At 60.9% G+C, this 57,267-nt stretch carries 50 protein-coding genes and 1 riboswitch (1 of these 51 running past the window's edge); of the genes, 26 read left to right on the top strand and 24 right to left on the bottom strand.

Annotated elements, in window-relative coordinates; genetic code table 11:
• Positions 1–2: 2 nt before the first annotated feature.
• The gene (locus tag ACE3TY_RS10365) at positions 3–1,127 is read right to left on the bottom strand and encodes a CDP-alcohol phosphatidyltransferase family protein (RefSeq protein ID WP_374652954.1); all 1,125 of its coding nucleotides are present in this window, start codon (positions 1,125–1,127) and stop codon (positions 3–5) included.
• Between the two features lie 184 nt (positions 1,128–1,311).
• On the opposite strand from ACE3TY_RS10365, the gene ACE3TY_RS10360 reads away from it, so the two are divergent.
• The 11 genes from ACE3TY_RS10360 to ACE3TY_RS10310 all read left to right on the top strand — a co-directional run bounded on the left by ACE3TY_RS10360 (position 1,312) and on the right by ACE3TY_RS10310 (position 14,768).
• On the top strand, positions 1,312–2,280 hold the full coding sequence (locus ACE3TY_RS10360; protein WP_374652953.1) for a metallophosphoesterase: 969 nt from the start codon (positions 1,312–1,314) through the stop codon (positions 2,278–2,280).
• Positions 2,281–2,324: 44 nt separating this feature from the next.
• Positions 2,325–3,533: an LPS export ABC transporter permease LptF gene (lptF, locus tag ACE3TY_RS10355; RefSeq protein WP_374652952.1), complete on the top strand. Its 1,209-nt coding sequence runs from the start codon at positions 2,325–2,327 to the stop codon at positions 3,531–3,533.
• Positions 3,530–4,621, top strand: coding sequence for an LPS export ABC transporter permease LptG (lptG, locus tag ACE3TY_RS10350; RefSeq protein WP_374652951.1), 1,092 nt, complete (start codon positions 3,530–3,532; stop codon positions 4,619–4,621). The genes lptF and lptG overlap by 4 nt, the downstream gene beginning before the upstream one ends.
• A 3-nt stretch (positions 4,622–4,624) precedes the next feature.
• A complete protein-coding gene (locus tag ACE3TY_RS10345; RefSeq protein ID WP_374652950.1) occupies positions 4,625–5,836 on the top strand; it encodes a CDP-alcohol phosphatidyltransferase family protein in 1,212 nt (403 codons plus the stop codon).
• Positions 5,837–5,945: 109 nt separating this feature from the next.
• Entirely contained in the window at positions 5,946–6,734 is a 789-nt protein-coding gene (locus tag ACE3TY_RS10340; protein ID WP_374652949.1) for a sterol desaturase family protein, read from the top strand.
• A gap of 27 nt (positions 6,735–6,761) precedes the next feature.
• A complete protein-coding gene (locus tag ACE3TY_RS10335) occupies positions 6,762–7,898 on the top strand; it encodes a dATP pyrophosphohydrolase (protein ID WP_374652948.1) in 1,137 nt (378 codons plus the stop codon).
• A gap of 7 nt (positions 7,899–7,905) precedes the next feature.
• Complete coding sequence (locus ACE3TY_RS10330) at positions 7,906–8,706, top strand: nucleotidyltransferase family protein (protein WP_374652947.1); 801 nt, start codon at positions 7,906–7,908, stop codon at positions 8,704–8,706.
• A 116-nt stretch (positions 8,707–8,822) separates the two neighbouring features.
• Complete coding sequence (locus ACE3TY_RS10325) at positions 8,823–10,133, top strand: aminotransferase class III-fold pyridoxal phosphate-dependent enzyme (protein WP_374652946.1); 1,311 nt, start codon at positions 8,823–8,825, stop codon at positions 10,131–10,133.
• 34 nt (positions 10,134–10,167) lie between these two features.
• Positions 10,168–13,080: a molybdopterin oxidoreductase family protein gene (locus tag ACE3TY_RS10320; protein WP_374652945.1), complete on the top strand. Its 2,913-nt coding sequence runs from the start codon at positions 10,168–10,170 to the stop codon at positions 13,078–13,080.
• Entirely contained in the window at positions 13,077–13,826 is a 750-nt protein-coding gene (locus ACE3TY_RS10315; RefSeq protein ID WP_374652944.1) for a 4Fe-4S dicluster domain-containing protein, read from the top strand. Before ACE3TY_RS10320 ends, ACE3TY_RS10315 begins: the two co-directional genes overlap by 4 nt.
• 6 nt (positions 13,827–13,832) lie before the next feature.
• Positions 13,833–14,768 carry a dimethyl sulfoxide reductase anchor subunit family protein gene (locus tag ACE3TY_RS10310; protein ID WP_374652943.1) on the top strand — a complete coding sequence of 312 codons (936 nt, stop codon included), beginning with the start codon at positions 13,833–13,835 and terminating at the stop codon, positions 14,766–14,768.
• On the opposite strand, the gene ACE3TY_RS10305 is transcribed toward ACE3TY_RS10310, so the two are convergent.
• Both ACE3TY_RS10305 and ACE3TY_RS10300 read right to left on the bottom strand, forming a co-directional pair.
• On the bottom strand, positions 14,765–16,147 hold the full coding sequence (locus ACE3TY_RS10305) for a PleD family two-component system response regulator (RefSeq protein ID WP_374652942.1): 1,383 nt from the start codon (positions 16,145–16,147) through the stop codon (positions 14,765–14,767). The two genes, ACE3TY_RS10310 and ACE3TY_RS10305, sit on opposite strands and share 4 nt — an antisense overlap.
• A gap of 19 nt (positions 16,148–16,166) precedes the next feature.
• Positions 16,167–16,574: a response regulator gene (locus ACE3TY_RS10300; RefSeq protein WP_374652941.1), complete on the bottom strand. Its 408-nt coding sequence runs from the start codon at positions 16,572–16,574 to the stop codon at positions 16,167–16,169.
• A 213-nt stretch (positions 16,575–16,787) separates the two neighbouring features.
• Here ACE3TY_RS10300 and ACE3TY_RS10295 point away from each other — a divergent pair, with 213 nt between their 5' ends.
• Positions 16,788–18,065, top strand: a complete 1,278-nt coding sequence (locus tag ACE3TY_RS10295; RefSeq protein ID WP_374652940.1) for a DNA polymerase IV — start codon at positions 16,788–16,790, stop codon at positions 18,063–18,065.
• Between the two features lie 3 nt (positions 18,066–18,068).
• On the opposite strand, the gene ACE3TY_RS10290 is transcribed toward ACE3TY_RS10295, so the two are convergent.
• The gene (locus ACE3TY_RS10290) at positions 18,069–18,875 is read right to left on the bottom strand and encodes an EipB family protein (protein WP_374652939.1); all 807 of its coding nucleotides are present in this window, start codon (positions 18,873–18,875) and stop codon (positions 18,069–18,071) included.
• Between the two features lie 136 nt (positions 18,876–19,011).
• Here ACE3TY_RS10290 and ACE3TY_RS10285 point away from each other — a divergent pair, with 136 nt between their 5' ends.
• Entirely contained in the window at positions 19,012–19,977 is a 966-nt protein-coding gene (locus tag ACE3TY_RS10285) for a 2-hydroxyacid dehydrogenase (protein WP_374652938.1), read from the top strand.
• Between the two features lie 10 nt (positions 19,978–19,987).
• On the opposite strand, the gene ACE3TY_RS10280 is transcribed toward ACE3TY_RS10285, so the two are convergent.
• Both ACE3TY_RS10280 and ACE3TY_RS10275 read right to left on the bottom strand, forming a co-directional pair.
• The gene (locus tag ACE3TY_RS10280; RefSeq protein ID WP_374652937.1) at positions 19,988–21,493 is read right to left on the bottom strand and encodes a Ppx/GppA family phosphatase; all 1,506 of its coding nucleotides are present in this window, start codon (positions 21,491–21,493) and stop codon (positions 19,988–19,990) included.
• A 3-nt stretch (positions 21,494–21,496) separates the two neighbouring features.
• Entirely contained in the window at positions 21,497–23,653 is a 2,157-nt protein-coding gene (locus ACE3TY_RS10275; RefSeq protein WP_374652936.1) for an RNA degradosome polyphosphate kinase, read from the bottom strand.
• A 157-nt stretch (positions 23,654–23,810) separates the two neighbouring features.
• On the opposite strand from ACE3TY_RS10275, the gene ACE3TY_RS10270 reads away from it, so the two are divergent.
• On the top strand, positions 23,811–24,335 hold the full coding sequence (locus ACE3TY_RS10270; protein ID WP_374652935.1) for a histidine phosphatase family protein: 525 nt from the start codon (positions 23,811–23,813) through the stop codon (positions 24,333–24,335).
• On the opposite strand, the gene ACE3TY_RS10265 is transcribed toward ACE3TY_RS10270, so the two are convergent.
• On the bottom strand, positions 24,332–25,906 hold the full coding sequence (locus ACE3TY_RS10265) for a CHAD domain-containing protein (RefSeq protein WP_374652934.1): 1,575 nt from the start codon (positions 25,904–25,906) through the stop codon (positions 24,332–24,334). The two genes, ACE3TY_RS10270 and ACE3TY_RS10265, sit on opposite strands and share 4 nt — an antisense overlap.
• A 194-nt stretch (positions 25,907–26,100) precedes the next feature.
• Here ACE3TY_RS10265 and ACE3TY_RS10260 point away from each other — a divergent pair, with 194 nt between their 5' ends.
• Positions 26,101–26,538 carry a cytochrome c gene (locus tag ACE3TY_RS10260; RefSeq protein WP_374652933.1) on the top strand — a complete coding sequence of 146 codons (438 nt, stop codon included), beginning with the start codon at positions 26,101–26,103 and terminating at the stop codon, positions 26,536–26,538.
• 54 nt (positions 26,539–26,592) lie between these two features.
• On the opposite strand, the gene ACE3TY_RS10255 is transcribed toward ACE3TY_RS10260, so the two are convergent.
• Positions 26,593–27,492: a cytochrome c gene (locus tag ACE3TY_RS10255; protein WP_374652932.1), complete on the bottom strand. Its 900-nt coding sequence runs from the start codon at positions 27,490–27,492 to the stop codon at positions 26,593–26,595.
• A 60-nt stretch (positions 27,493–27,552) separates the two neighbouring features.
• Positions 27,553–28,449, bottom strand: a complete 897-nt coding sequence (locus ACE3TY_RS10250; RefSeq protein WP_374652931.1) for a LysR family transcriptional regulator — start codon at positions 28,447–28,449, stop codon at positions 27,553–27,555.
• A 149-nt stretch (positions 28,450–28,598) separates the two neighbouring features.
• On the opposite strand from ACE3TY_RS10250, the gene wrbA reads away from it, so the two are divergent.
• Entirely contained in the window at positions 28,599–29,195 is a 597-nt protein-coding gene (gene wrbA, locus ACE3TY_RS10245) for an NAD(P)H:quinone oxidoreductase (RefSeq protein ID WP_374652930.1), read from the top strand.
• Between the two features lie 56 nt (positions 29,196–29,251).
• On the opposite strand, the gene ACE3TY_RS10240 is transcribed toward wrbA, so the two are convergent.
• Complete coding sequence (locus tag ACE3TY_RS10240; RefSeq protein WP_374652929.1) at positions 29,252–29,545, bottom strand: hypothetical protein; 294 nt, start codon at positions 29,543–29,545, stop codon at positions 29,252–29,254.
• Positions 29,546–29,576: 31 nt separating this feature from the next.
• Positions 29,577–29,792, bottom strand: a riboswitch (cobalamin riboswitch).
• 167 nt (positions 29,793–29,959) lie between these two features.
• Here ACE3TY_RS10240 and ACE3TY_RS10235 point away from each other — a divergent pair.
• The 4 genes from ACE3TY_RS10235 (at position 29,960) to ACE3TY_RS10220 (ending at position 34,494) form a co-directional block, all read left to right on the top strand.
• Positions 29,960–31,147 (top strand): phosphoserine transaminase, encoded by a 1,188-nt coding sequence (locus ACE3TY_RS10235; RefSeq protein WP_374652928.1) that lies wholly within the window; start codon positions 29,960–29,962, stop codon positions 31,145–31,147.
• A gap of 3 nt (positions 31,148–31,150) precedes the next feature.
• Positions 31,151–32,731 carry a phosphoglycerate dehydrogenase gene (serA, locus tag ACE3TY_RS10230; protein WP_374652927.1) on the top strand — a complete coding sequence of 527 codons (1,581 nt, stop codon included), beginning with the start codon at positions 31,151–31,153 and terminating at the stop codon, positions 32,729–32,731.
• A gap of 192 nt (positions 32,732–32,923) precedes the next feature.
• A complete protein-coding gene (locus ACE3TY_RS10225) occupies positions 32,924–33,265 on the top strand; it encodes a hypothetical protein (RefSeq protein WP_374652926.1) in 342 nt (113 codons plus the stop codon).
• A gap of 209 nt (positions 33,266–33,474) precedes the next feature.
• On the top strand, positions 33,475–34,494 hold the full coding sequence (locus ACE3TY_RS10220) for an NAD(P)-dependent oxidoreductase (RefSeq protein ID WP_374652925.1): 1,020 nt from the start codon (positions 33,475–33,477) through the stop codon (positions 34,492–34,494).
• A gap of 174 nt (positions 34,495–34,668) precedes the next feature.
• On the opposite strand, the gene ACE3TY_RS10215 is transcribed toward ACE3TY_RS10220, so the two are convergent.
• The 6 genes from ACE3TY_RS10215 to ACE3TY_RS10190 form a co-directional block, all read right to left on the bottom strand.
• Positions 34,669–36,348: a formate--tetrahydrofolate ligase gene (locus ACE3TY_RS10215; protein WP_374652924.1), complete on the bottom strand. Its 1,680-nt coding sequence runs from the start codon at positions 36,346–36,348 to the stop codon at positions 34,669–34,671.
• Positions 36,349–36,557: 209 nt separating this feature from the next.
• Entirely contained in the window at positions 36,558–37,382 is an 825-nt protein-coding gene (locus ACE3TY_RS10210; protein WP_374652923.1) for a dimethylarginine dimethylaminohydrolase family protein, read from the bottom strand.
• A gap of 50 nt (positions 37,383–37,432) precedes the next feature.
• Positions 37,433–38,485, bottom strand: coding sequence for an ABC transporter ATP-binding protein (locus ACE3TY_RS10205; protein WP_374652922.1), 1,053 nt, complete (start codon positions 38,483–38,485; stop codon positions 37,433–37,435).
• Positions 38,478–39,266, bottom strand: coding sequence for an ABC transporter permease (locus ACE3TY_RS10200; protein ID WP_374652921.1), 789 nt, complete (start codon positions 39,264–39,266; stop codon positions 38,478–38,480). The genes ACE3TY_RS10205 and ACE3TY_RS10200 overlap by 8 nt, the downstream gene beginning before the upstream one ends.
• Positions 39,266–40,117, bottom strand: a complete 852-nt coding sequence (locus ACE3TY_RS10195) for an ABC transporter permease (protein ID WP_374652920.1) — start codon at positions 40,115–40,117, stop codon at positions 39,266–39,268. Before ACE3TY_RS10195 ends, ACE3TY_RS10200 begins: the two co-directional genes overlap by 1 nt.
• A gap of 164 nt (positions 40,118–40,281) precedes the next feature.
• Entirely contained in the window at positions 40,282–41,370 is a 1,089-nt protein-coding gene (locus ACE3TY_RS10190) for a PotD/PotF family extracellular solute-binding protein (protein ID WP_374652919.1), read from the bottom strand.
• Positions 41,371–41,464: 94 nt separating this feature from the next.
• Between ACE3TY_RS10190 and ACE3TY_RS10185 the strand changes: the two genes are divergently transcribed.
• Complete coding sequence (locus ACE3TY_RS10185) at positions 41,465–42,106, top strand: TetR/AcrR family transcriptional regulator (RefSeq protein WP_374652918.1); 642 nt, start codon at positions 41,465–41,467, stop codon at positions 42,104–42,106.
• An 11-nt stretch (positions 42,107–42,117) separates the two neighbouring features.
• Positions 42,118–42,852 carry an MBL fold metallo-hydrolase gene (locus ACE3TY_RS10180; protein ID WP_374652917.1) on the top strand — a complete coding sequence of 245 codons (735 nt, stop codon included), beginning with the start codon at positions 42,118–42,120 and terminating at the stop codon, positions 42,850–42,852.
• Between the two features lie 11 nt (positions 42,853–42,863).
• Here the strand turns inward: ACE3TY_RS10180 and ACE3TY_RS10175 are convergent, their stop codons facing one another.
• On the bottom strand, positions 42,864–44,048 hold the full coding sequence (locus ACE3TY_RS10175) for a pyridoxal phosphate-dependent aminotransferase (RefSeq protein ID WP_374652916.1): 1,185 nt from the start codon (positions 44,046–44,048) through the stop codon (positions 42,864–42,866).
• A 232-nt stretch (positions 44,049–44,280) separates the two neighbouring features.
• Between ACE3TY_RS10175 and speB the strand changes: the two genes are divergently transcribed.
• Positions 44,281–45,249 (top strand): agmatinase, encoded by a 969-nt coding sequence (speB, locus tag ACE3TY_RS10170; protein ID WP_374652915.1) that lies wholly within the window; start codon positions 44,281–44,283, stop codon positions 45,247–45,249.
• Positions 45,250–45,347: 98 nt separating this feature from the next.
• On the opposite strand, the gene ACE3TY_RS10165 is transcribed toward speB, so the two are convergent.
• Positions 45,348–45,842 carry a cytochrome c gene (locus tag ACE3TY_RS10165; protein ID WP_374652914.1) on the bottom strand — a complete coding sequence of 165 codons (495 nt, stop codon included), beginning with the start codon at positions 45,840–45,842 and terminating at the stop codon, positions 45,348–45,350.
• Positions 45,843–46,052: 210 nt separating this feature from the next.
• Entirely contained in the window at positions 46,053–46,520 is a 468-nt protein-coding gene (locus ACE3TY_RS10160) for a DUF992 domain-containing protein (RefSeq protein ID WP_374652913.1), read from the bottom strand.
• 215 nt (positions 46,521–46,735) lie between these two features.
• Between ACE3TY_RS10160 and ACE3TY_RS10155 the strand changes: the two genes are divergently transcribed.
• Both ACE3TY_RS10155 and ACE3TY_RS10150 read left to right on the top strand, forming a co-directional pair.
• Entirely contained in the window at positions 46,736–47,656 is a 921-nt protein-coding gene (locus ACE3TY_RS10155) for a LysR substrate-binding domain-containing protein (RefSeq protein WP_374652912.1), read from the top strand.
• A gap of 91 nt (positions 47,657–47,747) precedes the next feature.
• Positions 47,748–48,680, top strand: coding sequence for a dimethylarginine dimethylaminohydrolase family protein (locus tag ACE3TY_RS10150; protein WP_374652911.1), 933 nt, complete (start codon positions 47,748–47,750; stop codon positions 48,678–48,680).
• Positions 48,681–48,773: 93 nt separating this feature from the next.
• Here the strand turns inward: ACE3TY_RS10150 and ACE3TY_RS10145 are convergent, their stop codons facing one another.
• The 3 genes from ACE3TY_RS10145 to betI all read right to left on the bottom strand — a co-directional run bounded on the left by ACE3TY_RS10145 (position 48,774) and on the right by betI (position 54,153).
• Positions 48,774–50,879 carry a PAS domain S-box protein gene (locus tag ACE3TY_RS10145; protein WP_374652910.1) on the bottom strand — a complete coding sequence of 702 codons (2,106 nt, stop codon included), beginning with the start codon at positions 50,877–50,879 and terminating at the stop codon, positions 48,774–48,776.
• 93 nt (positions 50,880–50,972) lie between these two features.
• Positions 50,973–53,048 (bottom strand): acetate--CoA ligase family protein, encoded by a 2,076-nt coding sequence (locus ACE3TY_RS10140; RefSeq protein WP_374652909.1) that lies wholly within the window; start codon positions 53,046–53,048, stop codon positions 50,973–50,975.
• A 91-nt stretch (positions 53,049–53,139) separates the two neighbouring features.
• Positions 53,140–54,153 carry a transcriptional regulator BetI gene (betI, locus tag ACE3TY_RS10135; RefSeq protein ID WP_374652908.1) on the bottom strand — a complete coding sequence of 338 codons (1,014 nt, stop codon included), beginning with the start codon at positions 54,151–54,153 and terminating at the stop codon, positions 53,140–53,142.
• 246 nt (positions 54,154–54,399) lie between these two features.
• Here betI and ACE3TY_RS10130 point away from each other — a divergent pair, with 246 nt between their 5' ends.
• Positions 54,400–55,773: an aspartate aminotransferase family protein gene (locus ACE3TY_RS10130; protein ID WP_374652907.1), complete on the top strand. Its 1,374-nt coding sequence runs from the start codon at positions 54,400–54,402 to the stop codon at positions 55,771–55,773.
• Positions 55,774–55,852: 79 nt separating this feature from the next.
• Here the strand turns inward: ACE3TY_RS10130 and ACE3TY_RS10125 are convergent, their stop codons facing one another.
• Both ACE3TY_RS10125 and ACE3TY_RS10120 read right to left on the bottom strand, forming a co-directional pair.
• Positions 55,853–56,515, bottom strand: coding sequence for a TetR family transcriptional regulator C-terminal domain-containing protein (locus ACE3TY_RS10125; RefSeq protein WP_374652906.1), 663 nt, complete (start codon positions 56,513–56,515; stop codon positions 55,853–55,855).
• A gap of 125 nt (positions 56,516–56,640) precedes the next feature.
• Positions 56,641–57,267, bottom strand: partial view of an aminomethyltransferase family protein gene (locus ACE3TY_RS10120; RefSeq protein WP_374652905.1) — the 3' portion only. The gene runs 564 nt beyond the window's last position; 627 of the gene's 1,191 nt are visible here — the last part of the coding sequence; the start codon falls outside the window, past its right edge; it ends in the stop codon at positions 56,641–56,643.

Here is a 57,267-nt window from a genome sequence, read left to right as displayed (position 1 = left end):
GATCACGCTGCCTCGGTCAGCCAGGATTGCAGGCGTACACCGCGTGCCCGGGCGAAATAGGCCTGGGCGATGCGCAGGCAGTGGAAGGCGAATGAAATGATCGTCCACCAGGCGACGATCTCGAAACCAAGCGCCGGGGCGTCACACAGCGTCGCGATGCTGAGGATGATGAGATTGGGATTGCGCCGGGCCGTAATCTGGCGGAACGCGGAATCGAGCGGCCGCCAGATATGCATCTCGATGCCGAACTGCCAGATGAAAAGCCCCTCCTGGCCGCGGCCGAGGATATAACCGGCGATAATGACCCAAAAGGTCCAGGGCGCGACGACCGCAGCACCGCCGAGCCCTTCGTACCAAGCCCAATACCAGAAAGGCGGGTGTACCAGGTCCGTGCCATGGTCGAACACGTTGCCCCATTTGCTCGATGTGAGTGTCACGCGCGCGAGCTTTCCGTCCACCGTGTCCAGGAAGCACATCGCCCAGGCCGCGACGAGGCCCGGGCCAAAGGCACCGACGGCAAAGGCCCAAGTTGCCAGCAGCACGCAGATGAAACTGACCAGCGTCACCATGTTGGGCGAGATGCCTGCCTTGGCGCAGAAGCGCGTCACGTGGAGCGCCGGGACTGGCCACACATGCTTGGTCACCACGTCGGTGACGCCCTTGTAGGATTCCAGATACATGCGCCGTTCGATCTCCGCCACCGGCAGATCGCCGAGAACGAAGAGATAGGGAGCGCCCTTGCGGCGTAGAGCCTTGTTATAGTTGCTCGCGAGACCGGCTGCATCGACCGGCGCGGTGCTGCCCGGCAGCGAGGCGCGATCCCCGCCCGCGATGGCCGCGCATGTCGGCGCCAGATCGTCGGCATTGGCACAATGGGCCGCCACGGGGCGATTCCGGTCGTCTAGAAGCGCCTTTCCGGGGTGCTGCAGGAGTGCCCTGATGAGCGCTTCGTCAAAGATCACGTCCGCGCGGAAGACGAGATTGGGAACCAGATCGGCGATTCCGCCGGCCCGATCGGCACGCGCCAGCATGCGTTCGATCCGCTGGCGCGGCGTCAGCCCCCAGATGGTCTCATCCGACTCGTGGATGAAGATCGGCCCAGATCTCCTATCCGTCTGAAATGTCATGATATTTTATCAACACCGGAGGCTATATGGGGCTTTGTTAGCGCCGATTGGGTAGCGCCGTCCAGCCAAATCCGTTATGTGCCAAATACAGTGTTAGAAGCTTGACCGAATGAGATAATCGGCCCAGATAAGGCCATTCGATCGGCAGCCGGCCGGACCGAGACCCGATTGCAAGGAACCTTGCGTGACTGGCTTCACCCTGGCGCATTTTAGCGACCCGCATCTTGGCCCCCTTCCCGCTTCGGGATGGCGGGAATTCGTGAACAAGCGGGCTTCAGGTTTTTTTTCCTGGACGACGAACCGAGTCAATATTCACAAGCCGGCGATCCTGAAGCTTCTGGTGGAAGATCTGAAGAAGCAGGCCCCGGATCATACGGCGATCACCGGCGATTTGGTTAATATCTCACTGCCCGCTGAATTCGAAGCTGCTGCCCGCTGGCTTTCAAGCGTCGGCACGCCGCAGCAAGTGACGGTCATTCCTGGCAATCACGATGCTTATGTCGAAATGCCCTGGATGCAGTCGCTCGGTCGCTGGTCGGCATACATGTCTGGCAACCGTGGGACCGATGGGTCCGAGACTCTTCCATCAACCCACGGGGATTTTCCCTTCGTGCGGCGACTGGGAAAGATAGCCTTGGTCGGGACATCGACAGCGGTGCCTATGCCGCCCTTCATCGCTGCCGGCCGACTTGGCGACGGCCAGCTTTCGCGCCTGCGCCAACAATTGCGGCAGCTGGCCGCTGAAGGCGTGTTCCGGGTCGTGTTAATCCATCATCCTCCGTTCGGCGGCGGCGCCTATAAGAGAAAATCGCTGCTCGATGCCGAGGCGTTCCAGGACGTGCTGATGGAGGCCGGCGCCGAGCTGGTTCTGCATGGCCACACGCATGTGTCCGGATTGGGGCAGATTCGGACGCCACAGGGACCAATTCCTGTGATCGGCGTTCCTTCCGCATCGGCTGTCGCGACGGGCCACAAGGATCCGTCGCGCTATCACCTCTATAGAATCGTGCGCGATGCGGATGCATGGCAGTTGAACATTGAAATCCGTGGCCTCAACGCAACACAGGATGCATTCGTGCAGCAAGGTAGTATGGTGCTGACGATTCCCTTGATAGTATCGGATTGTTTCCGGACTGCCGAAGCAGCCGCATGACAATTACCCGCGCCGATCTATTGGCTTGAGGCAGCCCCAGTTACATGACGTTTCTCCGCATCGACCTCTACATTCTAAAGCGCGTGGCGCTGCCGCTGCTGGCGACGGTCGGTATCGCCATGGCAGCCCTGCTGCTGGAACGCCTCATTCGGCTCCTGGATCTGTTCGCGAACCGCGGCGGGCCGATGAACATCGTCATCAAGATGCTGGCCAACCTGGTGCCCCACTATCTGGGCATCGCGGTTCCGGCTGCGCTTTTCGTCGGCGTCCTTTATGCCAGCATGCGCCTGTCCTCGGACAGCGAACTCGACGCCATGCGTGCCAGCGGCCTCTCCCTGCGCCGGCTTATGATGCCGATCATGGTCTTGTCGGTGGTGCTGGTCATTGCCAGCGCCTATCTCATCGGCTTTCTGCAGCCTTATACACGCTTTGCCTACAGGGCCCTGGTGCATCTGGTGGTCGAGACCGCCTGGGATTCCGCGATCGAACGGGGCGCCTTCTTCAACGGCTTCGGCGGCAAGACGATCCTCATTGGCGACATCTCGGAAGGTGGCAGCCGCCTGTCGCAGATTTTCGTCAAGGAAGTCGACCAGGACGGCCAGGATATCGTCACCACCGCCGAAAGCGGCCAGCTTGAGCGCAGCTCGGACCTGTCCTTGGTCCTGACCTTGCGCAACGGCGTACGCACCGAAGCCATGCCTGGCACCACGGACGTCACTGCGGTTGCCTTTACGGAGTTGGAGCTGCCGATGGATATGGTTTCGCCGGAACCGTTCCGCCGCCGCGGCGAAAGGGAAAGCGAGCTCGACTTCATCGAGCTTATACAGGCCTATTTCAAGACGCCGCCGACATTGCACGTCGAGGATATCAAGGCAGAGCTCAACAGCCGTCTGGTGCGGACGGTGTCGATCATTTTCCTGCCCTTCCTGGCCATGCCGATCGGCGTCTCGTCGCGCCGTACCTCCAAGGGATTGCGCATGCTGGTCGGCATCCTGTTCCTTGTGGCCTATTTCCAGATCCTTCAGTTCGGCAGAGACGCCGTCGGCAATGCAATCCTGGGGCCGGCGATCGCATTGTGGCTGCCTTTCGCGATATTCGGCGCGGTCAGCCTGTGGCTCTTCTACCTTGCCAATTCGCGGCCGGGCGCCGATCCCTTGTCGCATGTGTTCGAGTCGATATCCGACAGTTCGAACTGGGTGTTGCAGAACATCCGCCGCGCCTTGCCCCGCCGCAGCCGGGAGGCCGCGGAATGAATACGTTCTCGCGCTACGTGCTGAAGAGCTTCCTGTGGAACTTCATGCTGTTGCTCGTCGGCTTCAGCGCCCTGCTGCAATTGTTCGATCTGCTGAATAACAGTGCGGAGATTCTGCAGGACCATCTGGGCGATATGAATGCCGTCTTCGAATACGCGGCATTGCGCCTGCCGGAAATCGTTTCCTTTCTGATCCCGTTCGCCGTGCTGATGGGTGCACTGGTGACTCTTGGCAAGATGGAGCGCGACAACGAGATCATGGCGTACAAGGCGGCCGGAGCTCCTTATTTCACCGTGCTGTGGGCTTTCCTTCCGGCCGTCGGAATTGTCGCCATCCTGCATTTCTTCGTTGCCGATCTTCTCGTACCCACGTCAATTCAAACTCTGATCGCGCGGGATCTTTCCGTCGAGCGGAGCAAGTCGAAGAACGATTCCAAGGATGAATCTCTCTTCGTACAGGAAGGAAGTGCCGTCGTCGAAGCCGGTGCCGTCGGCGAAGATGGGACAGAGCTGAGCCATCTGCGCATCTATACGCGCGATGCGACGGGAAAGATCGTTCACCAGATCTTTGCCAATGATGCGCACTACGATGCTGCGGCGGAAGCATGGCACCTCAATGATGTCTGGACGACGGCCGTCCCGCCCGATGGCGCCGCGCACACTGAACATACCGATAGCTGGGACTGGAAGACACGCCTGACACCGGCCGAATTCTCTGATCTCGTTGAAAAACCCCAGGCCATGACACTCGGCAAGATATGGGGTTTCGTCTCCTCGACCCAGGTGGGCGTCCGGCCGACCTACTTCTACGAAACATGGCTGCAAAAGCGGATCGCTCTACCGGTCAGTTCGATCCTTATGATCCTTCTTGCTGCTCCGGTCGCTCATTCGCTCCATCGACGCGAGCGGGGTCTTGCCGTTGGCATGACTGTCGGGTTCGGCCTTGGTTTCTTCTACTTCCTGACCGAAGGGCTGGTTTTGTCGCTGGGTGAATCTGGCGCAGTCCCACCTTTCCTGGCCGCGTGGCTGCCTATCCTGCTCTTCGCCGCCATCGGCGGTGCCTGGCTGATCAAGCAGGAAGGTTATTAGGCGATGAAGCTTTGGATTGACGCCGGGCGCATCAGCGCCGAGCGGGTCTTTGGCATGAGCCTGATCGAGCGCCACCTCAAAGCCGTCCGACACCAGAAGTTACAGCTGAGCGAGATCGTTATCGATATCGGCGCCGGCCCGATGCCGGTCTGGGATGAAGAGCCGCGCCTGACATGCCCGGTTCGCATTGTCACCGGCAGCGGCGATTGCGGCGAGCGCCTCAAGCAAGCACTGGCCCAGGGCGAAGCCTTGCTGGTGACGGACGCAGCGAGCCTCGCCGATGCCAGGCTCTATCGCTATCTCGCCGATCGCCATGGAAGCTGCGCCGTTCGCGCGAACAAGGCGGCAATCGCGCGTGTCGAGCCGACCGACGCGGCAAAGATTCTTTCGGCACCAACGCTGGACGCCGCGACCGGAAATCTCGAGGAAGTCAGCCAGGACGATTTCCCTGCCTTCGTCGCCAAGCTGCGCCGGGCCTTGCCCTACTACCTTTTCTCGGTAACCAACGCCGCCTTGCGGCGGCAGACCGAGAAATTCCTGTTCTGGTCCAACTACAAGGGCTCGACTGATTTCTTCACCAAGTACGTTTATCCGCCTTTGGTCTGGATGATGGTTCCTCCGCTGGCGCGGGCACGCATTCATCCCAATACAGTAACGATTGTCAGCATCGTCCTGACAATCCTGGCGGTACCGCTTTTTGCCGCCGGTCACTTCTGGTGGGGTTTCGCCTGCGCCTATGGCATGAGCGTGCTCGATTCGGTGGACGGCAAGCTTGCCCGCCTCACATTCACCGATTCAGCCATCGGCAATGTGCTCGATCATGGCCTCGATATCGTGCACCCGCCCTTCTGGTATTTCGGCTGGGCGGTCGGCTTGCTGGGTGGTTGGGCGGCGGCGAGTGGAATGGCCCCTCTTTGGCAGGCGGCCTGGTGGATGCTGGCACTTTACATCCTCGACCGGCTTATCCTGGCGGTCTACCGTGCCAAGTTTAAGCGCGGGCTGCACACACACGCGGCGATGGATGCCTTCGTGCGTACTTTCATTTCGCGCAGGAATATAAACCTGCCTTTGTTTACAATAGCTTATGTCGCCGGCTGGGGGGTGGAAGCATTCTATTTCATTGTCTTCTGGCAAGCTTTGACCTGTGCCTATCATGGCGCCCGGACCGTCTGGATTCTGGCTACATTCCGCCCAAGCACGGCCGGCTCCGTGTAAGCGTGACTGGTCGCGCACAACCATCGTTCGCTTGCCCTAAAACCTTGATCCAACTAGATTACCGCGCAGCGAAGATCCCAGCCATTTATTAGCTAGCGAGTCGACCGTCATGCTTCGTTTCGGCTTTTGGAAAGACCGGACCCACAACCTGTCGCGCATGTCGATGGGCGATCTCGTTGCTGCCTTCGCGACCTACCCCTCAGTGCATGCCTATTTCGGCCTTGCTGCAATCAGCCTCTACTTCGTCTATCGCTGGTACGCCGGATGGCCGGCGCTGCTTGTTGCATTCGCCTTGGCTGTCGTCGTCTATCCCTTGGTCTGGTATGCGCTCCACCGTTGGGTCCTGCACAGCCAGTTTCTCTACAAATCGCCACTAACAGCCAAGGTGTGGAAGCGGATTCATTTCGACCATCACCAGGACCCGCACAATCTCGTCGTGTTGTTTGGCGCGCTCTATACGACGCTGCCGACCATTGCGATCGTCACCATGCCGATCGGTTATGCGGTTGGCGGCTTGCCGGCTGCGGCCATGGCGTTTGCAACAGGCCTGCTGACCACCTGCTTCTACGAATTCTGCCACTGTGTGCAGCATCTCAATACCAGCCCGAAAACGGCGTTCATGAAACGCCTGAAGCAGCTCCATATGTGGCATCATTTCCACAACGAGCAGGGTAATTTCGGTATCACCAATTTCCTTTGGGACCGCCTTGGCGGCACCTATTACAGCAAGGCGAATATGGTTCCGAAGAGCCCGACCGTGTTCAATATCGGCTATACGGTCGAGATGGCCGAGCACTATCCCTGGGTCGCCCAGCTTTCGAACAACACGCGCGGCGACGGCAACCCACGCCGCTTCCGCACCAATGACGGCGCCGCGGACAGCGGCCCCATCGCCTGATCCTTCCGATCGCAAAGGCTGTTCCGCATGTCGAAGATCGACGTACTTCCGGTCACGGACAAGGCCGGGGTGAAGGCATTCATCGCCCTGCCGAAGCGGCTCTATCGAGGGCACAAGGGCTATGTGGCGCCGCTCGATATGGAACGGGGGGAAGTTCTATCGCCCCAGAAGAATCCTTACTTCACGCATGCCGAGGCGCAGCTGTTCATCGCCAAGCGTGACGGAAAAGTCGTGGGGCGGATCTCCGCGCAGATCTGCCGGCTGGAGCAGAAACTGCGTCCCGGTACTGGCCATTTCGGCTGGATCGATGCCGAGGACGATCCCGAAATTTTCAAGGCATTGATTGACGCGGCCGGCAACTGGCTGAGACAACGCGGCGCAACGCGCATGCTTGGGCCATTGAGTTTTTGCACCAACGAGGAAACGGGCCTCCTGGTCGAGGGCTTCGATACCCTGCCAATGCTGATGATGCCCTATCATGCGCCATATACCGGCAAGAATGTCGAGACGTCCGGACTTGTCAAGCTCAAGGACGTAGTTGCCTACGACCTCGACAAAACCGCCTACAAACCGATGGGATCGTCTCGCATGCTGGATAAGATGCAGAGCGACGGCACCATCCGGATGCGCGGTCTCGACATGAAGAACTATGCCCGGGACCTTAGCGTCATTCTCGATATCTTCAACGACGCCTGGGCCGAAAACTGGGGCATGATCCCCTTCACTGCCGACGAGATCGCCGCTGCCGCCAAATCGATGAAGCCGCTGATAGATCCCGATCTGGTGGTCATCGCGGAAGTGAAAGGCGAACCGGCCGGCATGCTGGTCTGTCTGCCCAATCTTATGGAAGCAGTGCGCGACTTCAACGGCAACCTGTTGCCATTCAATCTGGTCAAACTGCTTTGGCGCCTCAAAGCGAACAAGTTGAAGACAAGCCGCATTCCGCTGATGGGCATCCGGCGCAAGCATCATGGCTCCGTTCTGGGGGCCACGCTGCTGCCGCTGATGTTCGACCGGCTGAAGACACCGTTCTTGAAGCGCGGATTGGAGCGTGTCGAGATGTCCTGGATCCTGGAGGATAACCTACCGATGCGCCGTGTAATCGAAGGTGTCGGCGGCAAATCCTACAAGACCTATCGCATCTACGAAAAAGCGCTGGCCTGAGCGAGGCATGTCGCAACCGGCATTCAATGCGCTGATTCTGGCCGGCAATCGCCGCGAAGGCGATAGTGTCGCGTCGCTGACCGGCGTCAGCCACAAGGCGCTTGCTCCGATCAATGGCATACCCATGCTGTTGCGGCTCTACCGCACGCTCCGCGCCAGCGCCGGCATCGGCGACATCTATGTCTGCATAGACGACAGCTCACTGCTGGATGGTATCGCCGAGCTTGCCTTGGCTCGCGACAGCGGTCGGCTGAGGATCGTACCGCCTGCAATAAGCCCTGCCGCCAGCCTCGGCCTGGCTATGGATCGGATCGGCGTCGCACGCCCTTTGCTCACGACCACAGCGGACCATCCGCTGCTCTCGCGGGAGATGGTGGAATACATGCTTCGCGCGGCACCGCAAGATGCTGAACTGTGTGTCGGCCTCGCCGAAGCTGACACGGTGATCGCCGTTTATCCCGATGCCATCCGGACCTTCTATCGGTTCAAGGGTCGCCGCTTCAGCGGCTGCAATCTGTTTCTGGCACGCGGCGATGGAGCCAAGCAGGTGGCGGCCTATTGGCAGCGCATGGAACGCCATCGAAAGAAGCCTTGGCGCCTCGTGTGGGAGATCGGCCCCATTGCCCTGCTGCGCATGGTTCTCGGTGGTTTGAGCCTGGACGATGCTTTCGCGCATGTATCCCGGCTGACCCGAACCCGCATCCGACCGGTCCTGCTTCCCTTTGCCGAGGCGCCGATAGATGTCGACAAACCTGAGGATTATCGGCTTGTCAGTGCGATCCTGGCAAAGCGGGAAGGTGCCGCGTAGCGACTGGCACAGGGTATTCAGGTTGCCTGCCCCCTTGGCTTTCCTCTCCCAAGCAGCCTAGGATTGTCGCAAATGTCCCTGTGAAATCAGGGTGAATCGATTTGGGAGAGTCAGCGATGCAGTACACCGCGAATACCCTCGAAAACCATTGGATGCCGTTCACCTCGAACCGCGATTTCAAGGCCGAGCCGCGCCTGATGGTCAAGGCGCAAGGCATGCATTACTGGAACCATATGGGCGAAAAGCTGATCGACGCCTCTTCCGGTCTCTTCTGCTGTGCTGCCGGCCACGGCCGCGCCGAGATTACCGAAGCGGTCCACGCCTCGATGAAGGAAATCGATTACACACCGCATTTCCAGGTCGGCCATCCCTCCTCCTTCGAACTGGCGCGCAAGGTCGCCAAGATCACGCCCGGCGACCTCGACTATGTGTTCTTCTGCAATTCCGGCTCGGAGGCGGTCGAGACCGCGATCAAGATCGCACTTGCCTATCATGTGGCCAAAGGCGAAGGCCAACGGACCCGCTTCGTCAGCCGCGAGCGTGCCTATCACGGCGTCAATATCGGCGGCGTGTCCCTGAGCGGCATGGTCCGGAACCGCGAGACCTTCGGTGCCGTGATGCCCGGTGTCGCCCATCTGCGTCACACCTGGCAGCCAGAGGCCCGGTTTACCCGGGGCCAACCAGAAAATGGCGCCGACCTTGCCAATGACCTGCAGCGCTTCGTCGACCTTTACGGGCCGAAATCCATCGCCGCCTGCTTCGTCGAGCCGATCGCCGGTTCGACCGGTGTGCTCATTCCACCCAAGGGCTATCTGGAGCGGCTGCGCGAGATTTGCGACAAGAACGGCATCCTGCTGGTGTTCGATGAAGTCATCTGCGGTTTTGGCCGTACCGGCAAGGCATTCGCGGCGCAGAGCTTCGGCGTAACACCCGACATCATCACCATGGCGAAAGCGCTGACCAACGGTGCGCTGCCGATGGGTGCGGTTGCAGTCAGCGAGAAGATCTATCACACCGTCACCAGTTCGGCGCTCGACGGCGCGGTCGAATTCTTCCACGGCTACACCTATTCCGCCCACCCAGCGGCCTGCGCAGCCGGCATCGCCGCGCTCGACGTCTACGAAAAAGAGGGCCTGTTCGAGCGCGCGGCCGAAATGTCGCCCTATTTCCTCGAACGCATGTATTCGTTGCGGGAAGTCAAGGCGGTGACGGATATCCGCGGCTACGGCATGCTTTGCGGCATCGATCTGGCGCCGGCGGCCCGGCCGGGCCTGCGCGGCTTCGATGCCACCAAGCGGTTGTTCGCCAAGGGCCTGCACATCAAATTCACCGGCGACGCCGGGATTTGCGCGCCGGCACTGGTTGCCACAAAGGCCGATATCGACGAAATCTGGTGCATTTTCAAGGAAGTGTTCAGCGAGTATTGATGCCGGCAACCCGAGCCAGGTCACAACAACGCACATGACCAAGCCGCGCTTTCTGGCAGAGAAGATTGCTGCTCCGGCCGACCGGCCGGGCGAGCAGCAAATCGACTATTCGATTCCAGCCGACGACGAGGTCAAGACAACGACCTGCTACATGTGCGCGTGCCGTTGCGGCATCAAGGTGCACCTGAAAAACGGCCAGATCCGCTATATCGAAGGCAACCGCGATCACCCGGTGAACAAAGGCGTCCTTTGCGCCAAGGGGTCGGCGGGGATCATGACGCAGTATTCGCCGGCGCGGCTTACCAAGCCCTTGAAGCGCATCGGCGAGCGCGGTGCCGGCGAATTCGTCGAGATCGAATGGGACGAAGCGCTGGCGCTTGCCACTGAGCGCCTGAAGAACATTCGTGCCGCCGATCCGAAGCGTCTCGCCTTCTTCACGGGCCGCGACCAGAGCCAGGCACTGACCGGCTGGTGGGCATCCAAGTTCGGCACGCCCAATTTTGCCGCGCATGGCGGCTTCTGCTCGGTCAACATGGCCGCTGCCGGTCTTTACTCGCTGGGCGGCGCCTTCTGGGAGTTCGGTGAGCCGGATTGGGAGCGGACCAAATATTTCCTTATGTTCGGCGTGGCCGAAGACCATGACAGCAATCCGATCAAGATCGGCCTTGGCCAGCTAAAGGGCCGCCCGGCCGACAACCGCGCCAAATTCGTCTCGGTCAATCCGATCCGCACTGGCTACTCGGCCATTGCCGACGAATGGGTCGGCATCAAACCCGGCACCGATGGCCTCTTCGTCCTGTCGCTCATTCACGAGTTACTGCGCCGAGACAAGATCGACCTCGATTTCCTCGTCCGCTATACGAACGCGCCCTGGCTTCTCGTCAACGCACCAGGGACGGAAGAGCATGGCTTGGTCTATCGCAACCAGGAAGGCGACCCGCTTTGCCTTGATCGCCAGACCGGGCACTTTGTCGATGCTCTGCGTCCCGGCGTGCGTCCGCATCTGATGGGGCCGATCAACCTGCCCGATGGCCGCCCGGCTAGGACGGTTCTGGATCTTCTCGTGTCGCGCTATCTCGACGCCGAATATGCGCCGGACAAAGCGGCGCCGCGGATCGGCATTCCGGCCGAGACGATCCGACGCATCGCCGCGGAATTGGCGGAGGTTGCGTTCGAGCAGACGATCGAGATCAAGACGTCCTGGATCGACTGGGCCGGCCGCCAGCATGAGAGCTTTATCGGTCGCCCGGTCTCCATGCACGCCATGCGGGGCGTCTCGGCGCATTCCAATGGTTTCCAGACCTGCCGCGCCATCCATGTGTTGCAGATGCTGCTCGGCAGCGTCGATTGCCCGGGTGGCTGGCGCTACAAGCCGCCTTTCCCGCGCGTCCCCGGATCGGGGCCGACACCGTCGCCGATGGTGGGGCCGGATCAGCCCCTGGCCGGCATGCCGCTCGGCTTTCCGCAAGGGCCAAAGGACCTGCTGGTCGACGCGCATGGGAGGCCGCAACGCATCGACAAGGCCTATTCCTGGGAGGCGCCCCTGGCCCTCCACGGCTTGATGCACATGGTGATCCACAACGCCTGGAAGGGCGATCCCTACCCGATCGACACCCTCTTTCTCTACATGGCGAATATGGCCTGGAACTCGTCGATGAATACGGCGGGGACGATGGACATGCTCAAAGACAAGGATCCGAAGACCGGCGAATACAAGATCCCCTATGTCATCTACAGCGACGCTTATTACTCGGAGACGGTGGCGTTCGCCGATTTGATCCTGCCCGACACCACCTATTTGGAGCGCTGGGATTGCATCTCTTTGCTCGACCGGCCGATCAGCCACGCCGATGCTGCTGGCGATGCCATCCGGCAGCCGGTATTGAAACCCGATCGCGATGTCCGCGCCTTCCAGGACGTGCTGCTGGAACTGGGCACGCGCCTCAGGCTTCCCGGTATGGTTGCTGAAGACGGCGGCGCGCTCTATCCCGGCGGTCTGCACGATTACATCCTCAAGCATGAGCGCAAGCCCGGCATCGGCATGTTGAGCGGCTTTCGCGGCGACGGTTCCGACCATGGCCGCGGCAAACCCAATCCGGACCAGATCCAGCGCTATATCGCCAATGGCTGTTTCCATGAGATGGAAATTCCGGAGGCGGCGCGCTTCCATCGCTACGGCAATCTAGGCTACCTGCAATGGGCGACGGCGCACGGCCTCATCGACAGTCCGGATCCGATGGTGCTGCAGCTCTATTCCGAACCACTGCGCCGCTTCCAGCTGGCTGGCGAAGGCTTCGGACCGAAGCAACCGCCCAACGATGCCGACCGCCAGCGGCTGGCGGCTTTCGCCGATCCGCTGCCTGTCTGGTATCCGCCTTTTGGCGAGGCCGAGCCGGCGGACGGCTATCCGCTGCATGCGCTGACTCAGCGCCCGATGCACATGTATCACTCATGGGGCACGCATAATGTGTGGCTGCGGCAATTGCAGGCGCGCAATCCGCTCTTCGTTCACCACGAGACGGCGGCCGAAATGGGCCTCGTCGACGGCGATTGGGTCTGGATCGAGAGTGCCCATGGCCGCGTCAAGGCCGAGGTCAAGCTGATGGACGGCGTGCATGCCGGCACGGTTTGGACCTGGAATGCGATCGGCAAGCGCAAAGGGGCCTGGAACTTGACGCCCCAGGCGCCGGAAGCAAAATCCGGCTTCCTGTTGAACCATGTCATCAGCGAGCTTCTGCCGCCTCGCGCCGACGGATATCGCTACACCAATTCCGATCCGGTCACGGGTCAGGCGGCCTGGTTCGACCTGAAAATCCGGCTGCGCAAATGTACCCCGGGTGAAGCGGGCGCGACGGAACCGAGCTTTACGTCGCAGCCGCAACGCGGTCCTGCACCGGAGCCAACCGTTCGCTATGGTGCCGGCATGAAGAAGGGCGCCGCCGAATGACAGCCTTGCCCGCCGAACCGAGCACGCGGCGCCTCGGTCTTGTCATCGATCTCGACATCTGTGTCGGTTGCCACGCCTGCGCAGTGAACTGCAAGGAATGGAATGCCGGCGGTCATATGGCACCCCTTACCGATTTCGATGCGTTCGGCGAAAAGCCCAGCGGCGTGTGGTTCAACCGAATACATACGTTCGAAGCCGGCGAAGGCGCCGATGGCCGCACGGTACATTTCCCGAAATCCTGCCTGCACTGCGAAAAGCCAGATTGCGTTACGGTTTGCCCAACCGGCGCTTCGTTCAAGCGCGCAGCTGACGGTATCGTGCTGATCAACGAAGACATATGCATCGGTTGCAAGCTCTGCTCCTGGGCTTGCCCCTATGGCGCGCGCGAATTCGACGAAGATGTCGGTGTAATGAAAAAATGCACGCTCTGTGTCGATCGTATCTACAACGAGACGCTCGATATCGAGGAGCGCGTGCCGGCCTGCGTTTCGACCTGCCCGGTCGGCGCCCGGCATTTCGGGGACCTCGGCGACCCCAATTCCAGTGTCTCGCAGCTGGTCGCCGACCGCGGCGGCTATGACCTGATGCCGGAAATGGGCTATCGCCCAACCAACAAGTATCTGCCGCCACGGCCGCGAAAAGTTGGCGGCTGCGCGCAGGACAAGGCTGTTGCATCCGCGGCCGACAACATTGAACTTGCCGCGCATCCCTTCCTGCGCTGGGTCGACCGAATGCTGACGCGCTGAGGCTGCATGTATCCCGCCTATTCAGTCATATTCTTCACCAGCGCGTCGGGGGCCGGATACGGTCTCATGCTCCTGATGAGCTTGCTCGGTGTGTTCGGCGTGTTGCCCTCGGAACGCTGGTTCGGATTGACGGGATTCCTTATCGGCCTCATTGCCGTGACCGCCGGTCTACTTTCTTCGACCTACCATCTCGGGCGGCCGGAGCGTGCCTGGCGGGCCTTTTCGCAGTGGCGGTCGTCCTGGCTGTCGCGCGAAGGCATGCTGGCCGTCTTCACCTATGTACCAGCCGGGCTTACCGCGCTGGGCTGGGTGATCTGGCAGCAGATCTGGTGGATGCCCGCTCTTACTTTGCTCATCGCCGCTCTTGCGACCATCTGCGCCACGGCCATGATCTATGCCAGCCTGAAAACGGTGCGCCGCTGGAGCAACGGTTGGACATTGCCAGCCTATCTTGCCATGGGTCTTGCCAGTGGCAGCTTGTGGCTGGCGCTCCTCACCAACCTCTTCGGTCTGGATAGATTCATTGTATCCGGCATCTCTATCTCCACCCTGATCGCGGCCGCGATCGTCAAATATGGCTATTGGCGTTTCGTGGACACCGACATCGGAACGGCAACGGCCGGATCGGCCACCGGCCTCGGCAAATACGGAAAGGTGCGCCTGTTCTCGGCGCCGCATACCGAGGAAAACTACCTGCTGAAGGAAATGGGCTTCAAAGTAGCGCGCAAGCACGCGCTGAAGCTGCGCCGCCTCGTCTGGCTCGGCGCCATCGTGGTGCCGCTTGCCGCCCTCATCCTAGCCCTGCTGCTGCCGGCGGTAAGCTTGCCGCTGTCATGTTTGGCTGTGCTCGGCAATGCGTTGGGGACGCTCGCGGAACGCTGGCTTTTCTTTGCGGAAGCGCGCCACGTGGTGACGCTCTATTACGGGGCGGAAGCCGCCTAAAGCAGTGCGCTGGGATCGGCCATGACCTGGTTGCGGCCGCTCTGCTTGGCCCTATAGAGGGCGGCATCGGCGATCTTCAGCAGTTCTTCGCCGGGCATGACCTTGGTCGTCGCCGCCAACCCGATCGAGACAGTCACCATTAACTCATCATTTGGCGCGCCTTCGACTTTCATCGCCGTATCCGCGACGCGCTTGCACAATCGTTCGGCGACCTTGAGGGCCGCCTGTCCGTCGGTATCGGGTAGCAGGCAGACGAACTCCTCGCCACCGGTCCGGGCCACCATGTCGAAATTACGCATCGCCGCCGTGGCACGCTGGGCGAACTGCTTCAGCACTTCGTCGCCAGCGGCATGTCCATAGGAGTCATTCACGTTCTTGAAGCGGTCCAGATCGCAGACCAGCACGCTCAACGCCTTGCCACTGTCCTTGACCCGGTCCATGAGGCCATCGAGATGGCGCATCGCATAGCGTCGATTGTAGAGGCCGGTCAGACTGTCCGTGAGTGCCAGCGACAGGCTGCGCTCATAATTTGCCCGCAAGCGATCCTGATAGCGCCGCCGCCGCACCTGAATGCGCACACGTGCCAGTAATTCATTGGGATCGATCGGCTTCATCAGATAGTCGCTGGCGCCGATATCGAGCCCCTTGATCAGGCGCGGCATATCGAATTCTTCGACGATGAGCAGAATCGGTACCTGCCGCGTTTCCTCCTGCGAACGCAGATGCGAACAAAGCCGCAACCCGTCTTCGCCGCCCACCTGAATATTCGTAATGATCAGGTCGTAACGCTTTTGCGCGGCCAGCTCCTGAGCCTTGGCGAGGTTGTCGGTAACCTCGACAGTATCATTGTCCTTCGCCAGCACCTGAACGACACGCTGCGCCGCGGGAGCAAAGCTCTCGACCAGTAGCACCGCAGCGTTGCGGTCATCGTTCACTTCCGGTTCGTTGGATCCCAGCAGGTCGAACTGGCCGGAGGTCTGCTCGCGCATCCGCCACTCGTCCATGATCATCTTCAGGCGAACCAGAGAACGCACCCGGGCGAACAGCGCCAGGTCGTTGACAGGCTTGGTCAGAAAATCGTCGGCGCCGGCCTCCAACCCGCGAACGCGGTCGCTGGGATCGCTCAGCGCCGTCACCATGACGACGGGCAGGAAATGGGTCTTCGGATTGGCGCGGATGCGGGCGCAGACCTCAAACCCGTCCATTTCCGGCATCATCACGTCGAGCAGGACGATGTCGGGAATCTGCTTGTCTATGAGCTCCAGCGCTTCCTTGCCGCTGGCAGCGCTGACAACCTCGAAATACTCGGCCGCCAGCTTTGCCTCAAGCAGGCGAACGTTCGCCGGTATGTCATCGACGACAAGAATACGAGCAGACATTTACTAGGCCTGCCGCAGGCTATTGCAGGAAGCGGTCGACGGTTTCCAGGAACTGGACGACGGAAATCGGCTTGGCGATGTACGCCTCGCAGCCACCCTCGCGTATCTTCTCTTCATCGCCCTTCATGGCGAACGCGGTGACGGCTATGATCGGGATCGCACGCAGATTGTCATCTTCCTTGATCCATTTGGTCACTTCGAGTCCGGAAACTTCCGGCAGCTGAATGTCCATCAGGATCAGGTCCGGCTTGTGCTGGCGGGCCAGCTTAAGCGCGTCCATTCCATCCTTGGTCTGCAGGATGTTATAGCCCTGCGCCTGAATGAGGTCGTGGAAAAGCTTCATATTCAATTCGTTGTCTTCGACGATCAGAATCGTCTTCGACGCTGCCTTCTTGCGCTTTTCTTCGGACGAAAGCTGGTCTGCCATAAATCCTCCCACCGGCCCAGACACCGGCACCCCCACACACCGACTCCATAGGATCGGCATAAATGTCACTCGACCCTATTCCCACCGAGTTTTCAATGCCATATTAGTAAATGTTCGACGAAAATTCCAAGGTGAATCCGATCGCCGTTAATATTAACGGCGGCTGATTTGGAGCCTATCGTGGCTGGCCTTTGTCGCGAATGTGAAGCAATTTTGCCCGATCCCGGCCTTCAAGGCGGGAAAACCCCGGACGTAACGGGTCCGAAAGGGGCATCGCGGCGCTGCCCGCACTGTCATTCGCCACGGGTCATCAACCATTCCGAACTCGACAGCCTGAACATCGGCCATGTCGATTGTGACGCTTTCTATGCCGCCGTGGAAAAGCGCGACCGACCGGAACTACGCGACCAGCCATTGATCGTCGGAGGCGGCCACCGCGGTGTCGTTTCGACAGCTTGCTATATCGCGCGGCTGAGCGGTGTCCGATCCGCCATGCCGATGTTCACGGCTCGGAAACTGTGCCCCGATGCCGTCGTTCTGCCACCGGATATGACCAAATACCGGCGCGTCGCCGAAGAAATCCGCAAGCTGATGAATGCGCTAACACCGTTGGTTGAGCCGATCTCCATCGACGAGGCATTTCTTGATCTCACCGGCACTGCGACACTTCATAAAATGAGCCCGGCGCAATCCCTCAACCGTCTTGCCAAGCGGGTCGAAGCGGAAATCGGCGTCACCGTTTCCGTGGGCCTCAGCCACAACAAGTTCCTCGCCAAACTTGCGTCCGACCTCGATAAGCCGCGCGGTTTCTCGGTCATCGGCAAGGCCGAGACCTTGGCTTTCCTCGCCAGCAAACCGGTCGGCATGATCTGGGGAGTAGGCAAGGTCATGCGCGAGCAGTTGGCCAAGGACGGCATCGTCACGATGGCCCAGATACAGGAGATGGCCCAAGAGAATCTGATGCGCCAATACGGGCAGATGGGCTCGCATATCTGGCACCTCTCCCGCGGCCTCGACAACCGGCGGGTCGAACCGGACAGCGCCGCCAAAAGCATCTCCGCCGAAACCACCTTCGATACCGATATATCCGATGTCGATATCCTGGCGGCGGAGCTTTGGCCGCTATGTGAAAAAGTCGCCTATCGCCTGAAAGCGGCCGGCATCGCGGGTCAGGTGGTCCACCTGAAGCTCAAGACCGCGGGATTTCGGCTGGTCACCCGGCAATTGCGTTTGCCGGCTCCTTCGCAACTGGCGGAAACTCTCTATCGCGCCGGCTTGAACCTGCTGCAGAAGGAAACGGCCGGCGATTGGTATCGGCTTATCGGTATCGGCGTGGATTCGCTCCTCGGCGCCGAGGATGCCGATCCGATCGATCTTGCAGATCCGGATGCGGATCGCCGGCGGCGGGTCGAAGAGGCGATGGACAGCGTGCGCGCCAAGCTCGGCAAGGATGCCATCGTCAAGGGTCGCAGCCTGAAGTCATTGAAGTAACCCTCAGCAGCCCTCCGGCTGTAGCGGCGTCAGCTCGTCAATCGTGGCGTGGACCTTCAGATCCCCCAAGGAAAAGGTCAGGCTGCCCACGACACCGTTACTGTAGAGGCGCATGCTCTGTTCAGTATCCGGCACTCCTTCCGGCGATCCGCTCATATAAAAGGCCAGGGCGGCCGGGAACGAGCGCACGCCTTTCAATGCGGGCAGCTCCTTTGTCTTTGGCATCCAATTCAGATCACCTGGCCCCAAGGCAGCACCCACCTCGACCGCCTCATTGCCGATAGACCCGTCAAACAGGTTGGCCAGAACGTAGCTTTCGCCGGCAGCATCTCCGCTGATCAGCGCCAAGGTATGCTGCACGGGAAACAAGGTCCCCGTGGGTAGCGTGAACTCTGCTTGTTCGGGCAGGTCGGCCACCACTTCCACGGCACCGTCCGGCATGTCGCGCCGGGCCTCGCCGCGGCGGCGCGACGTTTCGCGACTATCCGACATATCCCGCGTGAAATAGCGATAGCGCTTGCCGTCCTTTGACTCCCAGCTGACCTGACTCCAGCCCAGCCGATGAAGCTCTCCATCCTCGCCGGCCAGCGCGATCTCGGCCTTGAGGTCCATCGCCCAACCGTCGCATACGTCCTTGATCTCGAAAGTCATCAGCCCGTTTCCGCCGCTCAGCGTCCCGCTATTGCCCAGGTCGAGGATATAGACCACGCGGTGAGGCAGCAGGTCGCCCCAGGCCGGCGCCCCGGCTGCAAGCACCGTTGCCAGAAAGGCGGCCGACCCGAGGAAATTGCGCCAAATCGACAAAAACATCGCCCTTTCTTGTCGTTCACAAGGCAGTTGCAGCCGTTCTGGGCAAGTATGGCACGCCGCCACTTTGCATGATAGACGGCACAATCGATCGCCCCGGAACCGCCGGGCGCGGTCCAAGTCTTTTAGGGGAAGTTCGATGACCGCCCGGCCGAAATTGCTTGTCACCCGCCGCCTGCCCGACGACGTCACCAAGCGCGTCTCGGCCCACTACGAAGCCGAACTCAACCTCGATGACCATGTCATGTCGGCCGACGAGTTGCTGACCCGTGCCCAGGGCAAGGACGCCTTGCTGGTGACGCCGGTCGACAAGATCACGCCGGAACTGGCGGAAAAGTTGCCCGTATCGGTCAAGATGATCGCCACCTTCTCCGTCGGCTTCGAACATATCAACGTTCCGGCGCTCAAAGCCCGGGGCATCAAAGCCTCGAACACGCCGGATGTCCTCACCGATGCGACCGCCGACATCGCCCTCCTCCTGATGCTGGGTGCCGCCCGCCGCGCCTATGAAGGCGAGCGCGCCGTGCGCGACGGCACTTGGAAATCGTGGTCGACGGTCTACATGCTGGGTGTTCATGCGACCGGCAAGCGCCTCGGCATCTTCGGCATGGGTCGCATCGGCCAGGCGGTCGCCAAGCGCGCCCGCGCCTTCGACATGACGATTCACTATTACAACCGCAGCCGCCTGGCACCGGAGCTGGAACAAGGCGCCATCTATCACAAGACCGCCGAGGAGATGCTGCCGCATTGCGACTTTCTATCGATCAATGCACCGGGTGGTCCCGAGACGCAGCACTGGCTCAATGCCGAGCGGGTTGGCCTGATGCCGGACGGCGCCATCGTCGTGAACACGGCTCGGGGTGGGCTGGTCGATGACACGGCCCTCATCGCGGCATTGAAGTCCGGCAAGCTTTTTGCCGCCGGCCTCGACGTGTTCGAGAACGAACCCAACCTCAACCCGGCCTATCGTGACCTCTCGAACGTGTTCCTGCTGCCTCATCTTGGCAGCGCCACGATCGAGACGCGCAATGCCATGGGCTTCAAGGCGCTCGACAATCTCGACGCCTTCTTCGCCGGCAGACCGCTGATCGATCAGATCGCCTAGCGCATCCCCGCTAGACGATCGCCACCGGCATTCCGAAGGCGCGCCCGACAGCGTCCAGGCGTCGCTGTATCGCCTCGCCAAACAGCGCGCCGCCGTCCTTTGGTAGATGCAGTTCGAGCCGATCGTTGCGTTTCTCGATCGATGTCAGGCCCAGCATGTGTTCGGTGCCGGCGCTCAGCGCATATGCCAGGCGCAGGGCCGCACCAGCCCGTGCGGCAAAGGACCTGTCGCCGTCTTCAAGCAAGCCCGCCAGACTTTGCGCATAGGGTGCATCCTGGCTGCCGCCATAGCGCGCGGCAATAATGAGCGCCAGCACGACCCGTTCAGGGTGTGCAATGCCGGCCACCGGCAGGCGCAGGACGCGCAGGAAGGCATGCTCGGCCCGGTAATCCGGATGCTCGCGCCAGGCGATGTCTGAAAGCAAACACGCGGCCTCGCGCAAGCGTGCCCTCGCTTTTCCCTCGGATCGGAACAAGGGTGCCAGCCAATCGTCGAGCAAGTCGCTGACCGAACCGAAGCGTCCGTCGGCGCCGCCCATTTCCGCACAGCCGACGAGCAGCGGGTCGCCTTGCTGGGCGGCGGTATCGAGCGTGCTGAACAGATAACCCTCGCGCAGTCCGTAAGCGGAATAAAGAACGCACTCCGGCTTTACCGCCTTGATCAGGCGCTCCAGGACGAGCGCGCCGAGCGGCAGCGTCTCCAAACGCCGCCGCGACATGCCGACAATATTCGTCAGCGACTTCTTCCCCAGATGCGCCAGGACATTGGCCAGTTCCTCGCTCTGGCGCCGCGTCATCCGATATTCATGAATGACATGAAGTGGATAATGCGTCTGTTCCATGTGAATGCGGGCCAGCGAGCGCCAGGTACCGCCGACGGGATAGAGAATCTTGCCTTTCACTTCCGAGAGCCAAGGCAATTTCTCCAGCTGCCGGTCGATCAGACGCTGCGCGTCGTCGAGATTGCCATTGGTCGCTTCCACCAGGCGCAACGGGCCGAGCGGAAGCGTCACATGCTCGCGGATTTCGCCGGCTTGCAGGCGCACCAATTCCAGACTGCCGCCACCCAGATCGCCCATCAAGCCGTCGGCGTCCGGAATGCCCGACAGAACGCCCATTGCCGACAGCTTCGCTTCGTCCTCACCGGTGACGATCTGCACCTTGCGCCCGGTCTGCTTCTCGATCTGAGTCGCAAAGGCCTTCCCGTCCTTGGCGTCGCGCACGGCGGCGGTCGCCAGCAAGGCAATGCTGTCCACACCCATCGCTTCCGCCATGTTGACGAACCGGCGGATATTGACGAGCGCCGCCTGCGTCCCATCCGGATTGAGCAGGCCGTGACGCTCCAGGCCCTTGCCCAGGCCAGGCTGCGCCTTCTCGTTGAATACCGGCACCGGGCAACGGGAGCGTTTGTCGAAGACGACCAGGCGCAAGGAGTTCGAGCCGATATCGATCACTGCGACACGCCCGGACTTGGTCGCCCGGGCGGTAGCAGCGGCCTTGCGGAGAGATGCGGTCACGTCTTAAGCCTTCGGCAAATCCAGTTTCGAAATCTTCTTCTGCTTCTTCAAGGCAGATCCGCGGCCGGACAGGCTCGGGTTGGTCATGAAGTAAGTGTGGGCGCTGAAGCCGACAACCCCTTCCGCCGGCTCCAGCCGGTGATAGACACCATCCGAATCCAGCTCCCAACTTTGCAGATTGTCCTTGAGATTTGCCATCATGATCTGGTCGAGGACTTGTTGATGCACGGTCGGGTTTTCGATCGGCACCATGATTTCCAGGCGGCGGTCCATATTGCGCGGCATCCAGTCGGCCGAAGAGATAAATAGCTTGGCATGGCGAGACGGCAGCGCGTGGCCGTTGCCGAAGCAGATGATGCGCGAATGTTCCAGGAAGCGGCCGATGATGCTTTTTACGCGAATATTCTCCGATAACCCTTTGACGCCGGGCCGCAGGCAGCAGATGCCGCGGATAATGAGCATGATTTTCACGCCGGCTTGGCTGGCCCGGTAGAGTGCATCAATAAGTCCGCTATCGACCAGCGAGTTAAGCTTCACCCAGACCGCGCCCGCCCGCCCCGCTTTCACATGCTCGATCTCGTCGTCGATCAGTTTCAGGATCGTCGTACGCAGCGTGCTCGGTGCAAAAGCGATCTTCTCGGTCGATTGCGGCCGCGCATAGCCGGTCATGTAGTTGAAGAGCCGCGCTCCGTCATGGCAGAGCCCCGGATCGCTGGTGAAATAGCTGAGGTCCGTATATATCTTTGCCGTGATCGGGTGATAGTTGCCGGTGCCGAAATGCACGTAGGTCTTGAGCCCGCCACCTTCGCGGCGCATGACCATCGATACTTTGGCATGTGTCTTCAGGGCTACGAATCCATAGACAACCTGAACACCGGCTCGTTCCAGATCCCGCGCCCAGCGGATATTGGCCGCCTCGTCGAAGCGCGCTTTGAGTTCGACCAGCGCCGTCACCGATTTTCCAGCTTCCGCCGCCTCGATCAGCGCTTTGACAATGGGGCTGTCGTCGCTGGTGCGATACAGCGTCTGCTTGATGGCGACGACGTTGGGATCGCGCGCCGCCTGCAGAATAAACTGCACGACGACGTCGAAGCTCTCATAGGGATGGTGAACGACGATGTCCTTGGTGCGGATAGCGGCAAAGCAGTCGCCGCCCATCTCGCGGATCCGTTCCGGAAAGCGTGGATTGAACGTCTGGAACTTGAGATCGGGCCGGTCGCCGATGATGAGCTGCGACGTGGCGGCAAGGCCGATCAATCCATCCAGGACGAAGACGTCCTCACGATCGACATCGAGCTCGTCGATAACGAAGGACAGCAGATCCTCGGGCATTTCGGCATTCACTTTGAGGCGGATCACCATGCCGCGGCGGCGGCGCTTCAATGCCGTCTCGTAATGCCTGACCAGATCTTCGGCCTCTTCCAATACTTCGATTTCGCTGTCGCGGATCAGGCGGAAATAGCCCTTGCTGATGACCTCGAAGCCAGGAAACAGCCGATCGAGATAGAGACCCACGACCGATTCCAAGGTCAGGAACCGGGCGTTATAGGGGTCGCGGCCAGGCAGGCGCACGAAACGCGGCAGCAGATTGGGCAGCATGATCAGCGCCCGCATCGGTTTGCCGTCGCTTTGCTGGCGCAATTCCAGCACCACCGAGAAACCGAGGTTTGGGATGAAGGGGAACGGATGCGCCGGGTCCACGGCCATCGGCGTCAGCACCGGAAATATCTGGTCCATGAAATGGCCGTCGAGCCATTCCATTTCGGCGCCCGTCACTTCGGATGGCTCGATCACGGCGATGCCGTTCTCGCGCAATTCCTCGCGCAAGGACCGCCAATGAGTCTGCTGCGCACGCATCAGCTCGCCGGAACGCTGGTTGATGGCGGCCAGCTGCTGTGTGGCCGTCAGGCCATCGGCCGAGATGACATTGACATTCGCCCGCTCCTGCCCGCGCAGGCCGGCGACGCGAACCATGTAGAATTCGTCGAGGTTGTTCGCCGAGATGGAGACGAAACGCACGCGCTCCAGGAGCGGATGCGTCTTGTTCCCGGCTTCCTGCAGCACGCGCTCGTTGAAGGCAAGCCAGGAAAGCTCACGGTTGATGAAGCGGTTCAAGGCATCCGGCTGGTATTTCGATTCAACCAATTGTGCATCGTCCACGGGCAGCTTCCTATACTTGTCCGTTCAAACTCCACCCCCCATCTCGCTAGCAGGCAAAACCGCTGCTGGCGAAAGATGGCCATGTCCCATAAAGTATAGAACACTCGCATGGTGGTGGGTATTCCTTATAAATCAATTACTTCAATTTGATGACAGAATGAAGACACTGATCCTCATGCGCCACGCAAAATCCGCTTGGGATGCCGGCGATATATCCGACCACGACCGCCCATTATCCGACCGCGGGCGTGCTGCGACACCCTCCATTGGCAAGTGGCTGCGCAGCCATAGGATCAAGCCGGACATGGTGCTTTGTTCGACCGCCAAACGCGCCGGCGAGACCTTGAGACTGACGCGCCCCTTCCTGCCGGACGCCGTTCCCGTCCAGATGAAGGATGGGCTCTACATGGCCTTGCCGAGGGAAATTCTGGCGCTGATTGCGAAGGTCAAGGAGCCTGACGTCAATGTGTTGATGATCATCGGCCACAATCCGGGAATCGGCAGCCTCGCCCACTGGCTGGCCGGCCAGGGTGACGCCAAGAGCCTGTCGCGCATGCAGGAGAAATTCCCTACCGGTGCCGTGGCTGTAATCGATTTCGATATTTCTTCCTGGAGCGAACTCGATGGCGAACAGGGGAGCTTGCGCGCCTTCATGGCGCCCAAGGATCTGCCGAACCCCTAATCCTCGCCCCAGAATTTCTTTTGCGCGCGGAAAGCTTTCCAGGTCGATTGGAACCCAGCCAGATCGCTGGCGATGCGGTGCGACTGCCACCCCAGCACCACGCCATGCAGAGCACTGGTATCCTGGGCCGAAAGCCCTCTCTCCTTGCTCAACCGCTCGATCAATTCGACCAGCAAGTGGCGTCCGACGACCGCATCGTTGAGCGAGCCGAGATGATCCTGGATGTGACCGAGGTGCAGCAGGTATTTTTCGACCCGCTTGCCACGATAGAGCGAGGCAAAAGCCTGCGCGCCATATCGCATTTTTTTTACAAGCAAACGCAGCCGATGCAGTTCCGGTTCCGACAATTGGGCATGATCCCCGCCGAGCTTGACCAATCTCTTATGCGCCTTGCCAAGCCAGATATCGGCAAAATCGTGGACTGGCAGGCCGAGTGCGCCTTGCGCGCCGTCGCTGCGCCCGCGCCAGCCGTCCGTCAGTAACTGACGGTAGATTTGCAACAGCATCACGGCATATCGAGGATTCTCAAGCGCAAGATGAGCCCGCCGCCTGGCTTCGTGGCGTGCCGATTCCGCAATCTCTACCAGCGCACCGATCGGCATCTGTCCCTGCAGGCGGGCTTGCATCGGCAGCAGCGTATCAGCAAGCAGCACGTCGAGATCGCGCGCTGGCCCGAACTGACGCTGCAGCCAGCGCAGATCGATCGACATGACCGCGTGTGCGCCATCGTCGATCAACTGCCGGAATGCGCCAATGCCGGCGCGGAAACGCCGGATAGCAACGCGGAACTGATGTATCGCCTCGGCGTCTTCGGATTGCTCGATGGCAGCTTCGTTCGCTCGCAATTGCACCAGGCAGTTGCGTACAAGCGCGCTGAAAGCGTCTCCGGCGCTGCCTTTGCGCGACAGCAGCAACGGTTCCGCCCGCACCGGAATCGCCTGGGTTCCGTTGATGAGCGCGTAACCGCGCTCCGCCTTCGTGCTTATGCCCAGCCGTCCGGGAACGTCTTCGGCAAGGCGTTCCGCGCAGATGAACAGATCCGCCGGCTCCCCGCTTTTTAGCTCCAGTTCGATCTCTGCGATCGGCACCCGGGCAGCGCGGGCGCCGATCTCGCCGAGATCCAGCGCCACCTCGATTTTGCTGCCGCCACGCTCGATCAGCCATGATGCGCGCTCAAAACGCGTTGTAAAGACCGGCCGCACCCTTTCGACGATGCCTTCCTTCTCCAGCCGTTTCCTCAGCTTTGCATCGGTAACGGCGCTCAAAGTGGGGCGCGTTCCCTTGATTTCGGATTCGACTTCCAGAAACGATTGCAGGCCGTCTACCGTCTCTCCGGGTGCCTTTAGCGTCTGGATGCGGCGGTTGCCATTGCGACGGACACGTAGCGCCATGCCATGCCGCTTCAGCCATTCGTCCGGCGTGTCGAAGTAAGTGGTTTCCAGATCGTGGTGAATTGCCGCCTTAGCCGCGCCGATCAACCGGCGCAGTGCAGCCGGCCTCATTTTGGCGCCACCTTCGGGTAACACCAGCTTCAGTTCGATTTCCCGGTTCGTCATGGTCCCCAACCGCATCCGGCGCGATCCTAATCAGCCCAACCGGGGATAAGAAATGACGGTTTGATGACAATTTAAGCATTTCAAGTCAAAAAACTTCGGCAACTTCACAACTTCGTGAGCCTACCCCATTCCAGTTCGTCAGGGTGCGGCAAATCGGCATACTCTCCCCTCCATATAGCCAACACTCTGATATCGGAGGAAAAAGCCAAATGCGCATGAAACTGCTCGTCGGCGCGGCGGTGCTCGCCGTTGCTCTTGGAAGCGCCATCACGCAGGTCGCGGCGGATACCCCCCGCCAGGAGGCGATGAAGGAAATGGGCAAAAATATGAAGACAATCAAAGAGATCGTGAGCGCCGGCGGCCCCGCCGCCGATGTTGCCGGCCCGGCGCAGAAAATTGCTGAAATCGCCGCCAAGATTCCCGGCCTGTTCCCGCAGGGCTCCGATATGCCGGACGATGAGGCAAAAACCGATATCTGGCAGAACTGGGACGATTTCACCACCAAGGCCAAGGCGCTGCAGGATGAAGCCGCCATGCTGGCTTCCGCTGCCGGCGGCGGGGACATTGCGACGGTCGGGGCGCAGTTCGAAAAGGTGGGCGGTTCGTGCGGTTCCTGCCACAAGGCCTATCGCGAACAGAAAAACTGAACCGATCGCCAGGTCCGGAGGAAACGGCGGCCTCTTCCCCGGGGCTGCCGTTTTCTATTTGAGGCTACCCAGATACTCGGCGATCGCGTGGATATCGGCATCCGGCAACTTGGCAATGTTCAGCTGCACCTCAGCCATGCCGCCCTTGGATAGGTCGCTATAGAAACCTTCTTCGCCTTCCTTGAGCGCTGCTGCCAGTTCCTCGATATCCTTGTATTTCTTGCGGCCGATCAGGTCGCGCAAGGATGGTACGACACCACGGCCTTCGGGGTGCGGGCCGCCGGCAAAAGCCTGCGCCTGATCCATCGCCATGAATGCGTTCCTGGGTGTGTGGCATTCGGCGCAATGTCCCGGACCGTTCACCAGATAGGCTCCGCGGTTCCAGCCTTGCGACCGCGCCGGATCCGCTTCCTTCGGCGGCAGGACGGCAAGAATCTTCCACAGGCCAATTCCCCTGCGCACCAGCCATGAAAAAGGAATGTCATCTTCCTTGCGGGTGGAAGCTACCGCGGGAAGCGTCATCAGATAAGCTCGGATGTCGATTACATCCTCAACCTTCATATGGCCGTAGGAGATGTAGGGAAAGGCGGGGATGAGGTGCTGACCATCGGGGGCGACGCCATGCTGAACCGCATCGACAAAGGCCGCGTCGCTCCAGGCGCCGATTCCTGTGGCGGCATCGGGCGTGATGTTCGGCGGATAAAGGGTTCCGATCGGCGTGACCAGTGCCGCTCCACCTGACGGCAAGGACATGTCCGCGCCGCTTTCCTTGGCCGGGCGATGGCAGGAGATGCAACCGCCGATGTGATAAAGAATCTCTCCGTTCGCCGCATTGGCGCTGTGCGCCGGCAGGCTTGCGCTGTTCGTGTGACGCGGGGTGGAAAGCCAGAAAAGTCCCCCGGCGGCAATTGCACCGATCAGAACGATCAAACCGGCAAGCCTGTTCATCGTCATCCTATTGGCTGCCTGCGCACTGAAGGTTTGCAGTTTGGCATCGATCCGTCCAGCGCACCGTCACAGGTCCGTTCCCGCCCAAGGTTCGCGCTTGGCAAAATGTTCGGCCATCAGATCGACAAAGACCCGAACCTTGGGCGACAGATGGCGATTCTGCGGATAGACGACATGAAGCGATACGGCGTCGGTGGGGTAATCCTTGAGCAGTCTTAGCACCTTCCCCTTGGCCAGCTGTTGTTCGATCGAAAAAATCGGCAACAAGGCAATGCCCAGTCCGGCCAGAAGGGGTTCCATCAGCAGCATGCCGTGATTGCTTTGGATCGAGCCGGAGACACGCACGAGTTTTCGTCCCTGCGGTGTACGGAACGCCCAATCGTATGGAGACGGCGATTGTGTGTAGATCAGGCAATTGTGCTGCTTGAGGTCTTCCGGGCGCTTCGGCTCCCCATGCTTCTTCAAATATTTCGGTGCCGCGCAGACATAGCGCGGGATGGTGCAAAGCCGTCTTGCGATCAGGCTTGAATCGGGCAGTGCCGTGCGGATGCGGATCGCCGCATCGAATCCCTCTTCGATCAGATCGATGAAGCGGTCGCTTGCCTCGATGCTGAGGCGCAGCTTGGGAAAGCGTGTCGCCAGCTCATTGATTGTGGCCGCCAGCTGCGTCAGGCTGAAGGCGTTGGGTACGCTGAGGCGCAGCGAGCCGGTCGGCTCGGCCTGTAGATGCCTGACCTCGGCCTCGGCGGCCTCGAATTCATCGAGGAGGCGGACCGATCGCTCGAAATAAGCGTGCCCCGCTTCCGTCACCGAAAGCCGCCGCGTCGTACGATGGATGAGGGTGGCGCCCAGATGCGCTTCCAGCTCGCCGATCTGCTTGGAGACCGCCGCCTTGCTGAGATTTAGGCCGCGCGCGGCAGCGGTGAAACTGCCCAGCTCCACCACGCGGCGGAATGTTCGCATGGCTGCCAATTGATCCATGACGTGACCGATTGTTATCGAAAAGTGAACGATCTTATCACAAGGCGCTTAATTGTCGCCAAGCCTCATTGCGCCCAACATGATGGAACATGATCGCGAGACTCCCCCTCCCCAACCAGCCTGAGGCATTCATGACCAAAGTTCTCGTTCTTTATTATTCGACTTACGGCCATATCGAGAAGATGGCGGAAGCCGTCGCAGAGGGTGTTCGTAAGGCTGGCGCAGATGTCACTCTAAAACGCGTGCCCGAACTGGTGCCGGAAGATATCGCCAAGGCCAGCCATTTCAAGCTCGACCAGAAGGCGCCGATCGCCAAGGTCGACGAACTGCCGGAATATGACGCCATCATTTTTGGTGCCCCGACCCGCTTCGGCGTCGCCGCGTCGCAGATGCGCAACTTCCTCGACCAGACCGGCGGCCTCTGGGCCAAGGGCGCCCTGGTCGGCAAGGTCGGCAGCGTGTTCACCTCATCGGCAACCCAGCATGGCGGTCAGGAGACCACCATCACCTCTTTCCACGCGACCCTGCTGCACCATGGCATGGTGATCGTCGGTCTGCCTTACTCCTGCGCCGCGCAGATGGGTGTCGATGAAATCAAGGGCGGATCGCCTTATGGCGCCAGCACGATCGCTAATGGCGACGGTAGCCGCCAGCCTTCGGAACAGGAACTCGGCATGGCGCGGTTTCAGGGCGAACATGTCGCCAAGATCGCGGCGAAGCTGAAGTAGACTACCCGGGCATGCTGAAGACGGCGGCCGCATGCGTAGCGGCCGCCGTTTTCGTTTCAATGCAGTGCCCGCCGCTTTGGGTTTGCCATGCGCGCCAACCGCTCCTGCGGATATTGCGCGACGATTTCGACCAATCGCATGAGTGCCGCCGAAATACTGTGCTGCTGGTCCTTGTGCTGGTGCATGATCACCAGCCGTGCCGCCTGCGCCGGGTCCAGGCCAGAGGGCAGGCCCATCACCCAAGCCAGCAGTTTCAGTTGCACCGGCTCGTTCGCCTGGGTGTCGAGGGCGACAAGCGACGCATTTAGTTTGGCGCCATCAAGGGAAATATCGGAAGCGAGATTCATCATCCACCTCTGCCGGGCCCGCCGCCCGGTCGCATGAGTTACAACAGGCGATGGCAGGTCTCCTGGCTCGCGGATCGTCGCTTCCTACCGGCCTTCCCGGAACGGCTTGGCGTTCCAGTGGCGATTTCGGCAGAGAGCTCACCGCTCACAGTTGCGGGGGCAGCCGCGGTATTGCACCGCGTTCCCTATTAATCCCGAGCCCGATCAGCAAAGCTGCCGGACTCAAGGAACCATCGCGGCCGAAGCTAGTTCAGCGCGACGCCAAAGGCAAAGGTCGAAACGCCACGCCCCGGCTTCCTTTCCAACCGTTCAAGAAGCGACGCTTTCTATTCCCTGCTTGACATCACCTACCCTATCGGCGATATCGACCCCGGGCCACGCTCCCCCAACGGAGTGCTTCGTTCTGAAAGGAACGCCATGACTAGACCGCTCCAGCGGCCGATTCGGCCGCTATTTTCATCCGGTCCCTGCGCCAAGCGTCCCGGCTGGACCCCCGCCTTCCTCGAAAATTCAGACCTGAAAACGGCGACTCTCGGACGTTCGCACCGCTCGAAGGCTGGCAAGGACCGGCTGGCCGCGGTCATCGAGCGGTCGCGTCGCATCCTCGATATTCCGGCCGATTACCGTCTTGGCATCGTGCCCGCGTCGGACACCGGTGCCGTCGAGATGGCCTTGTGGTCGTTGCTCGGACCCCAACCCATTACCGTGCTGGCTTTCGAAAGCTTCAGCGAGGAATGGGCCGGCGACATCATCAATGAACTTCATCTGCCGACAACCGTTCGTCGCGCCGCATATGGCGCATTGCCGGATCTCGCCGGTATCGATCCGGCCGACGACATCGTTTTTGCCTGGAATGGCACCACGTCCGGCGTCCGCGTGCCGCATGCCGACTGGATCTCCGATGCTCGCACGGGCCTTGCCATCTGCGATGCGACATCGGCTGTCTTCGCCATGGATATCCCCTGGCCGAAACTCGATGTGGTGACGTGGTCCTGGCAGAAGGTACTGGGCGGCGAAGGCGGCCACGGCATGCTGGCTCTGTCGCCGCGCGCCGTTGCACGGCTGCAGTCCTACAAGCCGGCCTGGCCCTTGCCGAAGATCTTCCGCCTTGCCAAGGGCGGCAAGCTGATCGAGGGTATCTTCAAGGGTGAAACGATCAACACACCGTCGATGCTGTGCGTCGAAGACCAGCTCGATGCATTGCATTGGGCCGAATCGGTCGGCGGACTGACAGGATTGATCGCGCGCAGCGAAGGCAATGCCAAAGTCATTGCCGATTGGGTCGCCAAATCCGACTGGGCCGATTTCCTGGCGCAGGATCCGGCGACGCGCTCATGCACCAGCGTCTGCCTGAAGATCAAGGATTCCTGGTTCACGTCGCTGGACAAGGACGATCAGCAGACGGTCGCCAAGGACATTGTCAGCCTGCTCGAAAAGGAATCGGTCGGCCTCGACATAGGCGCCTATCGCGACGCGCCGGCGGGCCTCCGCATCTGGTGCGGCGCCACCGTCGAGCGCGGCGACGTGGAATCGCTGCTGCCCTGGCTCGACTGGGCCTATGCCACCGTCAAACAGAATGCGACCCCGATCGCCAAGGAAGCCTAACTCATGCCCAAAGTTCTCATATCCGATGAATTGTCGCCGGCCGCCGTACAGATCTTCAAGGAACGGGGCATCGAGGTTGTCGAAAAGACCGGCATGAAACCCAAGGAACTTGCCGAGATGATCGGCGCATTCGACGGTCTTGCCCTGCGTTCGGCCAGCAAGGCAACCGCCGACGTTCTGGCGGCGGCCAAGAATCTCAAGGTCGTCGGCCGCGCCGGCATTGGCGTCGACAATATCGACATCAAGGCGGCGACCGCACGCGGTATCTGTGTCATGAACACGCCGTTCGGCAACAACATCACCACGGCCGAACATTCGGTCGCCATGATGATGGCACTGGCTCGGCATATCCCCGAAGCCAATGCCTCCACCCATGCCGGCAAATGGGAGAAGTCCCGCTTCGTCGGCGTCGAGCTTTACGCCAAGACCCTTGGCTTGGTGGGCTGCGGCAATATCGGTTCGATCGTTGCCGACCGCGCGCAAGGACTGAAGATGAAGGTCATCGCCTATGACCCCTTCCTCTCGCCCGAGCGTGCGGTAGATCTGGGCGTCGAGAAGGTGGATCTCGACACCCTCTTCGCTCGTGCCGATTTCATCTCGCTGCATACGCCACTGACCGATCAGACCCGTAACATCATCGACAAGGCGGCGCTGGCCAAGTGCAAGCACGGCGTTCGCATCGTCAACTGTGCCCGCGGCGGACTGATCGTTGAGGAAGACCTCAAGGCAGCGCTGGACAGCGGCCAGGTAGCCGGAGCGGCGCTCGACGTCTTCCCTACGGAACCGGCGACCGAAAACATCCTTTTCGGGCACCCCAACGTCGTCTGCACGCCCCATCTTGGCGCGTCGTCGACCGAGGCGCAGCTCAACGTGGCTATCCAGGTGGCAGAGCAGATGTCGGACTTTCTGCTGCATGGCGCCGTCACCAACGCGCTCAACATGCCTTCGGTGACGGTCGAAGAGGCGCCCAGGCTCAAGCCCTATATGAAGCTCGCCGACCAGCTCGGCGCCTTTGCGGGCCAGGCGACCGAAACCGGCATCATGAAGGTGATTGTCGAATATGAAGGCCAGGTGGCTGCGCTGAACACGCGCCCGCTTACGGCGCTCATCCTGCAGGGACTGCTGAAGCCCCAGCTCTCCGACAGCGTCAACATGGTGAACGCGCCGCTGGTCGCCAAAGAGCGGAACATCGACCTCACCGAGGTCAAGCACGATCGCGAAGGGGATTACCACACCCTCATTCGGCTCACGATCCAGTCGGAACGCTGGTCGCGCTCGATCGCGGGCACGCTTTTTGCCGACCAACGGCCGCGTGTGGTGGAGATCAAGGGCATCAAGATCGATGCGGAGCTCGGACCCCACATGCTCTACGTTACAAACGACGACAAGCCGGGCTTCATCGGCAAACTGGGCACGCTCTTGGGCGATAATGGCATCAATATCGCCACCTTCGCCCTCGGCCGCTCCGCACCGGGCGAGGATGCAATCGCATTGGTTGAAATCGATGGACCCATTCCGCCCGCCTTGCTACGCCAGGTGCAGGATCTGGCTCAGGTACAACAGGCCAAGCATTTAGTGTTCTGATAAGAAAATGCCCATTGCGGCCAAGTGGTTGGCGGGACCAGCCAGAGGCTGGATCCAGTAGCTCCACCCTTGCGGTTAACCTCTTATTATGGTTTTATCCATTTTTGAGAGGTTTCGCCGGAATCGGGGGCTCGCGCGGTTGGCGTGTGGGTTGTTGGCCGGCAATGGGTATCATTTCAAAGGGGTAGTCTCATGATGAAGATTATGTTGCCCGTTCTGGGCGCTCTGGCCTTGTCGGCTTGCGCCGTTGAGCCGCAATACGAATTGCATCAGCAGGTTTCCGGCCTGTGCGGTTCAGCTGAAACCGCGCTGTCCACTTTGAGCGGTGCCGAAACCAGCATCGCCGGCGAGATCTACAAGAGCAATCAGGTCATTGCCGTCGATCCGGCCGTAGCCGATCTGCTCGGGGGCGATTACCCGGAAATCGCGGCGGCAGGCGGCAGTGCCCCGGCCAACGATTACTGGCGCCATGTCGAGTTGCGCTGGGCCGATTACGACGCTGCCTGCATCGGCGCCCGCGCCCCGCAGCCCTGATCGGATATTTGTTTGAAGAAAGCCGCCGCCGGCCTTATGCCGCGGCGGCTTTTTTATGTCCGCCCAACAATTGCTTTTAGCTCGAATTTTCTCTTTATCATATTGATTTAACTGTAATATTTCTGTGCATGGGTATCCGTGATCCAGGCTCGGTGTTATTCTCAATACCGACTCATAGACGCGCCCGATCCGCGCCGTGGAGCCCGAAGATGCAAGACCGCAAGCTTATCCTGGTCGCCGGCCGCAACGCGGTCCTGGCACAGGAACTCGAAGAAATGCTGTGGCCCGCCGGCTTTGAGGCGTGCATGATGACAGGCATCGAGCTTGGTATTCTCGATATCGATCGCCTGCGCCGCAATCTCGAAGCCCTGGCGCCGGTCCTGATCATCAACACCATCGGCTATGCCTCCCCCGACAGTGCCGAGAACCAGCGTGTACTCACCCAGGCGCGGAGCCATTGGTCCGTCGGCGACCTCGCGGAAGCAGCGGGCACGCTTGGCATTCCCCTGCTGCACCTCTCGTCCGACCAGGTTTTCGCTGGAGATAAGTTTTCGCCCTATCTCGAGACCGATCGGCCTGACGCTATCAGCGTCTTCGGCCAGGCGCAGGCCGCCGGCGAAGCTGAAGTGGCCGCCCATTGCCGGGAGTTCACCATTCTGCGCACTGGCTGGCTGTTCGGCGCCAAGGGCCACAACATGCTCAAGACCATGCTCTCGCTGGGCCGCCGCGGTGGCCGCGTGCATGTGCCCAACGACCATATCGCAGGGCCAACACCGGTCCGCGAGCTTTGTGCCGCGCTGCGCCGCATCGGCCTGTCGCTGATCGAGCGCGAATTTTCTGGCGGCACCATCCTCCATTATTGCGGCGCGCCCGCCGCGACCTGGTTTGAATTTGCCAGCCACGCCTTGCGCCAGGCGGCCCCCTATCACAATCCGCCCGAGTTGATTCCCATCACACCGAATCGCTTTGGCGTGACTGGCGCCGCGGCAAGGCGAACGGAACTCGATTGCAGCCGCTCCCGTCATCTGCTGCAACTCGATATTCCCGATTGGCGGCGTGCCCTGGACGATTGCGTCGAGGAGATCTGCCTAGCCGAGCAGCAAGGATCAGACCCGGCATCGTTATATAGCCGGGATCCCCTGCCCTACCGGCAGCCGGTATCCGAGGATCGGCGCCGCGGCGCCCTGCCCTTCGGCATTGCCACCGACCGCCGCCGCGCTGGTCGCTAAACCGGCCTGACCGGATTTTCGTCGGCATACGCAGACAGAATCCGGGGATGACGGAGTAAAGCGGACGATTCCGCGCAGCCCCGGAGCACTCCAATCGCGGAAAGAAAAGTGGGCGCGGGCAAGAAAAAGCCGGCGTTTCCGCCGGCTTTCTACTCTTCGCGAATTGTCGCCCGCTTAGAACAGGCCTTCAACTTCGCCCTTGTCGTTGAGGCGAATGTGGTTGGCCGAAGGGACGCGCGGCAGGCCCGGCATGGTCATGATTTCGCCGCAGACGACGACAATGAACTCGGCGCCGGCCGACAAGCGAATCTCGCGGATCGGCACAACATGGTTCGACGGCGCGCCCTTGAGGTTCGGATCGGTCGAGAAGCTGTACTGCGTCTTGGCCATGCAGACCGGATAGTGACCGAAGCCCATCTTCTCGAACTCGGCGAAGCGGTCGCGCACCGCCTTGTCGGCGATGATACCCTGTGCGCCGTAGAGCGACTGAGCAATCGTGCGGGTCTTGTCCCACAACGTCATGTCGTCGGGATAAAGCGGCTTGAAATTGCTGCCGGCATCCGCGAGCTTCACCACGGCGTGAGCAAGCTTTTCGGTTCCTTCCGAGCCGAGCGCCCAATGGTTGCACTCGATCGCTTCCGAACCCAGTTCGGCGCAGAGCTGACGCACGGCATCGAGCTCGGCATCCGTGTCGGCAACGAAACGGTTGATCGCGACAATTGCCGGCACGCCGAACTTCTTCACATTTTCGATGTGACGGGCAAGGTTCTCTCCGCCTTTCTTAACGGCCGCGACGTTTTCCTTGCCGAGATCTTCCTTGGCAACGCCGCCATGCATCTTCAGGGCGCGGACGGTGGCGACGATAACCGCCGCCGCCGGCTTCAATCCGGCCTTGCGACATTTGATGTCGAAGAATTTTTCAGCGCCGAGATCGGCACCGAAACCGGCTTCGGTCACGACATAATCGGCCAGCTTCAGCGCGGTCGTCGTGGCGATCACCGAGTTGCAGCCATGGGCGATATTGGCAAACGGACCGCCATGGATGAAGGCCGGGTTGTTCTCCAGCGTCTGCACGAGATTGGGCGCGATCGCATCCTTCAGCAGAACGGTCATGGCGCCGTCGGCCTTGAGGTCGCGGGCATAGATCGGCTTCTTGTCGCGCGTATAGCCAACGATGATGTTGCCGAGGCGCTTGGTGAGATCGGCAAGATCGGTCGAAAGACAGAAGATCGCCATGACTTCCGAGGCGACGGTGATGTCGAAACCATCCTCGCGCGGAAAGCCGTTGGAAACGCCGCCCAGCGAATTGGTGATCTGGCGGAGCGCCCGGTCGTTCATATCCATGACGCGGCGCCAAGTGACGCGGCGGGTGTCGAAGGCCAGCTCGTTGCCCCAATAGATATGATTGTCGATGAGGGCCGAGAGCAGGTTGTGCGCCGAACCGATGGCGTGGAAATCGCCCGTGAAATGCAGGTTGATGTCTTCCATCGGCACGACCTGGGCGTAACCGCCGCCGGCGGCGCCACCCTTTACGCCGAAGCACGGACCCAGCGAGGGTTCGCGCAGGCAGATGATGGCCTTCTTGCCGATACGGTTGAGGCCGTCGCCAAGCCCCACCGTGGTGGTCGTCTTGCCTTCGCCAGCCGGGGTGGGGTTGATCGCCGTCACCAGGATCAGCTTGCCGTCTTTCTGGCCCTTCAGCGATTTCACATAGTCCATCGAGATCTTGGCCTTGGTGTGGCCGAAGGGCAGCAGATGCTCTTCCTTGATCCCCAGTTTCGCCGCGACTTCGCGGATCGGCTTCATATTAGCTTCGCGGGCGATTTCGATATCGCTGCCGACCTTCTTCGACATGCAGATTCCCCTATGGATCAAGACGTTTAACCGGCCATCTCAGCCCTCATGGGCCCGAAGACGCGATGGCAGAGACTAGGGCCGATTCAGCCCACCCATCTGCCTGCCGGCGACGGATTTTTGTCGATTTCGCGCCGCCGTCAATGTCGCGATGGCGTCATTTTCTCATCCGTCCGGCCCGGAATTCTCATTCCGGCCCGTCAGTTAGGTTATTGACGTTCCAAGGGCCGGGTCAGGCAGGTAGGCCCGCCTTCACCCGGCACCGAGATGGCATCGGCGTCGATGACATGAACCTTGCAGCCGGCAGCCTCCATGCGCGCCTTGGTTTCGGGATTGCCCTTCACCATAACCACTTCGCGCGGCGCGATGGCCAGCACATTGCAGCCCATGCTCGCGAATTCGCTGTCCGGCACCTCGACCAGGGTCTGGCCTCGTGAAAGCAGCCATTCGCGAAACGGTATCGGCATCAGAGGCGAATAGACAAGTTGCAGATCCTTGTCCAAAGGCGAAATGACTGACATCAGATGGAAGACGTCCGTCGGCCCCTTGTAATGCGGCATGACGGCGATCTCGACATGCACATCAGGCCCGACCAGGTTCTTGAACTGACGAATGCCGGCGTCGTTGGTGCGATAGGTGCGTCCCACGGCCACGGTCTTCTCATCGAGCCAGATCAAGTCGCCGCCCTCGAGCTTCCCCTGCCCGGCGATGCTGCCCAACACCGGAATATCGGCTTCCTCGAAGAAATGGCCGTGAACCCCCGGTTCGCCCTCACGCTGTTTCTTACCCATATTGGCGAGGATTACACCCTTGGGGCAAACCGCCGCCGCATCGCGCACATAGAGGCTGTCCATAGTCAGCTTACGGTCCGGCGGCAGATAAAGGATCTCGGCGCCGACCCCTTTGATGATATCGGCAAAACGCTGATGTTCGGCCACAGCCTTCTTCATATCCGGCCGGGTGTGATAGTTGAGGTTCTTCCATTCCTTGTCGATTTTCTCATCATCGACAAAGGCTTCCGCCGGCCGGCGCATGGCAATCCGCTTTAAGCGCCCGAACTCATTGATTCCCGTGAGCATTTTACCTACCGCTGCAACAGCACGACATCCGTGCGCGCAGCATAAAGGCTCACTTCCTGGCCGGCGGTCAAGCCCGCCGAGACCGGGGCGCGCAAGATCAGGTCTTGCCCCGCGACCTTACAATGGCAACGGCAATGGGTGCCCTGGAAGGATAATTCCTCCACCCTGCCATGGCCCAGGCTGACCGAACTCGGCTGTTGGCTCGGCAGCAACTGCTCCGGACGCAAGGCAATATGGACGGCGGAGCCGACCGGGCTTTCGCCTTGCACGACAATCGGCCCCAAAGCCGTCTCGACCTTCACCTCGCCCGTATGTGCACTGACCACGCGGCCACCCAGCACATTGCTCTCGCCCATGAACTTCGCGGCAAAAAGGCTGGCCGGCCGCAAATACACGCGCGCCGGCGGCCCCATATCCTCGATGCGCCCCTTGTTCACCACGACGATGCGGTCGGCGATCGACATCGCCTCCTCCTGGTCGTGCGTGACATGGACAAAGGTGGCGCCGGAGCGCCGCTGCAGGCGCACAAGCTCTTCCTGCATCTGCCGGCGCAGAGCCAGATCAAGGGCACCCAGGGGCTCATCGAGCAGCAGAACCTTAGGTTCCACTGCCATGGCGCGCGCCAAGGCAACGCGCTGGCGCTGACCGCCGGAAAGCTGATGCACGCCGCGGCTGCCAAAGCCTTCGAGCCCGACCAGCTTCAGCATCTCGGCCGCCTTCGCCAGGCGCTCCGCCTTCGGCACCTTTCGCATCCGCAGGCCGAAGGCCACGTTGGCAGCCAGACTCATATGCGGGAACAAGGCATAATCCTGGAACACGGTCGCGGTTGGGCGCTTGGCCGGCGGCAATTCGGTTACATCCTCACCGTCGATCAGCACTTGCCCTGCGCTCGGATTGGCGAAACCGCCAATCATGTTGAGCAGCGTCGTCTTGCCGCTGCCCGACGGGCCCAGCAGCACGACGAATTCGCCGGCAGCCATTGAAAGGTCCAGGGTCTCGACAACCGTGACTCCCTCATAGCTCTTGCTGACTTGCCGCAATTCAACACGATCAAACATGACTTTTCCTTGAACGCCACAGCAGGAATTCGACCACGCCGACGGCAAGAATGGAAATGACGAAGACCAGGGTTCCGGTCGCGTTGAGCTCAGGCGACAGGCCGGATTTCAGCATGCTCCAGATGACGACCGGCAGTGTCACGTCGAACCGGCTCATCAGGAAGGCGATGACGAATTCATCCCAGGACAAAGTGGCAGCAATGAAGAAGGCCGCGAGCAGGCCCGGCCATAGCATCGGCACGGTGATTTCCAGTACCACTTGCCAATCCTTGGCACCCAGATCGTAGGCCGCACGCTCGATATTGGCCTGATGCTCGCCGAGCTGCGCATAGAGAATGGCAAAGGTCAGCGGCAGGTTGATCACGACATGGCCGATGCCGACGGCCCAAAGCGACTTGCCAAAACCCAGATAGTTGAAAGTGATCTGCAGCCCCATGCCGATGATGAGATAGGAAACTGTGATCGGCGCCATCAGCAGGAATTGATAGAAGCCGGAGAGGCGTCGTTTCTGCCGCGCCAGGGCATAGGCCGCCAGAAATCCCAGCACCGTGGCGACGAATGCTGAACCAAGACCCACCAGCAGCGAATTGCCGAGGCCATCCGTGATCTTCCGGTTCGCGAGCACCTTGGCCCACCATTTGAGGCTGGGGCCATCGAATGGCGGCACCGGCGCCATCCCGTTCTGGAACGAGAACTGGATCAGCACCAGCACGGGCAGGAAGATGAAGAGCAGTGCCAGGCCAAGATAGACCCAGGGGACCCAGAGCTTCACGGCATTCATCACACTCGCTCCATCTTCAGCCGCTTGGCAAAAAGCAGGAAGGCCGCCGTGATGACCAGCATCAGGATCATGGAGAGCGCCGAGGCAAGCGGGAAATCCGCCTGCCGGCCGATCTGCAGCATCACGGCCTGCGGGAGCAGCATCTCCTTCGATCCACCCAGGATCTGCGGCGTGATATAATCGCCGATCGCGAGCACGAAGGTGAGGAAGGCGCCAACAGAAACGCCCGGCAGGCTCAGCGGCAAGGTGATATGCCAGAAGGCTTGCCAGCCATTGGCACCGAGATCGGCCGCGGCTTTGCGGTAGCTCTCCTTGATCTGCACCAGATTGGCGTAGATGGTCAGCGTCAGCAGCATCGCGAAGAAATGGACGAAGCCCAGCACCGTCGCAAACCGGCTATTGCCCATGCCGACTGGCGTGTCGAGAATGCCCGACCACAGCAGGAACTGGTTGATGATGCCGTTCTCGGAGAGCACCAGCAGCCAGCTATAGGACCGCACCACATAGGAGGTCCAGAAAGGCAGAACGGTGAGGACCAGCACAAAGCGCTGCCAGTTCCTTGGCACCCGGTAGGCGAGGATATAGGCCAAGGGATAGGCGACCAGCACCGAGATGATCGTCGTGAGGAATGTCACCTCGATCGAATTCCACAGGGCCCCCACGAAGGTGCCGTCGGCCCGCGTCAGAAAGGCCCGATAATTGTCGAGCGTCCAGACCAGCGCAATCTTGCCCTCGATCCGCGCCGAAAAACTCATCACCAGCATGGCGATGAGCGGCAGCACGAAGAACAAGGCCGTCCACGCAAGAGCCGGGGCATGGCCCCAGCTCTTCAGGCCTGCACGTTTCTTCACTTGCGCCCCCTCACCCTAACCCTCTCCCCCGAGGGGAGAGGGAATGAGGTGCCGTCCGCATTGATCATCGATACTGAAAGTTATTGCAAAGGTCGCAACAAGCCCTTCTCCCTTCGCGGGAGAGGGGGTGGGGTGAGGGGGAATTTCAGAAGAGATACTTGAAATCACGCGCCAAGTACTTCCGTCCAGACTTCCTGCATCGCCGCATCCAGCTCCGCATCGCCGAAGAAATACGGATAGGATCTGGCGATGAATTCCGGCTGCTGGTCCCAGCGCAGGCGCTTCTTCTGCGCGTCATCGAGATTGGCTTTGGAATTCGACGGCATCGCCCAATAGCAATCCGCCGTGGCAAGCCGCCCCTGCCCTTCCGGCGAGACGATGTATTTCACGAACTCGGTCGCCAGATCCTTCTTGGTGGAATCCTTGAAGATGCCGATCGACTGCGACCAGCGCACGCCGCCTTCATCGGGCAACACCCAATCCAGTTCCGGCTTCTCGGCCATCAACCCCGCCACGGCAAACTCGCCGCCGCCGACGATGATGTCGGCCGCTCCCGTCACCAGGGCATTCTGCGTCGTCGGCACGTCACCCACCAGCGAGGCGAGCTTCTTCATCTCCACCAGCCTTTCCTTGATGGCCGGCAGATGCATCTTGGTGATCTCCTGCGGCTTGATGCCGAGTGCGATCGCCACCATTTCCATGGTCGGGATGTAATAGTCATAGATCGCGATGCGCCCGGCGAATTTCGGGTCCCACATCACCTTGGCCTGACGCGCCTCTTCCTGGCTGACCTTGGTATTGTTGAAGGCGATCGTGTTGTAGCCGAACTTTTCCGGCACGGCGTAGAGCCTGCCGTCCTTGTAATGCGAATCCGGCTGCTTCAGATCCGGGAAGATGTCGGCCCAGGGCATCTCCGCATCCGGCAGTTCGCCCAAATACCCCTTCGCGACCGCACTCATGATGTCGCCGGTATCCGCCACGAAGACATCCCAATCGCCCGGCTGGGATTGCTCGAGGATGCTATAGGCGACGCCGGGCAGATCGTATTCCTTGGTATTGATCTTGATCCCGTGCTTTTCCGCAAAGGGATCGAGCAAGGCGGCACCCGTATGGTCGCACCAGACCAGCAGATTGAGCTCGTCCGCGGCATGCGCACCTTTCGACATGAAAGACAATGAGGCAAGTGCGGCACCACCGGCCTGCAAGGCACGGCGGCGCGAAATCATGTGTCGGCCCATGGAACTGATCATCATCCGTCTCCCTCAACAATGAAGTCCAACTTTTCTTATTGCTAAAAAGGTGAATGAACTTCAAAATAAAGTCAATTCAGAATTTTCACGAGCAGCCATGACAGGTCTCCGCGAAAGACAGAAAGCCGGCCGCCGCCGCGACATCCTCGCCGCCGCCAGCCAGCTATTCCGCAAGAACGGTTTCGCCGATACATCGGTCGAAGCGATCGCAGCACTTGCCGAAGTCGGCACCGGCACGGTCTATAACTACTTTTCCTCGAAGGGCGATCTGCTGATGGCGCTGGTGGCCCTCGACGGCGAACAGGTGCGCGCCAAGGGCAAGCGCTACATCGCCAGCGTCAGCGGCGACGCCGCCACGGCCCTCTATGGCCTGCTGGCGATCTATATCGACCATTCGCTGGTGCACCTCACCAAGGAACTCTGGCGCAACGCCATGGCGACCGCGGTCACCCAGGCGGAATCCCCTTTCGGCACCGGCTATGCCGAGAACGACCGCATGCTGGCGGCTCAGGTCGGCGAGTTGGTGGCGGCGCTGCAGGCCGCCGGCAAGGTGCGGGGCGACCTCAACGCCACCACCGCCGGCGCAGCACTCTTCATCCTCGTCAATGGCCTCTTCATGCAATTCGTGGCGCGGGATAGGATGCCCAAGACGGAAATCCATGCGCGCTTGCGCGAGCAGGTTGCCATCTTCGTCGGCGGCCTCAGTGAAAGCAGCGGACCGCAAAGGAAGCGCGCCTGATTGGAGACAAGATGAGGATCGCCACGCCCGATACCTGGTATGCCACGCACGCGATGAATGATGGCATCACCTGGATCTACGAGCCCTTTATCAAGGAATATTACCGCTGCAACATCTGGCATGTGCGCGGTCGGGACCGGGACCTCTTGATCGATTCCGGCATGGGCGTCGTCTCCCTGCGCGAGCAGGTGGCGCAATTAGCCGAACGTCCGGTGCTGGCAATCGCCTCGCACACCCATTTCGACCATATCGGGACCCATCACGAGTTTGCCGAGCGCGCGGTGCATCCAGCCGAAGCCGATATACTCGCGCACCCCACGCGCGACAACACCTTCGCCAACAAATATGTCGCTGACGATTCCATCTTCACCGCCTTGCCGCCCGGCAGTTGGAACCCGCTCCGCTATGAGGTCAAGGCGGCGCCCGCCCAGACCTTGCTTGAGGAAGGCAGTGTGGTCGATACCGGTGACCGGTCATTCGAGGTCTTTCACCTGCCCGGCCATTCCGACGGCTCGATCGCGCTTTATGAACGCGCCACCGAAACACTTTTCGCCGGCGATGTCATCTATGACGGCGAACTCGCTTACGATAGCGGGAACGCAGCCGAAATGCGTCTCTATGTCGACAGCATGAAGCGGTTACTGAACCTGCCGGTCCGCATCGTCCATGGCGGCCATTATCCCAGCTTCGGCCAGGACCGCATGCGAACGATCATCCAGGATTTCCTGGGTGACTTCGACCGGTGACCTTTGGCGCGTTAAGCCACCTTTTCCATCAACCCGCGCGTGAAGTCGGCGATGCGGCGGCAGGCTTCCATCAAATTCTTCTCGTCGATGGCGAAGGAGATGCGCACATGGCCTTCGGCGCTCGGCCCGAAAGCCGTGGCATCGAGCGTCGAAACGCCCGTGGCGCGGAACAGAGCCCAGGAAAATTCGTGCCCGCTCATGCCCGTGCCGCGCACGTCGGCCAGCATGAACATGCCGGCGGCCGGGCTGCGGCAGACGATGCCGGGCAACTGGCTCAACGCCGCCACCGCCATGTCGCGGCGACGGCGATATATCTCGCGCATCTCGGCCACTTCCGGAATGTCGCGTTCCAGCGCCATCGCCGATGCGTTCTGGATGAAGGGCGGCAGGCCATAAAGGTTGGCCAGGCCCAGATTGCCGACATGCTGGATGAGTTCGGCGGGACCCGCCACCCAGCCAAAGCGCCAACCGGTCATGGCATGCGATTTGGAGAGGCTGCTCACGGTCGCCGTCCGCTCCGCCATGCCCGGCAGGCCGCAGATGCTGACATGCTCGCCGTCGAAAACCAGCGTGCTGTAAACCTCGTCGGCAACGACCCAAAGGTCGTTCTCGCGCGCCACGGCGGCAATGCCTTCGAGTTCGGCGCGGCTGAGCGTGACGCCGGTCGGGTTGCTGGGCGTCGCAAAGAAGATCGCGCGCGTCTTCGGCGTGACCGCCCGTTTCAGATCGGCAATGTCGAGATGGAAGTTGTTCTCCGCCTTCAGCGGCACGCGCGCCAGGCTGGCACCGCTCGCCTGGATGGTCGCTTCGTAGGTGACATACATGGGCTCGAGAACGATCGCCTCGTCACCTGGATCGAGGATGGTCATCGCCACGGCGAACAGGCCGCTCTGACAGCCAGACATGATGGCGACATTGTCGACGCCGATCTTCTGCCCGGTCGTCCGCGAATGCTGCGCGGCCACCGCTTCACGCGCGCGCGGCAGGCCCAGAATGTCGGCATAGTGCGTGTCGCCGCTGCGCAGCAGGCGTACGGCCTCTTCGGTAATGGCCTTGGGCGTATCCAGATCCGGATCGCCGATGGAGAGAATGATGACGTCCTTGCCAGCGCGCATCTGCGTCAACGCTTCGACATGAAGGTCCCAGGCGGCAGCTCCCTCACCGGCAACGCGATCGGTCAATTGTGCAAAGCGCATGATGAATCCCCAACAGAAGCGGCACGATTTGAATTTTGTGCCCGTTGTTTCGAGCAAGGAGTAAAGTCCACCAGACACCTGGTCAAGTCGTGTGTTTTCAAGCAGTTGAAAGGCGAACGCATGGCGCGAAAGCGCATGCTAAAATGATCATCGATCGGCGTTTCGACAGCGTTGGCGGCGTTTCGCCACTTGCGCCGGAAAGCCACCACTACTCCGACAAATGAGGCAGAGCATGAACAAGGTTCCCCAGGACAAGGTCTTCCATCAGCCGCTCGGCGGCAATCAGATGCCGCGCTTCGGCGGCCACGCCACCATGATGCGCCTGCCGACCAAGGAGAATGCCGCCGGCCTCGATGCCGCGTTCGTCGGTGTGCCCTTCGACATCGGCACCTCGAACCGCGCCGGCGCGCGTTTCGGCCCACGCCAGATCCGTGCCGAATCCTGCCTCATCCGTCCCTACAATATGGCAACGCGTGCAGCGCCCTTCGACAGCCTCAGCGTTGCCGACATTGGCGATGTCGCCATCAACACCTTCAATCTGCAAAAGAGCATGGGCATCATAGAGGCCGCCTATGACGACATCCTCGGTCACAATTGCGTGCCGCTGACCATGGGTGGCGACCACACCATCGCCCTCCCCATCCTGCGCGCGATGAAGAAGAAGTATGGCGCGGTCGGCATGGTGCATATCGACGCCCACGCCGACATCAACAATTCGATGTTCGGCGAACCGGTTGCCCACGGCACACCGTTCCGCCGCGCGGTCGAGGAAGGTTTGCTCGACGGCAAGCGCGTGGCGCAGATCGGCCTGCGCGCAACCGGCTATGCGGCCGAGGATTTCGACTGGCCGCGCGCGCAAGGCTTCCGCGTCGTCCAGGCTGAGGAGTGCTGGTACAAATCGCTGACACCGCTGATGGCGGAAATCCGCGCCCAGTTGGGCAAGGGTCCGGTCTATCTCAGCTTCGACATTGACGGCCTCGACCCTTCCTCGGCGCCCGGCACCGGCACGCCGGAAATCGGCGGCCTCACCACCATCCAGGGGATCGAGATTATCCGTGGCTGCCGCGGGCTCGACCTCGTCGGCTGCGATCTCGTCGAGGTCTCGCCGCCCTACGATCCCACCGGCAACACCGCGTTGCTGGCGGCCAACCTGCTCTACGAAATGCTCTGCGTGCTGCCGGGCGTGAAGTATCGGGTGTGACCGCGCCCGCTTGAGAGTGTGGATGGCCGGGTCAAGCCCGGCCATGACGATCATATCTATCCCCGGGCCCTGTCGGCGCATGCCAATTGATTGATGCCCTACTTCGGCATCACCACACTCATATAAGGTGCCGTCGGCTTTTCCTGCACGCCGAAGGGACCCGGCACCGCATGCTCGACCGCCGGCAGAGTACGCAGATAGGCGGCCAGCGAGGCGGCATCGTCCTTGCTGATATGGCCATAGGACATCCACGGCATCGCCGGTGCCAACTGCCTGCCATCCGGCCGCACGCCTGTCGTGAAGGCCGCAATGATCTGCTCATCCGTCCAGTCGCCGAGGCCGGTCTTCTTGTCCGGCGTCAGGTTGGGCGGATAGAACACGCCGAGCCCCGGAACCTCAAAGCCGATATCCGAACCGGAAAGCGGCGTCTCCAGATTTGGCTTGGGACTGAAGGCACCGGTATTGTGGCAGCCGCCGCAATCCATGATGCGGCTGAGATATTCGCCGCGCGTGGTGCTGACGTCCGCTTCGGCCTGTGTGGCCGTGACGGCCAATAGGGCACCAACCAGCAGGGCTGGCATTGCATGATTCATGTGACTTGCTCCTGGAAGACCCGGCCCTGGCGACTTCCGCTCGGCCGGGCTACGCGGCGTCTGTCTAATCCTTTGCCGGCGCTGGGCAAACTTAAGACAATACTAAAAGGCGTGTGCACCGTCACAATTTACGGTTCACCCGCAAAGAAAAAGGGCCGCGACTTGCATCGCGACCCTCTTTCATTTGTCTGACCAGACCTCAGGGCGCGCTTAGATACCCGGACGCAGGTTGATCTGCGCCACACCGGCGGCGACGTTGATGCCGACGCTGCCCTGGACACTCACCGGCTGCAGGGCGATCTGGCTGTTGCCGCCACCGACCAGCACATTGGCGCCAAGGCCGAGGCCCGCCGCAACATCGGCGGTGGCGCCACCGTAATTGCCCGCCAAGGCACCCGGCGCGACATTACCGGGGGCGAAAACGACCCAGATCATATGCGCTTCCTTGGTAAAGCCGATATCGACGCCATACTTGTTGATCTCGCCGTTGTAGGCTTCGGCCGAACCGTCGGCGCGGGTGAACACACAGGACATCGTCTTCGATGAACCGAAGATGAAGCCCATGCCGCCGGCAACGTTGCAACTCAACGAACCGACATTGACGCCCCCCGCCGAGAAAGCCGGGGCAGCGGAAATCATCAGCGCCGCGGCAGCGGCGATCAGGCTAGCAACTTTCATTTTTGAAGCTCCCATGAATGAAAAGTGTCCGTCGCCCGTCCGCGGCGGTGAAAGCAATCTAGCACCGGGCACTCGAATCTCCCAGACGAGACGCGCCCGAACGCTGTGACGCTCCTCACAAAGCCTTAATTTCAGCGGCTTTATGGAGCGCTGGACAGAAGCGGCCATTCCATGAACTATCCGAGAGAACATTTTCTTAACGAGCCGCCAGAACCTTGCAGAAACGCCATCTTCCACCCTTGAACGCCTTGCGCACCTTCGAAGCAGCCGCCCGCCACCTGCACATGGGCAAGGCCGCGGACGAACTCGGCGTGACCCACGGCGCTGTCTCCAAGCAGATCGTCAATCTCGAAGACCAGTTGGGCTTCCCTCTCTTCAACCGTCTCGGCAACCGCCTTGCCCTTACCGGCCAGGGGCAGAAGCTCCTCAAGGCAGCGGCCAATGCCTTCGACCAATTGGGTTATGCGATCGCCCGGCTGGAAGGCGAGGCGATTGCCGGCGAATTGCGCGTCTCCGTGCCGACCGCCTTTGCGGAAAAGTGGCTCGTCCCGCGCCTTGCCAAATTCACCGATGCCGCCCCCGAGCTGAAGCTCTCCCTGCTCTCTGCCAATGCGAGCTACGATCCGGTCGGCGGCGATTTGCTCGGCGACGGCCTCGACCTCGCCGTCCGCTATGGCGAACCGGTCTGGAAAGACGGGACGGCCAGACTTCTGTCCCATGTCGGCTCCTTCCCGGTCTGCAGTCCCCTGCTCGTCTCCACGGGGCCGGGTTTGGCGACGCCGAACGAGTTGCTGCAGCACACGCTGCTGCTGGACGATCCGCAGGGGGTCAACTGGCGCCGCTGGCTCGCGCGCGCCGGCCTCGGCAATGCGGAGCTGAAACGCACGCTCTATTTCCAGGATTTCAATCTGCTGTTGGCGGCGGCCAAACAGGGGCTGGGCCTCTGTCTCGCCGACCGGATCACCGCGGGCGAGGATCTGGCGCGCGGTCGTCTGCTGCGTCCATTCCGCCAATCAATCGAGCATCTGGGTGCCTATTTCATTGTCCTGCCGGCCTTGCTTTCCCCGGCAGCCCGCGCTTTCGCCGATTGGCTGGAAGCGGAAATCGACCTCACTTTGGCCGACCCTGTGAATTAAAGTCGACGAAGCTCCCAGATTTACTCCCTGGGCCGCATCCGGGCGACACTGTTATTCTTCCGTCCCTCGCGATCAGACAGGGAACGAGCCGATGACCAGCATTTCAGCACCCCTTCGCGGCCGCGTCGTTGGCGGCGGCACGCCGCTCATGAAGAAATGGAATCTCGCCTCGGAATCCGGGGCCCTCAAAGACGTGCTGCTCGGGCCGGCCGAAGGCTTCCGCTGGATGGGGCTGGAGAACGCCGCTTGGTCGTCGCTGGTGCGCGACACCATGCGCAAGGGCTACAAATTCGACAAGCAACTCGCCATGCGCCAGCACCGCGAGATGGTCAGCGCCTATGAAAGCGCTGGCGTCAATTGCCACTTCCTGCCGCTGGACGAGCATAATCCCTATCAGGTCTATGCCCGCGATTCTTCTTTCATGACGCCCTATGGCGCCGTCATCTGCCAGATGGCCAATCCGCGCCGGCGCGGCGAATACGCCTCATGCCTGCGCTTCTATCTGGAGAATGATATTCCGATCTACGACATGGTGAGTTCGGGCAATTTCGAAGGCGGCGATTTCAACATCATCGCCAACAAGACCGCCCTCATCGGCTACACGGACCACCGCTCCGAGGAAATCTCCGCCCGCCAGATTTCGGAATGGATGAAGGACGAGGGCTGGGAAATCAAATTCGCGCCGATCGACCAGTTCTACGTCCATATCGATCTGATGGTCTGCATGCTGAACGAGCGTGTAGCTGCGGTTTGCCTCGAGACGACTGAGGATGACATTATCGACTTCCTGAAAGCCAAGAAGATCGAGATCATCCCGGCGACCTTCAAGGAAACCATGGCGCTGGGCTGCAATGTCGTGGCCTTGGGCAAGGATCGCATTCTCTCGACGCTCGGTGCCAAGGATTTGAACGCCAAGCTCCGCGCCAACGGCTTCACCGTCTACGACCCGGACATGACCATGTTCACCTGGGCCGGCGGCGGCGTCCACTGCATGTGCCAGCCCTTGAACCGCGAAGCGGCCTGAAATCATTGCTGAACCAATCCCTCTCGCACCCGCGCAGAGGGATTGATTGGTGCAAGGCTTCGCCGGCCCGATCCATCCCCGCCATTGGACAGATCACGCGCTCTCCGGACGCAGTATCAGGCCCGCCAGAACGTCCATCAATTTGTGGGGATCGACCGGCTTGCTGACATAATCGTCCATGCCGGCGGCAATGTAGCGTTCCCGGTCGCCGGGCATCGCATTCGCGGTCAGAGCCACGATCGGCAGACGCGCCGCGCGCGAATTCAAATGACGGATCTCACGTGTCGCCGTGGGACCGTCCATCACGGGCATCTGCACGTCCATCAGAATGGCGTCGAAATCCTGGATGCCAGCTATTCTTACCGCCTCCACGCCATTGTCCACGATGGTTACCTGATGGCCCAGGGATTCCAGAATGGCCCGCATGAGGAACTGGTTGGTCGTATTGTCCTCAGCCACCAGCAACCTCAGCGACCGCTCTTCCAGCGTCTGACCGCCCAAGGTTTTCAGGTCAGGCGCTCTACCGACCTGCATCGGTATCTTGAACCAGAAAGTGCTGCCGACGCCGAACTGACTTTCGACGCCGATCTCGCCGCTCATCAGTTCCGTCAGTTGCTTGCAGATGGCAAGGCCCAATCCCGTGCCGCCATAGCGGCGCGTCGTCGATTGTTCGGCCTGCGCAAATCGATTGAACAGGCGCTTCGTCGATTCCTGGTCGATGCCAATTCCCGTGTCCTTGACCCAAACCAGCAAGCAGACTCCAGCATCGCCCAAGCAGCTGCAATCGACCTGCAGCGAAACGGACCCATGCAAGGTGAACTTGATTGCGTTGGAGATGAGATTGACGACAATCTGCCGAATGCGGTGAGCATCGCCTTTCAGGAAACGCGGCAATTGAGGCGCCAGCGCGCAATGAAGATCCACGCCCTTTGCCAGGGCCGATGGGCGCAATAATCCGACGACATCGGTCATCAATTCCCGGATATCGAAATCTGCCAGTTCCAGCTCGGTCTTGTTGGCTTCCAGCTTTGAAAGATCGAGGATATCCGTGGTGATCTGGATCAGTTCGTTTGCCGACCGCAAGGCTGTCCCCACCAGATTGGCCTGCTCCGTCGTCAGATCGGAGGATTTCAGCAAGCCGAGCACGCCGACAACGCCATTCATCGGCGTGCGGATTTCGTGGCTCATCGTGGCGAGGAAGCGCGACTTCTCGGTAACGGCCGCCTGGGCTTCGTCTCGCGCGATGGCCAGGTCTTCCAACAATGTCACCTGCCGCGCCGCTTCCATCTCGATGCGTTCATTGGCCAGTTCCAAATCGGTAAGCCGGTTCTGTAACTCGCATTGCGTCCGCGTCAAGGCCGCCTCGCGCTCGCGCCGTTCCGAAATATCGACCGCCATGCCGAGGAAACCGGTCAGTTCGCCCTCCTCATTCCGGAGTGCCGTCACGCTGAGGAGGACCGGGAAGCGGCTGCCATCCTTGCGCACATAAGTCCATTCATGCTCGCTGCGCTGGCCGGCAATCGCTTCGGCGACAAAGGCATCGAAACCTGGTTCGACAGGACGCTTCAGAGCGGCACTCAAACGCTTGGCGTGGGCTGCAATTTCACTGGGCTCGTGCATCAAAGCGGGCGTGGCGCGGCCGATGAGCTCCACTGCCGAATAGCCCAGCATCTTCTCGGCCGCGCGATTGAATATCTCGATTGTGCCGTCGGTGCGTGTTCCGATGATGGCATAGCCGGCATGATCGAGGATAGCGGTCTGCAGCTGCGAGATATCGCGGAACGCTTCTTCCGCCTGCTTGCGCTTGGTGATGTCGAAGCGGACTGCCGTATAGCCCGACAGTGCGCCGCTCTGGTCGAAAGTGGGAATGATGTGGGTATCGACCCAGTAATATCTGCCGTTCTTGGCCCGGTTGCGGATTTCGCCGCGCCATATCCGGCCGTCGGAAATGGTCCGGAACATCTCCTCGAAAAAGCGCTCCGGATGCAGGCCGGAATTCAGAATCCGATGATTGGCGCCGACCAGCTCTTCACGCGAATAACCGCTGATCTCGACAAAGAGGTCGTTAGCATAGGTGATCGTACCGTCAAGGTCCGTGATCGCGATAATGGCGACCCTGTCCGTCACCAGTTCCGGCCGCATCGACAAGACTTCACCGATTTGATCGATCGACAACCTGATGTCTTCGGAGATCTGCATTCTGCTCTACTGCAACGCGTCGCTTGTCTTGCTCAGGCTAACATACGTTCATTAACGGGGAGATAATGGCGCAAGCGCATCTCCATCGCAGGCCTATGTGGCTGCTACGACAAATAGAGAGTCGACCGCCTGCGTTCCCTCGGCATTCACGATAAGCGGGTTCACATCTATTTCCGCAATCAGGCCGTCGAGATCGGCAACCATAACCGAAAACGCCGCGAACGCCTGTGCCAGTTTGTCGATATCGGCTGGCGCAGCGCCGCGCTTGCCGTCGAGCAGTGGGCGCAGGGACAGCCGGTCGATCTGCCGTCTGGCCTCGACGATCCCGAAGGGCGGCAGCACGAAACACCGGTCCGGCATCATTTCGATGAGCACGCCGCCGGCACCCACCATGCAGACCGGACCGAACTGCGGGTCCAGCGTCATGCCGAACGAGATTTCCATGCCCTTCCCCGCCATCGGCATCAGCAGCACGCGAGAATCCAGGCGCGTCTTGAGGTCGGCATAGGCCGCTTCCACCGAAGCTGCATCCTTCAGTCCCAGCTTTACACCACCGACATCGGATTTGTGCAGGATGCCCGGCGCGGCCGTCTTCATCACGACCGGATAGCCGATCCCGTCCACCGCCGCTCGCACTTCCTCAAGATTGCTGGCAAGACGATGCGCGATCGCCGGCACGCCGTAATCGGCCAGCAGGTCGAGTGCGTCAGCTTCCGAAAGATTGCCTTGTGCCAAACGCGGTGCCCATTTCGCCTTCAGTCCCTCGGGGGCCGGTGCAATGCTATCCACGCCCAACGCCGCGCGGTCCCGTTCTGCCATCGCCTTCTTCACCACGTTCAGCATGGAGGCGACGCCCGAAAGGACGGGGACGCCGTCATGTGCCAGACGCGCGGTCAGGTCGAGATTGGCATTGCTGCCGACGTTCGTGGTGTAGAAGACCGGCTTCACCGTCCGCGCGGCGACACGGCGCAGGATGTCGGCATAGCCGGCGCTCAGATAATACCCGTCGCGCGCTTCGACGCAGAATGTCGCCAGCGCCGTATCGGGATCGTCGACCAGCGCCTGCAGGCAATCCTCGAAGATACCTTCCCAATCGTTGCCCGTGCCCCAGGCGTCCAAGGGATTGATCGGCTCCAGCCCGTAATCCAGCCGTGCGGCCAGCTTCGCGCGCGTCGCCTCGTTTATCCTGGCAAACGGCACGCCGGCCTCTATCCCTAGATCCAGCACCAGTTCACGAAAGCCGCCGGAATCGTGCATCGTGGCAAGCCCGCCCGCTGCCAGCTTCCGCTCGGACGAGAACAAGTGCAGCGCGTTCACCAGTTCGTCCATGTTGGCGACTTCGATGATTCCGTAATGATCGAAGAGCGCGCGGTAGGCGGCATGGTTGCCGGCGACGGCGCCCGAATGCGAAACGGCGAGTGCGGCACTCTCCGCCGTGCGCCCAACCTTCAGCGCCACCACCGGAATGCCCTTGGCACGCGCCTTGGCAAGCGCTTGCTTGAACCCAACAGGGTCACGGACGGTTTCCAGAAACAATCCCACCACCTTGGTGGCTGGCATATCGAGGGCGAAATCGAGATAGGCGGCAACATCCGTCGCCAGCTCCTGCCCCGCCGAGACGGCGAGACTGAAGCCGAAACGCCGGTCCGTATGACAGAGCGCCGAAAAAGCGGAACCGGAATGCGTGATGAAGGCGACATTCCCCTTGCGGATCCAGTCCGGCGGCGGAAAGCCGCACACGCGCAGGCCGAAATCGAGGTGATAGAAGCCCATGCAATTGCCGCCGCAGATGGCGACACCCGCCGCGCGCGCCTTCGCGGCGATCCGCTCGGTGAGCTTCGGCTCGGCATCGTTCTCGATATAGCCGCTGGCGAAGATGGTGACCGCACCGATGCCGCAGGCGATCACCTCGTCCAACGCCGCCTCGAGCCGCGCATTGGCGATGCCGAGGACCGCCATGTCGACCGTCTCCGGCAAGGCGGCGAGTGACGGATAGCAAGGCCGCCCGTCGATCTCCTGATAGCCCGGATTGACGAAATAGATCTTGGACGGCGTCCCCGCCATCCCGGCCGAGGTGATCATGCCGCGCCCGACCGAGCCCTCCTTCGGGCTGGCGCCGACCAGCGCCACGCTTTTCGGCTTCAGCAGCCGATCGAGTTTGTGTGCCACCAGACGCCCCCTGCTCCGCGCCGCCTCATCCTTTCCTAGTCCGCCACGCCAGGGTCTTCGCCCGGGGCATGACGATTTGGAAGAAGCGCGCCTACTCTTTCTTCCCCGTCAACGTCGCCAGCGCCGCGCGTTCGCGCAAGGCCTGCTCCTGCGCATTGGCGAGCCGCGCCTCGAACAGGCGCTGCGTTTCGTCGTGGATCGGGCCATAGACTTCCATCCACAGCTGCGCGTCGGTGGCGACGATGAGACGTCCGATCTGCCAGGAACTCGGTTCGGCGCGGCCTTCCAGCCAGCTCTCCAGGATTTTCACCGAGATGCCGGCGGCGGCCGACAGCACCTCGCGGCGCAGCGGGCCGACCGGTTCCAGCCGCTTGCGCAGGGCGGCGGCCAGGCGCGCGCGGTGCGCATTGCGCCCCTGCACTTCCTGGTCGATCGCCAGCACCACGCCATTGTCATTGTCGCCCTTGCTCTTCTTCACGCCGCCGACGCTGCCCGTCGAGGCGAAATGGGCCGGAAAGACCGAGGCCAGATATTGGCGGCATATGCGCTTCGCTTCGGCGCGGTTGAAGGCCTTGGGTTCCATCAGGCAGTCGAACCACATGCCGTCGATCATCGCATTGAGTCCGGTAGCGACATCGCCCGCACTCACCCCCTCATAGCCGCCTTCCTGGATGATGCGCTGGCACAGCGTCTCGGTCTGCGCGAGGTAATCCTGCTCCAGCCGCGACACCACGTCGTGATAGGCTGCATTGCCGCGCGCTTCCGCCCAGAAGGCGTACCAGATCGAGACCTTCTCGACATTGCAGACCGTGGGATGGAAGTCAGCCTCGATCATCGCCTCTAGGCCCGCGGCCGGCGCCACCTTGCCCTTATTGATCGCCGCCTGCCAGAAGGCCGAATATTCCTCGGCGATCTGCTCCAGCGTGGCGATCAGCAGCTGTTCCTTGGATTTGAAATAGAAATTGACGATGCCCGGCGAAAGCCCCGCTTCGGATGCCACATGGGTCAGCGTCGCATTGGCATAGCCGACCCGCCCGATGGCGCGAATTGTCGCGTCTATCAACTGCTTACGGCGAATTTCCTTAACCGCTTCAGCCTTGGCCATTGGACGCTTTAACCTTTCCGGTGTCGGATGGGAGAATCGCGATAACCGCATGATATCTTTAACTTTGCTGCAGTCGCAATATTAAATAGTCATTCAGCGATATTGCCATTTTCTGAATCACATGATAGATTTTTTGTACAAACATTCAATGACCGGACGATGGCATCGCTCCTGAATTGGCATTGCTTCATCCAACCGGAGCGCAGGGCAACACCTGCATCACTTTGAGAACACGGAGATTTTCAGATGACCACGATCAAGACCGATCGCCGCAAAATGGATAAGAATCGGGCCCACTTCAAAGAGGCCATCAAGCATTTGCCCCTCGGTGTCAGCTCCAACTTCCGCTATTGGGGCGAGGACAACACGGTCTTCGTGAAGAAGGGCAAGGGCGCCCGCCTCTGGGATCTCGACGGCAACGAATATATCGACTACCGCCTCGGCTATGGTCCGGCGATCCTTGGCCATTGCAACGACATCGTCGATGCCGCCGCGCGCGAAGCGCAGTCGGTCGGCACCGTCTATGCACTCGGCACTGAAAAGGAAGTGTCGGTTGCCAAGCTGATCAAGGAAATGATGCCGGCGGCGGAACTCGTGCGCTTCTCCAACTCCGGCACCGAAGCCGTGATGGCCGCCTTGCGCCTGGCGCGCGGCTATACCGGCAAGGACAATTACGTGACGTTCGAGGGCTCCTATCATGGCCTGTTCGATTCCACCATGTGGACGGCCGACCCCGAGGACATGAAGGACCAGAGCAAGGACCCCAAGGTCATCCCCTATGGCAAGGGCATTCCGCAGCTCGTCCGCCAGCTCTTCTGGCAGGTGCCGTATAACGACGCGCAGCGCCTCGAGGATGTGCTGAAGAAGAACCACGACACCATCGCCGCCGTCCTCATCGAGCCGATCCTCGGCAATTGCTGCGGCATCCCGTCGAAGCCGGAATTCATCAAGGCCGTACGCGAGCTCTGCACCAAATACGGCGTGCTGATGATCGTCGATGAGGTGAAGACCGGCTTCCGCGTCGCCAAGGGCGGTGCCCAGGAGCTCTACGGCATCGAGGCCGATATCTTCACCGTCGCGAAGGCCGTCGCCAACGGTTATCCGATTTCCGCGATCGGCGGCAAGGAGGAGATTCTGCGCAAGTTCGGCAAGGGTGTCGCCCATGGCGGCACCTACACCGCCCAGGCGATGAGCCTCGCCGCCGCCGAGGCGACCCTCACTATCCTCAAGGACACCGATGCCCTGAAGGACATCGCGTCCTACGGCCAGGCGATGCAGGACGGCATGCACAAGGTACTCGTGAAGCGCGGCATTCCGCACAGCTTCACCGGCCACCAGTCTATGTCGGGCTTGTTCTTCAGCGCCGAGGCGCCGACCACCTACCGCAACTGGAAGCTCTCCGACTACACCTTCTACGACACCATGGCCGGTATCCTCATCGACATGGGCGTCATGTGCGAGCCGGACAGCCGCGAACCCTGGTTCATTTCCTCGGCCCACGACGCGGCCTGTCTCTCAGAAACCCTGAACAAGTTCGAGGAAGCTGTCGACCTCACCCTCGACGAACTCGCCAAGGGTCGCGAGGATGCCAACAAGCTGATGCCTGGCATCAGCGGCTGACACCTTTCAGACCCAGGAATAGCCCCCCCCCTCGTCTCGCGATCATGGGGCGAGGGGGGCTGCCAACGCTGAGAATAGCTCAGCTCTCCCCTTTCTTCTTGTCCGCTGCCGCGAGCTTCTGGCTGTAGTCGTAATAGAGGTCGAGCAGCTTGACGAAGGCCATGCAGGACCGGATCGCATCCTTGGCCTTGAACGTCTTGGGGTAAAGCAGCGCCTGCAGCCAGAATCCGTCGATCATGGCTGACAAGGCCCCCGCGACCCGCACCGCGACCTTCTTGGCCTGTGCCATGCCGGCGGGTTGCGCTATGCAGATGTTATAGATCTGGTGTTCCAGTTCCTTCACATAACGGCGCTCGACCGCCGTCGCCGCTTCACGGAACTTGTCGCGCAGCTCCGGGTCCGACCAGAAAGCGAACCAGACCGCCAGCTTCTCGCCCGTGAACACATCGCGGTCGAAATAGGTTTCCACCATGGCCTCCAGCCGCGACCACGAGTCGGCCGGCGCCGCCTTTACCCGCGTGTTCCAGACCAGCATGTATTCGTTGGCGAGATATTTGAAGACTTCCTCGAACAGCTTGTCCTTGCTTTCGAAATGAAAATTCATCAGCCCGACCGAGACATTGGCCGACTTCGCCACCCGGCTCACCGTCGTGCCGTGAAAGCCGAACGCCGCGATCACATAGATCGTAGCTTCAATCAGTTCCTTCTTGCGATTGCTGCGAATGCCGGGATTGCGGGCCATGGTACGCTTCTTTTAATTGTCATAGCCCGCGAAGGCGGGCCATCCACGAGTTTGCATATTAGTGAAGAAACTCGTGGATGCCCCGGCCAAGCCGGGGCATGACAAGATGAGAGTATCGGTGGACATCACACAATCTCCTTCTTCCGAGCCGGGTCGAAGAACATGCGGTTCCGCGTCCAGCATCGCACCATGCTGCGCTCGATCTTCTTTTCCTTCGGATACCAGATCTCGATCCACATTTCCGTTCCCGGCCTGGTATAGGCCGGTGGAATCTGCGCGAACGCGATGTTCCTTTTCAAGAGCGGCGACCACATGGCCGAGGTGGTAAGGCCCAGTTCCTTCGTCCCCTTCTCGTCGGCATAGAGGAAAGCGCCCGGCGCTGGCTTGCGCCCCTCGATCTCAAGGCCGCTGAGGATGAAGCGCGAAGAGCCTTCCGCCTTTTCTTTTTGCAACGCGCGCTTGCCAACGAAATAGGCGTCCTTCTTCAGCGCCACCGCCCAGCCGATGCCCGCCTCAATGGGCGAAACGCGCTGTGTCGGCCGGATTGCATGATGCGCCCCGATATAATCGACATCGACCAGGATGAAGCCGGCCTCGATCCGGGTCATCTCCAGGGCATGACCGCCCATCGGCGCGATCTTCAGCGGATCGCCGACGCGGAACAGGGTTTCCCACAGCCACAGCGCGTCCTGCGGCTTCACCCAGATCTCATAGCCGAGGTCGCCCGTGAAGCCGGCCCGGTCGATGCGCAG

This window comes from Dongia sp. (assembly GCF_041918875.1).
Taxonomy (GTDB): Bacteria; Pseudomonadota; Alphaproteobacteria; order Dongiales; family Dongiaceae; genus Dongia.
Note: the sequence above shows the minus strand (reverse complement) of the source record. Positions and strands in the feature narration are given on the sequence as shown.

What these genes read in the sequence shown, in the direction of transcription:
- ACE3TY_RS10225 (WP_374652926.1), top strand. Translation starts at nt 32,924, where the DNA reads ATGATGAAGATTATGTTGCCCGTTCTGGGCGCTCTGGCCTTGTCGGCT.
- ACE3TY_RS10335 (WP_374652948.1), top strand. Translation starts at nt 6,762, where the DNA reads ATGTCGAAGATCGACGTACTTCCGGTCACGGACAAGGCCGGGGTGAAG.
- ACE3TY_RS10345 (WP_374652950.1), top strand. Translation starts at nt 4,625, where the DNA reads ATGAAGCTTTGGATTGACGCCGGGCGCATCAGCGCCGAGCGGGTCTTT.
- ACE3TY_RS10340 (WP_374652949.1), top strand. Translation starts at nt 5,946, where the DNA reads ATGCTTCGTTTCGGCTTTTGGAAAGACCGGACCCACAACCTGTCGCGC.
- ACE3TY_RS10250 (WP_374652931.1), bottom strand. Translation starts at nt 28,449, where the DNA reads ATGCGAACATTCCGCCGCGTGGTGGAGCTGGGCAGTTTCACCGCTGCC.
- ACE3TY_RS10190 (WP_374652919.1), bottom strand. Translation starts at nt 41,370, where the DNA reads ATGATGATCAGTTCCATGGGCCGACACATGATTTCGCGCCGCCGTGCC.
- ACE3TY_RS10325 (WP_374652946.1), top strand. Translation starts at nt 8,823, where the DNA reads ATGCAGTACACCGCGAATACCCTCGAAAACCATTGGATGCCGTTCACC.
- ACE3TY_RS10305 (WP_374652942.1), bottom strand. Translation starts at nt 16,147, where the DNA reads ATGTCTGCTCGTATTCTTGTCGTCGATGACATACCGGCGAACGTTCGC.
- lptG (WP_374652951.1), top strand. Translation starts at nt 3,530, where the DNA reads ATGAATACGTTCTCGCGCTACGTGCTGAAGAGCTTCCTGTGGAACTTC.
- ACE3TY_RS10365 (WP_374652954.1), bottom strand. Translation starts at nt 1,127, where the DNA reads ATGACATTTCAGACGGATAGGAGATCTGGGCCGATCTTCATCCACGAG.
- serA (WP_374652927.1), top strand. Translation starts at nt 31,151, where the DNA reads ATGCCCAAAGTTCTCATATCCGATGAATTGTCGCCGGCCGCCGTACAG.
- speB (WP_374652915.1), top strand. Translation starts at nt 44,281, where the DNA reads ATGAACAAGGTTCCCCAGGACAAGGTCTTCCATCAGCCGCTCGGCGGC.
- wrbA (WP_374652930.1), top strand. Translation starts at nt 28,599, where the DNA reads ATGACCAAAGTTCTCGTTCTTTATTATTCGACTTACGGCCATATCGAG.
- ACE3TY_RS10200 (WP_374652921.1), bottom strand. Translation starts at nt 39,266, where the DNA reads ATGAATGCCGTGAAGCTCTGGGTCCCCTGGGTCTATCTTGGCCTGGCA.
- lptF (WP_374652952.1), top strand. Translation starts at nt 2,325, where the DNA reads ATGACGTTTCTCCGCATCGACCTCTACATTCTAAAGCGCGTGGCGCTG.
- ACE3TY_RS10240 (WP_374652929.1), bottom strand. Translation starts at nt 29,545, where the DNA reads ATGATGAATCTCGCTTCCGATATTTCCCTTGATGGCGCCAAACTAAAT.
- ACE3TY_RS10125 (WP_374652906.1), bottom strand. Translation starts at nt 56,515, where the DNA reads ATGGCCCGCAATCCCGGCATTCGCAGCAATCGCAAGAAGGAACTGATT.
- ACE3TY_RS10290 (WP_374652939.1), bottom strand. Translation starts at nt 18,875, where the DNA reads ATGTTTTTGTCGATTTGGCGCAATTTCCTCGGGTCGGCCGCCTTTCTG.
- ACE3TY_RS10270 (WP_374652935.1), top strand. Translation starts at nt 23,811, where the DNA reads ATGAAGACACTGATCCTCATGCGCCACGCAAAATCCGCTTGGGATGCC.
- ACE3TY_RS10130 (WP_374652907.1), top strand. Translation starts at nt 54,400, where the DNA reads ATGACCACGATCAAGACCGATCGCCGCAAAATGGATAAGAATCGGGCC.
- ACE3TY_RS10185 (WP_374652918.1), top strand. Translation starts at nt 41,465, where the DNA reads ATGACAGGTCTCCGCGAAAGACAGAAAGCCGGCCGCCGCCGCGACATC.
- ACE3TY_RS10235 (WP_374652928.1), top strand. Translation starts at nt 29,960, where the DNA reads ATGACTAGACCGCTCCAGCGGCCGATTCGGCCGCTATTTTCATCCGGT.
- ACE3TY_RS10330 (WP_374652947.1), top strand. Translation starts at nt 7,906, where the DNA reads ATGTCGCAACCGGCATTCAATGCGCTGATTCTGGCCGGCAATCGCCGC.
- ACE3TY_RS10310 (WP_374652943.1), top strand. Translation starts at nt 13,833, where the DNA reads ATGTATCCCGCCTATTCAGTCATATTCTTCACCAGCGCGTCGGGGGCC.
- ACE3TY_RS10175 (WP_374652916.1), bottom strand. Translation starts at nt 44,048, where the DNA reads ATGCGCTTTGCACAATTGACCGATCGCGTTGCCGGTGAGGGAGCTGCC.
- betI (WP_374652908.1), bottom strand. Translation starts at nt 54,153, where the DNA reads ATGGCCAAGGCTGAAGCGGTTAAGGAAATTCGCCGTAAGCAGTTGATA.
- ACE3TY_RS10320 (WP_374652945.1), top strand. Translation starts at nt 10,168, where the DNA reads ATGACCAAGCCGCGCTTTCTGGCAGAGAAGATTGCTGCTCCGGCCGAC.
- ACE3TY_RS10260 (WP_374652933.1), top strand. Translation starts at nt 26,101, where the DNA reads ATGCGCATGAAACTGCTCGTCGGCGCGGCGGTGCTCGCCGTTGCTCTT.
- ACE3TY_RS10160 (WP_374652913.1), bottom strand. Translation starts at nt 46,520, where the DNA reads ATGAAAGTTGCTAGCCTGATCGCCGCTGCCGCGGCGCTGATGATTTCC.
- ACE3TY_RS10285 (WP_374652938.1), top strand. Translation starts at nt 19,012, where the DNA reads ATGACCGCCCGGCCGAAATTGCTTGTCACCCGCCGCCTGCCCGACGAC.
- ACE3TY_RS10300 (WP_374652941.1), bottom strand. Translation starts at nt 16,574, where the DNA reads ATGGCAGACCAGCTTTCGTCCGAAGAAAAGCGCAAGAAGGCAGCGTCG.
- ACE3TY_RS10180 (WP_374652917.1), top strand. Translation starts at nt 42,118, where the DNA reads ATGAGGATCGCCACGCCCGATACCTGGTATGCCACGCACGCGATGAAT.
- ACE3TY_RS10315 (WP_374652944.1), top strand. Translation starts at nt 13,077, where the DNA reads ATGACAGCCTTGCCCGCCGAACCGAGCACGCGGCGCCTCGGTCTTGTC.
- ACE3TY_RS10150 (WP_374652911.1), top strand. Translation starts at nt 47,748, where the DNA reads ATGACCAGCATTTCAGCACCCCTTCGCGGCCGCGTCGTTGGCGGCGGC.
- ACE3TY_RS10215 (WP_374652924.1), bottom strand. Translation starts at nt 36,348, where the DNA reads ATGTCGAAGAAGGTCGGCAGCGATATCGAAATCGCCCGCGAAGCTAAT.
- ACE3TY_RS10255 (WP_374652932.1), bottom strand. Translation starts at nt 27,492, where the DNA reads ATGACGATGAACAGGCTTGCCGGTTTGATCGTTCTGATCGGTGCAATT.
- ACE3TY_RS10265 (WP_374652934.1), bottom strand. Translation starts at nt 25,906, where the DNA reads ATGCGGTTGGGGACCATGACGAACCGGGAAATCGAACTGAAGCTGGTG.
- ACE3TY_RS10165 (WP_374652914.1), bottom strand. Translation starts at nt 45,842, where the DNA reads ATGAATCATGCAATGCCAGCCCTGCTGGTTGGTGCCCTATTGGCCGTC.
- ACE3TY_RS10220 (WP_374652925.1), top strand. Translation starts at nt 33,475, where the DNA reads ATGCAAGACCGCAAGCTTATCCTGGTCGCCGGCCGCAACGCGGTCCTG.
- ACE3TY_RS10210 (WP_374652923.1), bottom strand. Translation starts at nt 37,382, where the DNA reads ATGCGCCGGCCGGCGGAAGCCTTTGTCGATGATGAGAAAATCGACAAG.
- ACE3TY_RS10205 (WP_374652922.1), bottom strand. Translation starts at nt 38,485, where the DNA reads ATGTTTGATCGTGTTGAATTGCGGCAAGTCAGCAAGAGCTATGAGGGA.
- ACE3TY_RS10145 (WP_374652910.1), bottom strand. Translation starts at nt 50,879, where the DNA reads ATGCAGATCTCCGAAGACATCAGGTTGTCGATCGATCAAATCGGTGAA.